Here is a 57,671-nt window from a genome sequence, read left to right on the forward strand (position 1 = left end):
GACGGCTCGGTGACGAGCCTCTTCGACGGCGACGCCTAGTTCCGGCGGTATTTGGAGTACGGCGGTCGCCCTAACCGAATCGGATTCGGTGGATGCTAACTTCGAGATCAGGTTTAAACCGATCTCTACCCAAATACCGAAAGAGGCAGCCCGTGCTGAAGACAAAGTTCACCGAGACATTTGGCGTGGAAGTCCCCGTCGTCCAGGGCGGCATGCAGTGGGTCGGCCGCGCCCCGCTGGTAGCGGCCGTCGCTAATGCGGGCGGTCTCGGCTTCATCACCGCGCTGACGCAGCCGACACCGGAGGATCTCGTCAAGGAGATTGCCCGTACCCGCGACCTGACGGACAAGACGTTCGGCGTCAATCTGACCATTCTGCCGGCGATCAACCCGCCGCCGTACGCCGAGTACCGCGACGCCATCATCTCTTCGGGCGTCAAGATCGTCGAGACCGCCGGGTTCAACCCCGTCGACCACATGCCCGACTTCAAGTCTGCTGGCGTGAAGGTGCTGCACAAGTGCACCAGCGTGCGGCACGGAGTCAAGGCGCAGTCGGTCGGTGTCGACGGCATCAGCATCGACGGCTTTGAGTGTGCCGGCCACCCGGGCGAGGACGACATCCCCGGGCTCGTGCTGATCCCGGCCGCGGCCGAGAAGATCACGATCCCGATGATCGCCTCCGGTGGCTTCGGTGATGCGCGTGGCTTGGTCGCGGCGCTTGCACTCGGTGCCGATGGCATCAACATGGGCACCCGTTTCATGGCCACCGCTGAGGCTCCGATCCACCAAAATGTGAAGCAGGCACTGGTCGACGGCGACGAGCGCAACACCAACCTGATCTTCCGTCAGCTGCGCAACACAGCGCGGGTCGCCAAGAACGCCGTCTCGGACGAGGTCGTCGGCATTCTCGCCGAAGGCGGCCAGTTCGAGGATGTGCGGGACCTGGTGGCCGGCGTGCGCGGCAAGACCGTCTACGAGACCGGAGACATTGACGGCGGCATCTGGTCGGCCGGCACGGTGCAGGGCATCATCAACGACATCCCGACGTGCGCCGAGCTGATTGGCCGCATCGCCAGCGAGGCCGAAGAGCTCATTTCGTCGAAGCTCGCAGGTCTGGTCGCCTAGCCCCGCGATCCGTCACAAAATACCCCGCCATCCGTCACGAAATTTCCGGATTTTGTGACGGATGGCTGTTTAGGTGTAGTTGCGGTAGCCGGTCCATGCTTCGCGGCGGATCGAGTGCGGGTCGACGACGACCTCGTCGCGTCGTTTGAAGATCATCGTCTTGCGGCTCTCCGCCGTGTAGGCCGGCCAGTCCGTGCTCGGGTGGCCAGCACGTGCAAAGAGCAACCACTGATCGCGCATTCGCGAGCCCACCTCCTCGAATCCGCGTCCGCCGCCCAGACTGGTGAATAGCCGGGCAATCCCGCTGCGGGTCTTGCCGAACACCGCGAACAGCTCGATGCCATGTGTAGCTCCCAACCCAACCATCCGCAGGAACCGGGTGCCGTAGTCATAGCGATAGACGTACGTCGGGACGTGCGCACTGTGGCCGTCAGCGACGAGCACAGACGGCCACCAGAAAATGTGGTCGCCGCCGAGCGCGATCGCCGCGCGTTTGCTCGGATAGCCCGAATAGGCCGCCGTGACACGGTCAAGCGCGTCAGGATCAGTGTTGCCAAACAGCTTCTCGATGAGCGCCGGCGTCGTGGGCAGCACATTGCCTAGCTTGGCAAACAATGCAGCTTCGCGCCTGTTCGTGCCGATGATAAGCGGCACCTGCATGGCGGTGCCATCGGCGAACGCGTCGATCGGAAGCTTCGGGAGGTAGTCACCGTCGACGGCCAGCGCCACCGGGTTGAGTCCCGGCTGGTCTGCGGCGTATTTCTTGGTGAGCTTGTCGAGCATGCGAACGAGGTGTGCCGGCTCGACGCTCATCAGCAGTTTTGGTGCCTGCGTCGGCCGGATTCCCGCCGTCTCGAGAAAGTCCGCCGCGAGATGCTCGGACCGTTCACGGCTGTTGACCAGTGCCGGCGCCGAGCTTTGCGCAATTGCGCGCGCGAACAGTCCGTGGGCGGCCGGGGTCGCCATGAGCGCCGTGACTGCCATTGCTCCGGCGGACTCACCGAAGACGGTGATTCGATCGGGGTCACCTCCAAATGCGCGGATATTGTCGTGGATCCACTGCAGCGCCGCTACTTGGTCCCGGAGGCCAAGATTGGACTCGAACTTTTGTTCCGCCGTTGAGTACGCCGAGAAATTCATGAACCCGAGTACGCCGAGGCGATAGTTGATCGACACGTAGACAATGTCACCGCGGCGCACCAGCTCGACCCCGTCGTACAAGGGCACCGAACCGGTACCGAGCGTGTTCGCGCCACCGTGGACAAACACCATGACGGGGCGCGGGGCGTCTGCGGGCATGCGGGGTGCGGTGATGTTGAGCGTGAGGCAGTCCTCGCTGACCTGAGTACGCCGCCCGACACCAAACGCGGCAGTGGTTCGTTTCTGCGGGGCCACCGCGCCGTACGACGAGGCATCACGTACGCCGCGCCACGGAGGGTGTGCTTGTGGCGCGCGGAAGCGTTGTGTCCCAACGGGTGGCGCGGCGTATGGCACGCCACGCCAGTGGACGAGGTCGTCATCCTCAAACCCGCGGAGGATCCCGCTGGCCGTCTCTACTTCTACGTCGAGCATTGTGTTACCCCCTGTATCGCTCGTCAGCCGGTGTTGCGCAGACCGGCCGCGACGCCGTTGACGGTCAGCAGTAGTGCGCGCTGCAATCGTGGGTCGGTGTCGCCTGCGCGCATCCGCGCCAGCATGGAGACTTGCAGATGGTTGATCGGGTCCAGATACGAGTCGCGGACGCCGAGGGTCCGTTGCAGCATCGGCTGCCGGTCAAGCAGCGCTTTCTCACCGGTGATGGTGAGTACAGCGTGCACGGTGCGCTCGTACTCTTCTTTGATATCAACGAAAATGTGTCGCAGCGATGGGTCCACGAGGGACTCGACGTAGCTCTCGGCGATGTCCATGCGGGTTTTAGTGAGGGTCATCTCCACGTTAGAGATGAATGTCGCGAAGAAGTGCCAGTCGGTGTACATCGTTTTGAGCTGCTCGCCCAGCCCGGCGTGAATGGCAGCCTCGATACCGGTTCCGACGCCGTACCACCCAGGCACGATCTGTCGGGACTGGGTCCATCCAAAGACCCAGGGGATGGCACGCAAGCCTTCGAGCCCGGCGCCGCTGTCGGGGCGCTTCGATGGCCGGCTGCCGAGCTTGAGTGAACCCAGCTGTTCAACGGGGGTCGACTGCCAGAAGTATTTGGGGAGGTCGGGATGGTCGACCAGTGTCCGATAGGACGCAAACGACGCATCAGAGATGAGAGTCATCGCGGCGTCCCACACCTCGAGCTCGTCCGGTGTTTGGCGCGGTTCGCGGTGTAGGACCGTCGCCTCGATCACTGCGGCAAGAGTGAGTTCGAGGTTTTCGCGTGCCAGCTCGGGCATCGTGTACTTATCGGAGATGACCTCGCCCTGCTCGGTCACCTTGATCTCACCGTCGAGCGTGCCGTATGGCTGCGCGAGGATCGCGTCATGAGTGGGTCCGCCACCGCGGCCGACTGATCCGCCGCGGCCGTGAAAGAGCCGCAGACGTACGCCGTGCTTGGCGCTCACGTCCCGCAGTACTCGTTGTGCCCGGTGGATTTCCCACTGGCTGGTGGCGATTCCGGCGTCCTTGTTGGAGTCCGAATAGCCGAGCATGACTTCCTGCACGCCGCCTCGGATATCGACGACTTTGCGATACGACGGGTCGCTGAGCATTTCGTCGAGGATGTCGCCGGCGGCCCGGAGTTCCGCGACGGTCTCAAGCAGCGGCACGAAGCCGATGCGTGCCACACCCCCTGCGATATCGACAAGCTGTGCCTCTCGGGCGAGCACGACGGCGGCAAATACGTCGTCCGCGCCTCGCGTCATCGAGATGATGTAGCTCTCGATGATGTGTGGTCCGAACCTGTCGAGCGCGCGGCGAATCGCGGCGAACGTGTTGTAGGTCCGCCTGCCTGCGTCGTCGAGTGGAGGAGGAGTGGGCGCCAGTGGCCGCCGGCTGGTCAGTTCACGGCTCAGGAAGTTTTGCCTGTAGTCGCGTGGCATGTCGGCGTACAGCCAGCCTTCTTCGACGAGCCGGTCGACGAGCTGTCCAACAGCGTGGTGGTGCGCGTCCGCGTGCTCGCGCACGTCCATCGTCGCTACGTGCATACCAAAGCACGACACCAGCCGGATCAGCCGGGCTAGGGGCCCGCGCGCCATCAGTTCCCCGCGGTTCTTGACGAGTGAGTCGCGGACGATGTGCAGATCCTTGAGCAGGTCGTCTGTCCCGACGTAGTCTCGTCCCGGTTGGTGTTGTGCGGTGCGCCTTATGCGCGTTCGGGTGTTGACCAGCTTTTGGCGCACACAGGCAAGTTTGAGGCGGTACGGCTCTTCGGTGTTGAGCCGTAGCGTGCGGCGATCGAGCTCTGGAAGATTCTCGATATCGGTCTGCAGATCCGCGGCGAACTCTTCGCTCGTGCCGATAATCCGGGAGGATGACGAGATCTCGGCGGACACGACGTCTACTGCCGCGATGAGGCGGGCGACACCCTGCTCATGTTGCAGGGCCAGAATCTCGAGCGTCGACGTTTCCGAGACGTTGGGATTGCCATCGCGATCGCCGCCGATCCAGGTGCCAAATGTGAGGGGTGCGGCGGTCTCGGCGAGGATGCCGCCGTGCTCGGCCACCGCGTCTGCGAAGTCGACCAACAGGTCCGGGACCGTCTGGTCCATCAGTTGGCTGGTGTAGTAGAGCGCGTTGCGTGCCTCATCAGGGACCTGCGGCTGGTCGACTCGTAGTTCATCGGTTTGCCACATCGCTTCGATCAGCTCAGCCATCCGACGGTTCTTGCGGCGCTCACCGAGGCTATCTCCAGCGAGCAACGTGTCGCCGATTGCGCGGAGCTTACCGAGCACCGAACGTCGGCTTGCCTCCGTCGGGTGTGCCGTGAAGACAGGCCGCACAGCGACGCTGCGCAGTGCGGTACTCAGTGCGGCCGCACCGCTCTCATTGACGACCTTGTCGAGGGCACGTTGCATCCATCCGTCCCCGGATGTGCGATCCCTGAGTGTCCGGATCCGGTCGATCTGCTCGGCGATGTTGGCGAGCTGGAAGTACGACGAGAATGCCCGCACAAGGTTGGTGGCAGTTGACAGGTCCGCATTGGCCAGCACCGTCGTGAGATCGTGCAACGCGCCTGGCTCGCCGCTCTGGACGGATTTTGCATGCGAGCGAATCTCTTCGACCGTCGCGAGGAGTTGCTCTGAGACCTGGCGAGTCAGTGTCTCGCCCAGGAGATCGCCAAGCTGGCGAATGTCCCGACGCAGCAGCGCGTCGTCGGACGATGTGCCGTGTTCTGAGTCCGCGTTTGCCGCTGACGGCCGGGTGGAATTCTCGGTCGGCGGTGGATCTGAAGGCATGGCGTCCTTTGTTCGACGGTGTTCGGCCGCGAGACGGCGTATCAGTCGGGTCCGATCCACCCTAGCGCCGAGGCGGAGACGCGGTTGCCTCACCATGAGTGTCACATCTCAACTCAAGATCGATCGGACCGAAACCAGGGCCGTTGCGAATTCGTCAGTTTATTCTGCGTAGTGATTTGGCCGCGGCAAGCGGCCGCGCCAATGACACGTCGATTCACGCGATGGAGCATCGAAATGACCACACCTCCCGGTGGAAACAACCCTGGTCCCTGGAATGATCCGAACCGGCATCAGCAGTTCGGCCCTCCGTCGGGTGGGTTTCCGGTTCAGGGTCCGCCGTCGGGTGGGTACCCGGTTCAGGGTCCGCCGTCGAGTGGGTACCCGGTTCAGGGTCCGCCGTCGGGTGGATATCCGGCTCCGGGTCCGCAGGCCGGGTTCAACCAGCCTATGTACGGCCAGCAAACCACAATGTTCAACGAGCCGCCGAAAAAGAAGCGATCCAACAAGGGGTTGTGGATCGGCGCCGGTGCTGTCGTAGTGGTCGCCGCCGTTGTGGCGAGCTACTTCGTATTCATCAAGTTCGGCGGAATCAACGACGACAAGGGCGAAGTAGCGAACGCGAAGTCGTTTCTGTCCTCAACGGAGAAGACCTGGCGCGATGGTCTCCCTAAGGACGGCATCAATACGAGCAAAGATGCGGGTTGTTTCTATGTCCTCAACAAGGATGACAAGATCAGCGGACAGGTCGCGTGCGGCCCAGCCCGTCGATCGAGCACCGAGGCCGGGAAAGTCTGGGATGTCTATCCTTTCAAGACTTCGACAAATAGCGGCAAGCAGCGGGCGGGCGACCTGGGCAAGGTGAAGGTCTCTCAAGGTAAACCCGTGGGGACGCTGGTTACAGCGGCCGGCGATGAGCCTGCAGACGACGGTAAAGACCTGAAGGAACCGCCACTGCCTGAAGCCGACTCGCATGGCGTGTGGAGCGACAAGGTCAAACTGGATGACAAGGCCAAAGGTGACTCGGTCAAGCTCGACGATACGAGCGCGCTCATTTTCCCTGGTGTGGAGATGACGGTTTCGAATGTTGTGGAATACAAGAGTGCTGCTATAGATGGGAAGCTCAGTCAGCCGGCGAAAGACGAGAAGTTTCTCGCGGTGACGTTTAGCCAGGATTCCGGCTCGGTGAGTGGCTCAACGGCGCCAGCGCTCGGATTCGACCTCGACGACAAGATCTATAAGAGCGATGTCGTACTCAGTGGCTATGACCCGGAGATGACAGTGCTGGTCTCGGTGCCGAAGAAGGGCGAGTCCGCTCTTGTTCTCGATGCGGATGGGCATCAGCAGAGCATTGACTTGGCCACGGGTAAGCGAGTCGCGAACCCGAACTTCGACATCTTTTACCAGCCTGAGTCGACCGTGTCGCCGGCGAGCGCATTGACCTACCCCCAGGTCCCGGTCGCTGACGGCCTGACCGCGTCGATGGACGCGACGGTCAACAGTGCGACGTTGTCGGGGTATGACGACAAACTGGGTTGGCCGGATGAGGGAAAGAGCTGGCTGACGGTCGAAGTCGGGCAGTCGGTGACCCTCTATTCCGCGAGCGGTAACTCCGGATACACCTCGTATACCCTCGACTGCACTAGTTCGACCATCGACGGCGGCGTGACGCCATCGAGTTGTGACCCAGTCGGCGGTGGTGTCTATTCGATGGTGTTCGCGGCGCCCATCGGGACGAAGCAGTTTACGGTGACGTTCAATGCGGCTATTACGGCGACCGCGGCGGGACTGCCAGACCTGACGTTCAGCTTCACAGGTCAGTCGGCCGCGATTACCCTGCCGTAGGCGGCGCGCGAGGTTAGCCGGCGTGATCTTGGAAGTAGTCGAGGGCGGCTTTACGCGCCGCGACGCCCGGGTCGTTGGTATCGTTCCACTTGGTGGCTAACCCACCGGCATCCTGTGCCCAGCGTTCGGTGAATTCGGCGAGGCCGATCGCGTAAGACATCGCGAGAGCGTTGATGTGCACGCGATCTGGGAATGGTCCACCGTTCTCGGCAACCTCGCGACACATCGCGGCGAGAACTTCGCCCTGTCGGGTGGCGTTGTCGCGGATCGCGTTCAGTGATGCGAGCAGATCGCCTTTACTGCCATTTTCGGCGACGAAGATCTTTACCATTCCCTCGAACTCGATCACCGGCGGCGACGTCGGCGGCTGGGCTAGCCAAGATTTCAACGCCTCGCGACCGGTATCGGTGATCTGCCAGCAGGTGCGCGGTCGGCGACCGACCACCTCTTTACGCGATGTTGCGTATCCGGCGGCCGCGAGCCGCTTGGGTTCGTCGTAGATCCGTCGTTCAGCGCGTGGCCAGAAGTAGCTGAAGCTGCGCTCCATCTGCTGCGCGAGCTCGTACGTCGTCCATTCGTGCATTGCGAGGAGACCAAGCACGGCGAACGATGTCGCGGTCATTGTCGGCATCGACGTACTGCCGTTGCTTTGTGCCATTTGGAAACTCCTAATAGTCGACCACTCACATGATACTGCCATTGACATGCTGCAAATGACAGTATTATGGTGGTCGCCAATGGACGACCCGCGTGGGTAGTCCATCGGATTGACGGGGGTCCTCGATGGTGTCGAAAAACGCTGATGCGACCGACATACTCGTTGTAGTCGCCCATCCCGACGATGAGTCGTTCGGGTGCGGATCGACGATCGCGTATGCAGCGAGCCGGGGGGCACGAATCAGTGTCTGCTGCGCGACCTTTGGTGAAGCGGGACAGCTCGCCGAAGGAGTCGATCTCGGTGGCCGAAAACTGGCCGCCGTACGCGCCGAGGAACTCCGTCAAGCCACCCACATTCTCGGCGCGCGATGCGTCGAGCCCCTTAACCTTCTCGATTCGGGATGGGATGGCCCACCTCCGGACGGATCGCTATGCGGGATACCGAATGGCGATCTTGTCGACAAGATCGCCGTTGTCATAGCTGAGCACCGGCCGAGCGTCGTACTGACCCTGGCGGGAGACGACGGGCATCGCGATCACCTTCGGCTTGCCGGCGCCACGGAGGCCGCGTTTAATCGTTCCGCTGGAGTCGATGCGAGCCTCTATCGGTGGTGCCTGCCCAACGACCTGATGCAGCGGTGGGCCGAGGAAATGACAGCATTGCGCCCGGACACCGCGCATCTCGCTCTCGAGATCGCCAACCTCGGCACCCCTCGCGCCGACTGCACAACAGTTCTGGACACGAGTCCGTTTCTCATGCAACGCCGCGAAGCCGTCGCGGCACACCACACCCAGACCAGCCCATACGAAGGCCTCTCAGCCGACTTGGCCGTCGCCTTTCTGACCGAGGACTACTTGGTGCGGGTCGCCGGGGGCAGGGCCGCTACCGATGCCGGTATCCGATTCTTTGGACCGTAAGAACTAGAACTAGACATGCTCGGGGGAGTACACGATGACGCAAGAACCATTCCTTCTACCGGGTCCGGCGCAGACCATGTCGCAGGGGATCGCCGCGTTGCGGACCTTGCTGCCGGGGCAGGTTGTGTTGCCGGCCGACCCTGAGTGGCAGGCCTCGCGGATGGCCTGGTCGGTTGGGGTCGACCAGCAGCCGGTGGCCGTGGTGGATGTTCGCACCGCTGCTGATGTTGTGGCCGTCGTACGCTTGGCGCGCTCGATCGGCGTGAGCGTGACGGCGCAGCCGGTTGGACACGGTGCCACCACGGCCTTGAACGGCGCAATATTGCTGCGTACTAGTGGCTTGGACGAACTAATGATCGATCCGGTACGCCGCGTCGCACGTCTCGGCGCCGGCGTGCGGTGGGGTGCGCTCCTCAATGCAGCGGAGGAGCACTCGCTTGTCGGACTGGTCGGCAGCAGCAATGATCCGTCGGTCGTGGGGTTGTGCCTCGGTGGCGGGCTGAGCTGGTTTGGCCGGGCTTTCGGGCTTTCCGCCAACGACGTACTCGCAGTGGAGGCGGTCAACGCCGACGGCGATGCCGTGCGCGTAACCGCCGACGGCGATCCGGACCTGTTCTGGGCATTGCGCGGCGGCGGCGGCGAGTTTGCCATCGTCACAGCGATCGAGCTGGCGCTACACGCGGCGGCGGAGCTGACCGGCGGTCGGCTGTTGTGGCCGATCGCGCATGCCGGCGCCGTCCTCGAACGCTTCCTGGAAATCACTCAGGACGCGCCGGACAACTTTTCGATCTGGGCCAACCTGCTGCAGTTCCCCCCGCTACCGGAAGTGCCTGATCCGCTACGTGGTGGGAGTTTTGTCAGCGTGGACGTGACGTGCCTTGGACCAGTCGACGAGGTTCAGCGACTTCTTGCGCCGATGCGAACCCTGCCGACACCACTACTCGACTCAGTTGGCCCGGTGTCGATCGGACAGATCGATACGATCGCGGCCGAACCGACCGATCCCATGCCGTCACGACATATGTCGTTGCTATTGAGACGGTTCGACCTCGACGCAGCGGCAGCCCTTGTGGAGGCGGTCGGAATAGACTCCGGATCGATGCTGACTTCTGTACAGTTGCGCCACCTTGGCGGTGCACTTGCCCGTTCGGTTGACGGTGGAGGCGCGGTCGACGTAGTCGAAGAGCCGTTTCAGATTCTCGGCCTCGGCGTACCGGTCACCCCGCAAGCTGATATCGCAATACAAGCGGATTTGGCGCGGCTCAAAACGGCGATGGCGCGGTACTCCTCAGGACGGACCTCCTTCAATTTCCTGCACCCAGGGGAGAACCGGATCAAGGCCCATACGCCGCAAACCCTCGCTCGGTTGCGCGCGATTAAGGCACAGCGCGATCCGCACGGCGTGATTCGCGGCAACTTCCCGCTGACGGCTCGCCCGGCTGGCGAACAGAGTGCGGATCAATAGACTGGGGCGCATGCGAGTTCCATATCGGATCATTACGGTCTGCACCGGCAATATCTGCCGTTCGCCGATGGCCGAATTCATGCTGCGGAAGGCTTTTGAGAACGAGCAGTTGCGCGAGCAGGTCGAGGTGGACTCTGCCGCGACGTCGAGATGGGAGATCGGCAGCCCGATCGATCCTCGCGCGGCGTCGGTGCTTTCGCAACACGGACTTGGTTCAGAGAGTCATCGGGCGCGGCAGTTCGATCGGTCGTGGTTCGACGATCGCGATTTGATCCTGGCGCTCGACGACGGTCATCTGGGCGAGTTGCGCGAGTGGGCACCAAATGCGGACTCGACCGCGAAGATCCATCTTGTGCGCGAGTTCGATCCGGAAGCTGTAGATGGCGACCTGTCGATTGCAGACCCTTGGTATGGCTCGTCAGAAGACTTCGAGCGGACATGGGATCTCATCTCGGCCGCCATACCCGGCATTGTCGGGTACGTCCAAAAGCAACTTTCGCACACCACCGGCTGATTACCGACGTCCCGTGAGGCTGTATTGGACCGCGCACGACTGATGGTGCCGTGCAAGGTCACTCGCACGGCACCATCCGACAAAGACTAGAGCTTCCCGCTTGTCAGCTGATCGGCAAACTCCGGGTTTTCGTTGAGCCATTGTGCGACGGCGGCGTCGTTGTCTTTACCCGCGAAGTTGTCGTCACCGAACATTACGTTTTCCAGCTCCGCGAGCTGCTCGTCGTTGAGAACAAGGTTCTTGACGATTTGAGAGGCCTTCGGGAAGTCGTCCTGGAATCCCTTCCGCGCGAACGTGTGGATGAACTCGTCGCCGCCCATGGCGCCCTTCGGATCTTCGAGGTCGCGCATCGGGAACGCCGCGTATGCCCAGTGCGGACGCCAGAGGGTGACGGCGATGTTGGTGCCGTCCGCCTGCGACTTCTTGATCGCGGCAAGCATTGCCGGCGTAGACGAGGTGGTGTACTCGAGGTTGTCAAGGCCGTACTCGGGAATCGCCTTCTCTTTGGTCATCTTCGTCAGTCCGGCGCCAGGCTCGATGCCGATGAGCTTGTTGTCGTACTTGTCGCCCATCTTCTTCAGATCGCCGATCGTCTGGGCGGGGGAGTCCTCGTTAACGGCGATGGTGTTCTTTCCCTTGTTGTACCAGCAGCCGAGGTCTTCGAGCTTGTCGCCGTATTTTTTGATATAGCTGGCGTGTGTGACCGGGAGCCAGCCGTCGGTCAGGAAGTCGATATCGCCCTGCGCGACGCCGGTGTAGCCCGGTGCGGCTTCGAACGCCTTGATGTTGACGGTGTAGCCGTCCTTCTCGAAGATCGCCTTGAGTAGATGGGCGGTCGCAAAAGACTCGTCCCAACCGTTGAAGGCGCCGATGGTGATGTCCTTCTTGGCGTCGGCCTGTTCGGACGAGACGTCTTTGGCGCCCTTGCGCATGTCGCACTTGTCCCATTTGGTGCCGGCCGATGAACTGGTGCCCTCAGAGTCGCTGGACGCGTTGGAGGCGCCGCAAGCGGAAAGCGTCAATGCCCCCAGTGCCAGCAGCGTGGTGAGAAATTTGGATCGCTTGAACATTCATCTCCTTGGTTTTGTATCTCTTAGGTATGGGTCGAGGCAGATTTGGGCAGTAAGAAGCCGCGGTAGTCGAGCAATGAAACTCGCCTACCGCGGCTATTACTTACATCTAGTTAGTTTTAGAGCTTGCCAGTCGTCAGCTGATCGATGAAGTCAGGGTTTTCGCTGAGCCACTGGGCAACGGCGGCGTCATTGTCCTTGCCGGCGAAGTTGTCGTCACCGAACATCACGTTTTCCAGGGACGACAGGTTCTCGTCGCTGAGGATGAGGTTCTTGACGATCTGCGAGGCCTTCGGGAAATCGTCCTGGAATCCGGTGCGAGCGAAGGTGTGGATGAACTCCTTGCCGCCCATGGCGCCCTTCGGATCCTTGAGGTCGCGCATCGGGAACGCGGCGTACGCCCAGTGTGGACGCCACAGCGTGACGGCGATGTTGGTGCCGTCCGCCTGCGACTTCTTGATCGCCGCGAGCATTGCCGGTGTCGAGGAGATGGTGTACTCGAGGTTGTCGAGGCCGTACTCCGGGATGGCCTTCTTAGTCTGCTTGGTCAGACCGGCGCCGGCCTCGATGCCGATGAGCTTGTTGTCGTACTTGTCGCCCATCTTCTTCAGGTCGCCGATGCTCTGCGCGGGGGAGTCCTTATTGACGGCGATCGTCAGCTTGGCGTTGTCGTACCAGCAGCCGAGGTCTTCGAGCTTGTCGCCGTACTTCTTGAGGTAGTCCGCGTGCGTTACCGGAAGCCAACCGTCGGTCAGGAAGTCGATATCGCCTTGAGCGACCCCGGTGTAACCAGGTGCGGCTTCGAATGCCTTGATATTGACCGTATAGCCGTCTTTTTCGAGCACGGCCTTGAGCAGGTGCGCGGTCGCGAAAGACTCGTCCCAGCCGTTGAAGGCGCCGATGGTGATGTCCTTCTTGGCGTCGGCCTTCTCCGACGACGCGTCTTTGACGCCCTTGTGCATATCGCAGTTAGCCCACTTGCTGGACGCCGCGTCGTTGGACTTGCTGCCCGAGTCGCTTGAGGTGTTGGACGCTCCGCACGCGGACAGCGCAAGTGCGCCGACCGCGAGCATGCTCGCAAATACCCTACTTTTCTTGAACACTGTTCTCCTCTGTTCCGTATGTAATTTCGTTCCGTATGTAGTTTTGGTTGTGCACAGCGGCTATCGCGCGCAGTCTTTATCGCGCACCGCACAATGGTGCAAAAACGAACGTGCCTACATGGCCTAGGCGTCGGCGGTTTCGCGGGATCGCAACGACGACGACCGAGTGCCAAGCGCGTTGCTGAGCCGGTCTAGGTAGATCGCGATGAATACGACCGCGAGGCCAGCTTCCATACCGAGCGGCACATCAAGGCTGCTCAGTGAGCCGACCACGGCGCCACCAAGTCCGCCCGATCCGGCCATGCCGGCGAGTACGACCATCGACAGGGACAGCATGATCACCTGGTTTACGCCGGCCATGATCGTGGGTAGCGCAAGTGGAAGCTGGATCTGCCGCAGGATGCGACTGGGGCTCGCGCCGAACGCGTGCCCGGCCTCGACGACTTCCTTGTCGACTCCGCGGATGGCCAGCTCAGTGAGCCGTACGCCGGGCGGAAGGGCGAAAATGATTGTCGCGATAGCGCCCGGGGTCGTCCCGACGCTGAAGATCGTGATGGCCGGGATGAGATAGACCAACGCGGGTAGCGTCTGCATGAGGTCGAGGATCGGCTTGACGATCCGCGAGACCGTAGTTGACCGCGCGGCCCAGATTCCAAGAGGAATAGCGATCGCGAGCGCAATAACGACGGCGACAAGGACGAGCGCGATGGTGCTCATCGCGTTCTCCCACTGGTTGAATCCGCGGATCAGATAGAAGCCGACGACCGTAGCCAGTGCAAACTTCCAGCCGCGCACGAAGTAGGCGAGGACCGCCAGCACGACGATGATGATTAGGTAGCTCGGCGTCGAGAGCACGTAGTTGAGGCCGTCGTAGAAACCGTCGAGCACGATCTTGATGAAGTCGAACAGCCACGCGATGTGGGTGGTCAGCCAGTCGAGGATGTCGTTGATCCAGTCGCCAACCGGTATTCGGGGGTTGAGTACGTCCATTACGAGTGCACCTCCTCGGCGTTCGGTTCAAGGTCTTGGGGCGCATCACTCACGGGTGCGCCATTCGACGCCACTGGTATCCCTGTGTGCGGCCGACCGTTTTCGTCGACGACCTCGACGTGCTCCTCGCCGTTGGTCAGGTTGGCCATGGACGCAAGCAATGCCACCCGTGGGATGACGCCGCGTAGCCGACCTTGTTCGTCGACGACCGCTAGCGGAATCGGTGAACCCGATGAGGGGGCAAACAATCCGACCAGGGGAGTGTCAGGCGCGACCGTATTGAGCAAGTCAGTGCGGATGAGGCCCTCGATCGACATGACGTTCTTTTTTGCCGCTGCTATCGCATCGTCATCGCTTACGTAGCCGAGCAGCTTGCGGTCGCGAGATGTGACCAGCACCCCGGATTGCTGGTTTTTGCGCAGTTCTTCCACGACGCGGCGCGGTCCGGCGTTGCTCGATACGACGGCGGTCGGCTGCTCCATCACCGAACTGGCCGTGAGAACGCGGGTGCGGTCGACGTCCTGCACGAACTGGGCGACGTAGTCGTTTGCCGGGTCGGTCAGGATTTGCTCGGCGGTGCCGATCTGCACGATCCGGCCGTCACGCATGACCGCGATCCGGTCGCCGACATACATCGCTTCGTTGAGATCGTGAGTGATAAAGATGATCGTCTTGCCGAGCGTTGCCTGGAGCTCGATCAGCTGGTCCTGCATCTCGCGGCGAATGAGCGGGTCGAGAGCGGAGAACGCCTCGTCCATCAGCAAGATGTCGGTCTCCGCGGCGAGCGCGCGGGCCAGCCCAACGCGCTGCTGCATACCGCCTGAAAGCTGTCCTGGGTATTGGTCGCCCCAGCCTTCGAGCCCCACCGTGTCGAGCCATTTGTCGGCGCGTTCGTCACGCTCGGACTTTGGTACGCCGTTGACCTCAAGTGCGTAGGCGGCGTTCTCTCTCACCGTGCGATGCGGCATCAAGGCAAAGTGCTGGAACACCATCGAGACTTTATCTCTGCGGATGTCGCGCAATTGGCTGTCCGAAGCCTTCGCGAGATCGGTATCTTCGACGAAAACCGACCCTGACGAGGGCTTCCAGAGACCGTTGAGCATCCGGATGAGTGTGGACTTGCCCGAACCGGACAGTCCCATAACAACGAAGATCTCGCCTTCGTTGACATCGAAACTTGCGTCTATGACGGCAGCGGTACCGAGGTTCTTGACCTCCTTGGCCGAAGCGCCTTCGCTGAGGCGTTTGACCGCCTCGCCCTCGCGCCTGCCGAAGACTTTGTACACGTTCTGTGCGCGTACCTTTGTCACCTAGTCAAACCTCCATGTCATGTGCACCACCGACGATCGGCAGACAGCCAGACTCGCAGTACGTCGCGTATTGCGCGGATGTCGCGGCCAATGTCGGCTCAGCGAGCAACGTGCTCGCATGCGCACTCCGGGTGGGGCCGGCGTCCCGTGAAGGACCGCTTGCCCGAGGCATCGTGTTAAGTGCAGTCGATGCACCTCGCCCGGTTGTATCAATGCGACGTGAGCCGTTAGACCGCTCATTTTCCGCGGGCCTAACGAGGGCTTGGAGAGCCGCATACGTCGCAAACAGTCAAACGGAACCCGGTCAGATGACCGGATTCCATATCCCCAATACAACCACGTATGGATTACGTGAGGGAAACGCACCCGCAAATTGTTACCTGACTTAAACAATAATGTGTGCGGGTTGTCACGAAAGGCGTAAATCGGTCGATACGTCGGCGTCTTGTGCGTACGATAGCGGGGTTGTCCGGCGAGGGTTACGCACAATTGCGCGACCGTTATCGACGGCCAGCGGTCAGATGTGTCCCACACGGATTCCTCGTGTGGTCTTCTACGTCGTACGCCGCGTGGTCCAAAGATCGTCGTGGCGCATCGACATTATCGAGTATTCGATTATCTAGGAGAGCACCACAGTGTCTGACGAAGTACGTATCCCCGCGACGAAGCGGAGTGAATTCGGCAAGGGCTCGGCCCGCCGCACCCGCCGCGAAGGCAACATCCCGGCCGTCCTCTACGGCCACGGCACCGATCCGGTCCACCTCGCGTTAGCAGGGCACACCCTCACGATGGCGTTGCGTCATGGCGGCACCAACACGCTCCTCACGATTGAGGTCGACGGGGACGATGTCTTGGCGCTGCCGAAGGACCTCCAGATCCACCCCATCAAGCGGATCATCAGCCATCTCGATCTACTCATCGTGCGCAAGGGCCAGAAGGTCCACGTTGATGTGCCGATCGTCTTGGTCGGCGAGGCGGCCCCGGGCACCCAAATCAACACCGATATGCAGGAAGTCTCGATCGAGGCCGAGGCCACGAACATTCCTGAGACGATCGAGGTCAACATCGACGGCTTCGAGATCGGCACCCAGGTCCTGGCGTCCGATCTTCAGTTGCCGTCCGGTTCGGTCCTGGTGTCCGATCCTGAGACTCTCGTGCTCAACATTGTCGAGCCGCAGGAGGCCGACACCGACAGCGATGCCGAGGCCGAAGAGACCGCGACCGAGGCCTCGTCCGAAGCGTCCGATGCTGAGCCCGCCGGCGAGGCCGATAAGTCTGACGAAGAGTAGCTAGATGCCGACGACGGGCTCATTACTTGTCGTCGGCCTGGGTAACCCCGGTCCGACGTACGCCGCCACGCGGCACAACGTCGGCTACATGGTTGCAAATGTGCTCGCCGCCCGGTCCGGTGTTTCCTTCAAGAGACACCGGACCGGCGCCGAGATCGCCGAGACGCACCTCGGCGCGCCACCCGCGCCTCGTGCGGTGCTGGCTAAACCGCTGAGCTTTATGAACCTGTCCGGAGGTCCGGTAAGCGGGCTGGCGTCGTACTTCCATATCGAGGTCGCCGGTGTGGTGGTCATCCACGACGAGCTGGATCTACCGCTGGGCACCGTTCGGCTCAAACAAGGCGGCGGCGACAACGGCCACAATGGACTGCGGTCGATCACCAAATCGCTGTCGACTAAGGACTATGTGCGCATCCGTGTTGGAATCGGCCGTCCGCCTGGTCGCCAAGACCCGGCCGATTTTGTGCTGAAGCCGTTTGCCTCGGCCGAGCGGGCTGAAGTCGGTGTCATTATCGAGGAAGCGGCCGACGCCGTCGAGCTCTTCGCGCGCGAAGGGCTGGCGGTGGCCCAAAACCGCATACACACGTCGTAGTTTCACCTAGCCCAGGAGTGACGAAGTGGCAGATCCGGTGTCCGAGCAGCTGTCCGACGACCTTGAGTTCGCCCGTGACCTCGCGCACCGGGCAGGTGAGTTACTGGTCGACCTGCGGGCGGAGATCGGGTACGCCGACCGCTGGGCGCTGATGAACGCCGGCGATCAGGCGGCGCAGAACCTCATCGCCGATCGACTCACCCGCTATCGCCCTGCGGACGCCGTACTCTCCGAAGAAGCGCCAGACTCGCTCGTGCGGCTCTCCGCGGACCGGGTATGGATCATTGACCCGGTCGACGGTACGTCGGCGTACGCCAAAGAGGGCAGCACCGAGTGGGCCGTGCACATCGCGCTCTGGGAGCGCGGCGCGCTGACTCTCGGGGTCGTCGGGCGCCCGGCGACCGGGGAGATATTCGACTCTGAGACGGCCACGCTCGAGCCGGTACGGCACACCGGAATGCGAGTCGTGGGCAGCCGCTCGCGGGCCACGAAGTTCTTCCGGGACGTCTGTGCGGACCTCGGCGCGGAGGTTGTGAGCATGTCTTCGGCGGGCATCAAGGTGCTCGCCGTGGTGACCGGCGAGGCCGACGCGTACCTGCACACCGGGGGTCAGTACCAGTGGGACAACGCGGCCCCGATAGCGGTCGCGCGGGCCGCCGGATTGCACGCGACACGCGTCGACGGACGTGAGATCGTTTACAACGAACGGTCGACCTCGATTGAGGATCTATTTATCTGCCGACCCGAACGCGTTGCGGAGATTGAGGCGGCGATTCGCCGCCATAGTTGAGAAGTAGCGTCCCGGCGACGCGCGGCACGCTCGTTTTGGCGAAATCGCAGCGGCAGTCAAAACGTGATGTTAGATGCACTGCTTCGGCCAATTGTCCGGAGTTTTGCGCCCGGCCCGGGTCAAAGATGCTGTTTACTTCCTCGGGTACTCGTGAAGTCATCACCCTGAAAGTAGGAATCACACAGATGAATCGATCTGAACTCATCCAGGCGATCGCGGGCAAGACCGATGTCGCGAACAAAGATGTCGACGCTGTCCTGTCCTCGCTTGCCGATGTCGCCGGCGAGGCGATGAACAGCGGCGACGCGATCAAGCTTCCGGGCTTCCTCACCTTTGAGCGGGTCACCCGCTCGGCCCGTACGGCGCGCAACCCCCAGACCGGCGAGGAGATCGCCGTACCGGCGAAGTTCGGCGTCAAGGTCAGTGCTGGCGCTGTGCTGAAGCGCTCGGTCGAGGGCCAGAAGCCGTAGTTTTTCTGGACGTAAAATCACACGTACCCCTTCAAGCTCGGTATCTCGCCCGTCGAGAACTGTCGTTTTGGAGGGGTACGTTTGTGTGCGTTGTATCGATTAGTGGGAGTGTCACGTGACCGCCGAGCACCAAGAAGCCGTAACTTTGCGCGGCACGCTGCACGCACTCCAAGGCGACCCTGCGCTTGCGCAGGCGCTCGAGACACTCAGCAGCGGGGACGGTAGTGGCGAGCTGACGCTACGATGCCCGCAGCCCCTGCAGCCGTTCGTGATCGCGGCCACCGCCGCACGGCTTTCAGGCAAACCGGTGATCGCGGTGACGGCAACTAACCGTGACGCCGAACTGCTCACCGAGGCGCTCGGCAGCTTGCTGGACGCCGGGGAAGTGGGCCACTTCCCATCGTGGGAAACGCTCCCACACGAGAAGCTGTCGCCCCGCGCCGACACGGTCGGCGAGCGGCTCTCGGTGCTGCGCCGGCTTGCGCACCCGGAAGAGCACGGCGCGCTGTCCGTCGTGGTCACCCCGATCCGCAGCATGCTGCAGCCGATCATCTCCGGCCTCGGTGACGTCTCGCCGGTCAATCTCAAGGCCGGCGACACTATTCCGCTTGACGACATCGTCCGGGCGCTCGTTGCCACCGGATACAGCCGGGTCGAAATGGTTGAGAAGCGCGGCGAGTTCGCGGTTCGAGGCGGCATCGTCGACGTATTCCCGCCCACGGAGCAGCATCCGGTGCGGGTGGAGCTGTGGGGCGACGACGTCGATGAGATGCGCTACTTCTCGGTTGCCGACCAGCGTTCGCTCGGCGAGGCGCCCGAAGCACTATGGGCGCCACCCTGTCGGGAACTGTTACTCACCGACGACGTCCGAGCACGGGCTGGCGCGTTGCTGCGCGAACACCCCGACCTCGCCGAGATGCTGGAGCCGATCAGCGAGGGGACCGCGGTCGAAGGCATGGAGTCGCTGATCCCCGTGCTTGTGTCCGAGGACGGCGGGCTGCGGTTGTTCGTGGAGGAGCTCGCGGCCGGCTCGTTGGTGCTGGTCTGCGACCCGCAACGCGCGCACGCCCGCGCCATCGAGATGGTGCACTCAAGCCAGGAGTTCCTCGACGCCTCGTGGGCGGTCGCGGCCGGTGGCGGTGACGCTCCGATCGACCTTGGAGCGGCGGCGTACCGCAGCATCGAGGAGGTCCGTGAGGCCGCTGAGGCGAGTGGTCAGTTGTGGTGGGAGCTCGATCCGCTCAGCGAAGGTGACATCGAGGGCGAGACCGCACTCGATGCGCACGCCGTCGAACAATACGTCGGCGACCCAGAGCGGCTAATGAGCGATGTGCGCGGCTACCTGGCCGACGGCTGGACCGTCGTGGTCACCTTCGCCGGCCACGGTACGGCGCAGCGAGCCGTCGAGCGATTTGCCGACGCGGACGTCCCCGCCCAATACGGCTGCGAGTTTCGCCCAGGCGTCGTGACTGTCACGACTGCGATGCTTGGCGCCGGTTTCGTCGCGCCGACCGCCGGGCTCGTCGTGATTACCGAGTCTGACCTGACCAGCTCCCGTGGCCAGGCCAGCAAGCCGACGGGCAAGATGCCCTCTCGTCGACGCAACGCGGTCGACCCGCTGCAGCTGCAACCGGGCGACTTCGTCGTTCACGAGCAGCATGGCGTCGGCAAATACGTCGAAATGGTGCGTCGCACGGTCAACGGTGGTGAGCGCGAATACCTCACCATCGAGTACGCCGCAGGTAAGCGCGGTCAGCCCGCTGACCGGCTTTTCGTGCCGACCGATCAGCTGGACCAGGTGACGCGTTATGTTGGCGGTGAGGCGCCGTCGCTCAACAAACTCGGTGGTTCGGACTGGGCGAAGACGAAGGGCCGCGCCCGCAAGGCGGTCAAGGAGATCGCCGGCGAGCTGATCCGGCTGTACGCGGCACGGACGTCGGCGCCCGGACACGCGTTCGGGCCGGACACTCCATGGCAGCGTGAGCTTGAGGACGCGTTTCCGTACGTCGAGACCGCAGACCAGCTCGCCGCAATCGACGAAGTCAAAAGCGACATGGAGAAGTCGGTCCCGATGGACCGGGTGATCTCCGGCGACGTGGGCTACGGCAAGACCGAGATCGCCGTGCGTGCGGCTTTCAAGGCAGTGCAGGACGGCAAGCAGGTCGCGATCCTGGTGCCCACTACTTTGCTTTCGCAGCAGCACTTTCAGACGTTCTCCGAACGCTTTAGCCAGTTCCCGGTCAAGATCGCCGAGTTGTCCCGCTTTACCCCGCAGGCCGACGTACAGGCCACGATGGAAGGTGTCGCGGACGGGACGATTGACGTCGCGATCGGCACTCATCGACTCCTGCAGCCGACCACGCGGTTCAAGGATCTCGGACTAGTCATCGTCGACGAGGAGCAGCGGTTTGGGGTGGAGCACAAGGAATACCTCAAGCAGATCCGCACCGCGGTCGACATGCTCACTATGTCCGCGACGCCGATCCCGCGCACCCTGGAGATGAGTCTTACCGGCATTCGGGAGATGTCGACGATGCTGACTCCGCCGGAGGAGCGGCACCCGATCCTGACGTTCGTGGGCGCGCAAAACGACAAGCAGCTCGTCGCGTCGATCCGACGGGAGTTGCTGCGCGACGGCCAGGTTTTCTACCTGCACAACCGGGTCCGGTCGATTGACAAGGCCGCCGCGCACATTCGCGACCTCGTTCCCGAGGCGCGGGTCGCGGTCGCGCACGGACAGATGGGCGAGGACGAGCTCGAACGCATCATGCTCGGCTTCGGGGAGCGGGAGTACGACGTACTCGTCGCGACCACGATCATCGAGGCGGGCCTTGACATCCCTAACGCCAACACCTTGATTGTGGAGCGCGCCGACCTACTCGGGTTGTCTCAACTGCACCAGATCCGAGGGCGCGTCGGCCGTTCACGCGAGCGCGCCTACGCCTACTTCCTGTATCCACCGGACCGCCCACTCAACGACACGGCCTATGACCGGTTAGCGACGATCGCGCAGAACACCGAGCTCGGCGCCGGCATGGCCGTCGCCATGAAAGACCTGGAGATCCGCGGCGCCGGCAACCTGCTCGGCGGTGAGCAGTCCGGTCACATCGCCGGGGTCGGGTTCGACCTGTACGTGCGGATGGTCGGTGAGGCCGTCGCGGACTACCGCGGTGACGCTCCGACCGAAGAGTCCGTCGACGTACGCATCGACCTGCCGGTCAGCGCGCACGTGCCGCATGACTACATCGAAGGCGAGCGGCTGCGACTCGAGGTCTACCGCAAGATCGCCGCGGTGACCGACGACGCCGTCGCTGACCAGGTTCGTGCGGAGCTTGCCGACCGCTACGGGCCGGTGCCGGTCGAGATCGAAAACCTCATCTCGGTGGCCAAGCTCCGGGCGTTGGCTACGCAGCTCGGCGTCACCGAGATCTCGACCCAGGGCAAGCAAATTCGATTTGGTCCGATAAGCCTTGGCGATGCGGCGCAGATGAAGCTCGCCCGCCTCTACAAGGGCTCCAACTACAAGTCCGGGCCGGCCGTCGTGGCGATTCCACGTCCCACCGAAGGCGCCGGGCTCGCCTCGCCGCCGCTGCGTAACCAGGCGGTCATCGACTGGGCCCGCGGCGTACTGACCGATCTCGTGCCCGTGCCAGCAACCGTCTAACAGGCGTCGGACTCTCGGAGCCGCTAGGCCTGGAATCGCCGCAGTCGACGGTCACGCTGACGCCGGGGCGCCAGTAGATGGGTTCGGCGTTGGGTCATCGTCCGGAGAAGAGCTGCTGCACCCGACGACTGCGAAAGCGACGAACGCGGCCGGGACGAGAGGCGCGTACGGAAGGCTGATGAACCTGATCGCGCACCTTAATGGCACATATGTGCTATTTCGCAGCACGATGCGGGACTTCTTGCTGCGCAGCGGCACATTTGTACCGATATGCCGCGCGGTATGTCCGTTTGCGCAGGATGTCTCGTGTGCCTCAGCTGACCGGCGTATTGAAAAGCGTGCCGATGCCGTACGTCGCGGCCATGGCGACGGCGCCGCCGACGACCAACCTGAGAGTCGCGCGCGGGCGGGAGCCGCCGCCGATCGCCGCGCTCACGTAACCGGTGATGGCCAGCGCGATCAGTACGACGACGAAGGTGGTGACCGCACGCCACGCCGGCGGCGGCAGCAAGATGGCCGCGAGCGGCAGCGCGGCGCCGATCGTAAACGCGATCGCCGAGGCGATGGCCGCGTTGATCGGGTTGGTTAGGTCGTCGGGGTCGATGCCCAGCTCGGCGTCGAGATGCGCGGCGAGGACGTCGTGCTCGGTCAGCTCCTGAGCAACTTGGTGTGCGGTCGTTGGATGAAGACCCTTCTTCTCATAGATCGCGGCCAGTTCCGCCAGCTCGGCCTCCGGGTCTTCGTGCAGCTCCAGTTTTTCCTTGGCGATCAGATCGCGCTCGGCATCTCGCTGACTGCTGACCGAGACGTACTCGCCGAGGGCCATCGACACCGCGCCCGCGACCATTCCGGCAATTCCTGCGGTGAGCAGGGTGCCCTGGTTGGTGGTGGCGCCGGCTACACCGACGACGAGTCCGGCGACCGAGACGATGCCGTCGTTGGCGCCGAGTACGCCGGCGCGCAGCCAGTTGAGGCGGTCATTGTGGCCGCTGTCGTGTTCTTCGCCATCGTGTTGGATCCGAACATCTGGATCAGACATTTTGGAGTTGGACGGGTCGGTATCAGGAGCGGAGTGATCAGGCACGGGTATATCGAATCACGTCGCGCCCGTAGCCGTCGTACCTCACTTAGGGTTGTGTGAGAAAGTGGACCGTCGTATCTGCAGTTCTCGGAAGGATCATTCTCAGTGGCCGCATCAGCACGTCGTCGCCTTATCGGAGGCATCCTCGGTCTATTCATCGGGGCCGCCGGGCTGAGCGCCTGCTCCAACTCCAATGACATCGTCGCGCAGGTGGGTAGCCAGACCATCACCGTGACACAGTTCGACAAGGCGGTGCAGGAGGCCTACAGCGACCCGGTCATCGGCAAAAAGGCGAAGAAAGAGGGTGCGACCTATCGGCAGACCCTCCTGACCCAGATGATCCAGAGCGACGCGATGCGGCAGATCGCTAAAAAGCAGGGGATCGCCAACTCCGCTGCAGACATCAAAGCATTCGAGAAGACCCTATTCCAGGGTCAGACGGCCGAGGAACTGCAGAAGTCCGTGGCGGCGGGCGGCACCCTGTACACCGTTGAGGCGATTCACGAGGAGGCCGAGAAGGGCCTGGTCTCCATCGCTCTCGGTGAGCGGTCGCTGGGCAAGACCGAAGCCGAGCTGACCGCGGCCGCTGCACAGACCTTGGCCGGGAGTTCCAAGAAGCTCGATCTTCGCTATGTTCTCGCGCCGGACGCGGAGGCAGAGGGCTACTTGAATGAGTTGAAGGCAGGCACCACTACCCTCGACAAGCTCGGCGCAGCGCTAGGTCCGGCGACGGACGGCAGCCCGCAGCCGCTCGAAGAGCCGTCGGTGGATCTGTCGCAACAGCCCGCCCAGATCAAGCAGGCACTGGCCGGCGTTCCACAAGGCGGGTTCGCCGCGATTTCGTCCGGGCAGGGGACCACGTTGCTCGTGCAGGTCGCCGCCATCACCAACCTGCCCGCCGACCAGCTGCAGGCGCAGGCGCAGAGCCAGGCGCAGCAGCAGATCAGCCAGGCCGGACTGACCGCGGCCGCCAAGCTCGCTAAGAAGCTCAACATCAAGGTCAACCCGCGTTACGGCACGCTGCAGAGCCCGAGCCAGGACCTGCCGAGCATCACCGGTTCCTCGCCGTCGACGTTCAAGACGCCGCCGGCGAAGAAAAAGTCCAGCGCGCCGGCGCAGCCGGCTGTTCCCGGTGCCACCACTGGTGGCTGACCTCACGGGGCTTGCGCGTGCGGTGCAGATCATGGACCGGCTGCGAAGCGCCGGCGGATGTCCCTGGGACGCCGAGCAGACGCACCAGTCGCTGAAGAAATACCTGCTGGAAGAGGCCTACGAAGCCGTTGACGCGATCGACTCGGGCGATCGTGACCACCTTCGGGAGGAGCTCGGCGACGTCTTGCTGCAGGTGCTGTTTCACGCTCGGATCGCAGCGGAACACTCGACCGACCCGTGGCAGGTCGACGACGTCGCGAACGAGTTGGCCGACAAGCTCGTACGCCGCCACCCGCACGTCTTCGCCGACGTGCACGTCGACGGCGCGGACGAGGTCAACGCAAACTGGGAGACGATCAAGGCCTCGGAGAAGCGGCGGACCGGGACGTACGACGGGGTGGTGTGGGCACAGCCCGCACTATCACTGGCGGCCGCGGTCCTTCGCCGAGCAGCGCGCGCCGGAACCGGTCTCGAGCTCGACGGCCCGCCCGAGGATGCCGAAGAGCGTATCGGCCGCGACCTATTGCAGTTGGCCGAGCAGGCCTCGGCCGTCGGTGTTGACCCGGAGCTCGCGTTACGCCGCGTAGTACGGAAGGCTGCCGGCGCCGAGTAGTCCCGGCGTGCGCGGTGCCTGCAGATCGGTCGCAGATCACACGGTATGCCGTCGCGACGCAGCGCCATATGGTCGATATCGTTGTACAGACGCCCCGGCGCGGCGTGATAACCCATCTCTAAGGAGTTTCTGTGGCCAGCATTGAGGCAGTCGGTGCACGCGAAATACTCGACTCGCGGGGCAATCCGACGATCGAGGTCGAGGTCGTGCTCGACGATGACACCTTCGCGCGGGCGGCCGTACCCAGTGGTGCATCCACCGGCGCGTTCGAGGCCGTGGAGCTACGAGACGGCGACAAGAAGCGTTACGGCGGCAAGGGCGTACTCAAGGCCGTTACCGCGGTCCTCGACGTTATCGGACCGGAACTGGTCGGGTACGACGCGGAAGAACAGCGTCTGATCGACCAGCGTCTGAACGAGCTTGACGGCACCAAGGACAAGTCCAAGCTCGGCGCCAACGCGATGCTCGGGGTCTCGCTGGCCGTGGCCCGCGCCGCCGCCGAGAGCGCCGAGTTGCAGCTTTTCCGGTACGTCGGCGGGCCCAGCGCCCACGTACTTCCGGTGCCGTTGTTCAACATCGTCAACGGCGGCGCGCATGCCGACAACAACGTCGATGTGCAGGAGTTCATGATCGCGCCGATCGGGGCCGCGTCGTTCTCCGAGGCGATGCAGTACGGCACCGAGGTCTACCACTCCCTCAAGGCGGTCCTCAAGACCAAGGGTCTGTCAACCGGGCTCGGCGACGAAGGCGGGTTCGCGCCCGACCTGGCAGGCAACCGCGAAGCCCTCGAGCTCATCAGCACCGCGATCGAGAAGGCCGGTTTCAAGGTAGGCAGTGACATCGCGTTCGCGCTGGACGTGGCGGCGACGGAATTCTGCGCAAAGAACAAATACACCTTTGAAGGCAAGAAGCAAACCGCCGACCAGATGGTGGCCTACTACGAGTCGCTGTTGGCGGACTTCCCGATTGTGTCTTTCGAAGACCCCCTCGACGAGGAGGACTGGGACGGCTGGGCCGCGTTGACCGCGCAGCTCGGCGACAAGGTCCAGCTCGTCGGCGACGATCTGTTCGTCACCAACCCCGAGCGTCTGCAGCGTGGCATCGACGCCGGCGCCGCCAACGCACTTCTGGTCAAGGTCAACCAGATCGGCACGCTGACCGAGACTCTCGACGCGGTCAACCTCGCGCACCGCAACGGCTACCGTTGCATGATGTCGCATCGCTCAGGGGAGACCGAGGACACGACGATCGCCGACCTAGCCGTCGCCACCGACTGCGGCCAGATCAAGTCCGGCGCGCCGGCTCGGTCCGAGCGGGTCGCCAAATACAACCAGCTGTTGCGGATCGAGGAAGAGCTCGACGACGCGGCACGATACGCCGGCCGTGGCGCATTTCCCCGCTTCGCGAGCAAGTAAGGGCACACCACACTCCGATGGCATCATCTTCGTCCCGGTCGCCAGCACCCCGCCGCTCGTCGCGGCGGGGGCCGGCGGCAACCTCCGGCCGGTCCTCGGCGTCTCGCGCTCGCTCGAGCCGTCCGTCGGCGCGCGCCACGAGCCGGCCGACCAAACGTCCGGCGGATCGACCAACGCGCGTACGACGCACCGCGGCGCAGCCCACCCGCGTCACGCCCGCCACCGCATCCCGGGCGCGCAGTAGGCCCGGCGGTATCACCGGCCGGACGATCGTGCTTAGCATCCTAGTGATCGGTGTCGTACTACTGCTGATCCTGCCGGTATCCAACTACCTTCACCAGAAGTCACAGATCGACCAGCTGCAGCAGCAGATCGCAGATCGCAAACAGCAGATCAGCAAGCTGACTGATAAGAATCAGCTCCTCGATGACCCGACTTACATCAAGGCGCAGGCTCGCGAGCGACTCAACTATGTCTTGCCTGGGGACAAGGTGTACGTCGTATCCAACAACGGCCCCGGTTCACCGACAGACACGAAGAAGAAAAAGACCGCAAAAGAGAAGAAGAAACAGGCCGGCTCGGCGCTGACCGACCTCGCGAAGTCGATCGAAGAAGCCGACAAGGGCAAATGACCGACTCGCGTGAGCAGCACGAACCGTTGACCGACGAGGATCGAGTGGCCGTCCATCACCAGCTCGGCCGTGAGCCGCGTGCGATGCGTGCGGTCGGGCATCGTTGCCCGTGCGGCCTGGTCGATGTCGTACAGACCTCGCCGCGGTTGGAGGACGGTACGCCGTTTCCGACGATGTACTACTTGACCTGCCCGCGCGCCGCGTCCGCGATCGGCACGCTTGAGGCCGGCGGGATGATGCGTGAGATGACCGACCGGCTCGGCACCGACCCGGATCTCGCCGCGAAGTATCGCGCGGCCCATGAGGACTACCTCGCGCGGCGCGACTCGATGGAGTCACTTGGCCACGCGATCACCGCCGGCGGCATGCCAGACCGGGTCAAATGTCTGCACGTGCTCGTCGCGCACTCACTCGCTGCCGGGCCCGGTGTCAATCCGCTCGGCGACGAGGCGCTCGCTGCTCTCCCCGAATGGTGGAAGTCTGGGCCCTGCGTCGATGTCGAGGCGCCGCTGCCCAAGAAGCCCCGCAAAGCATGACGAGCCGCCGGGTCGCGGCCATCGACTGCGGGACCAACACGATTCGGCTGCTTATAGGCGATGTCGTCGATGGTCGCGTTGTCGAGTTGTGTCGGTTGATGGAGACTAACCGGCTCGGTGCCGGCCTCGGCGCCACGGGATTGATCAGCGCCGAAGCGTTGGACCGCAGTGCCGTGGCGTTGTCCTCGTTCGCAGTCCAGATCGAGAAGTTCCAGCCGGAAACCGTGCGTATGGTCGCTACTAGTGCCAGTCGCGATGCTCGCAACAGTGGCGACTTCATCGAGCTCGCGCGTGCGTCGGTCGGCGTACGGCCCGAGGTGATCACCGGCCGCGAAGAGGCGCAGCTGTCCTTCGCCGGGGCGACCGTCGGGCTCGATCCGAGCGTCCGCAGGTTGGTGATAGACATCGGTGGCGGGTCGACCGAGTTCGTCGTCGGCGACCGTGAGGTACGCGGCTCGCATTCGACCGACATGGGCTGCGTTCGACTTACCGAACGTCACCTTAAGCATGACCCTCCTACTGCCGATGAGCTGACCGCTGTGCGTTCAGATGTCGTGGTGGCGATCGACGAGGCCCGGGGACAGGTCGACTTCGACGACGCGGCCCAGATCGTCGGGGTCGCGGGGACCGTGACGACCATTGCCGGTATTGCGCTCGGGCTTCCCGCGTACGACGCCGCCGCTATCCACCAGTCCGTCGTATCGGCCGCGCAGATCGCGGAAATCACTGAGATGTTGACCCGGGCGGACTTTGCCACCAAGCGGGACATCCCGGTCATGCACCCGGGCCGTGTCGACGTGATCGCGGCCGGTGCGCTCATCCTGGACACGGTCATGCAGGAGCTCGAATTCGCTGAACTGACTGCCAGCGAGACCGACATCCTGCATGGCATCGCGCTGTCGATCGGCTAGCTACCGTCCCGGGCTCCGACCAGATTGGTTATCCACAGAGCAGCGTGTCATCCACAGAGCCGCCGTGATGCGGCGCGTCCTGTCGTGCGTACTGCGTAACTTCGTGATCGAGCAAGTGATCTGACAACTCGGTTCAAGGACGTGGCGATGGCAGCCCCAATTACATTCGACAGTCTGGTCGGTTACGCGATCGCCAATCCGCTAGCGATCTGCGAGTCTGTGCTGGTCGCCAATCCGGTCGAGGTCGAGGCGTTGGGCGCGGTGTTTCGGGCTGCCGGCGCCAGTACGGCGGAGTCTGCGATGTGTGCGCTTGAAGCGGCGCAGCTCGCTGATGCTGCGGGCATGATCGACGACAAGACCCCCGTCCAGCTCATGGCCGAGGTTACCGCGACCAAGGACACCCTCGACGTCAACTCGGCCCAACTCGATCTGATCGGCGGCCTTCTGTCGGAGGTTGGTAGCCAGATCCATTTGGTACAGGCAAAATTGAACTCGCTCCTAGACATGATGTACGCCGAGATCGCGACCGCGGCGTCGATGTATGAGTGCGCCGTACCGTACGACCCGGCCAATGACGCGGCGCTGCATGAGCAGTGCGCGCAAGCTGCACTCGCGTCGATCAACACGACGGCTACCTCGGTAAACGCGGTCGTCGACGGGTACGACGCGTTCCTGACCGACCATCTCGCTACGCTGCAGGAAGACTACGGCTACGTCCCGCCGGCCGCCCTTAATGACGGCGCCGCACTCGGAAATGATCCGGCGTACGTGTCGCTGACGACGGGAATGCCTGGTGCATCGGCACCACCAGGACAAGTGCAACAGTGGTGGAACGAACGCAGCGCCGCAGAAAAGGTCTGGCTGATCGACAACGAAGGGGCCGCGCTGTCGATGATGCACGGGCTGCCGGCGCTCGTGCTCAATCTAGTCAACAGGCGCGAGCTCACCGACGATGCGTCCAGCATCGACGCCCAAGTAGCCATGGTCGAAACGCAGAAGGCGTCGCTTATGCAGATCCTCGGTGTGAGCGTTGCGAGCGACGTGTTCGACCATCCCGATATCCGGGCCTCCAACCCGGGCGCCGCAGACGAGCTTGCCGGAGTGCTGCCGGTACTCGCCGCGCTGAAAGTGAAGCAAGCCAACATCCACGGCGTCGAAGACGGCGCGAAGGCCGTCGCGATGGCCGACGGTACGGCGATCAAGACCTATCTTTTGGACTACGACGACTTGGGATCGGCCGATGATGGGGAAGCGGTCATCGCGATCGGCAACCCCGATGAGGCCGCCGACATCGCCGTGATCGTGCCGGGCACGACGAGCAGCGCCCGGACCATGAGCGACTACGTCGGCTCCGGCGGCAATCTTTACGCGGAGATGAACGATGTGGATCCGGACTCGAAGAAGTCGGTGATCGCCTACTTGGGGATGGACGCACCCGACACGCTTCCCGATGCATCGCTACCTATCTACGCAAATGAAGCGGCACCGGAGCTCGCGGCCGATATCGCGGGCTACACCGAGTCCAATCTTGTGGCCACCGGCGCCGATCCGCATGTCACCGTGATCGGACACTCCTACGGATCGCTGGTGGTCGGGGCGGCACTGGAATCGGGTGATTTGATCGCTGATGACGTGATCTTCGTCGGATCGCCTGGCGTCGGCGTCAAGAATGTGGACGAGCTCAACATGGACGGTAGCCACGTTTATGTCGGGCTACTGCCCGACGATGCGATTAGCAACGCCAATGACTTCTTCGATATGAAGGCAGGTTCAACCCTCGGAGTGCCGGACGGCGCCTGGTTTGGCCACAACCCGGCGCGCGAGTCCTTTGGCGGCACGGTCTTCGACACCGATACGGACGGTGACCATGGAGACTACTTCGACTACGGCACAACACAACTGGACAATATGGCGGCGGTCGCAACCGGCCAGTACGACGAGGTCACGCTCGACTAATCACTCGCACCGAGGATGAGCATGACGGTCTCGAGCACTTCGGCGCGCGGCCGCTCAGGTGTGTAGACCCGCCAGTCCAGCGCAATGACGAACGTCGTGCTCCACATGCCGGCGGCCGCGACCCTGGCCGGCAGGTCTGGATGAAGCCGCCGTAGCGTCGGGGTTCGCTCTATGAGCGCCTCAGCGATCGCCAGCAGCTCTTCGCGCATGGCGGCCAACTGGTCGTGCCACGTGCTGCGCGAGCGCCACAGCTCGGTCGCCAAGAGCTGCGCGAAGGCGGTATTGGCCTCGATGAAGGACAGCACTGATTCGGTCATCGCGCGAACCGCTAAGTGCGGGTCGTCGGCGCGCGCTGCGTCTTTCATGCTCGCGACCAGCAGACTCACGCGGTCGTCGATCAGGGCCGCGATGAGCGCGTCTTTGCTGTGGAAGTTGTAGTAGACGGTGCCTTTGGCGACGCCTGCGGCCGCAGCGATCTCGTCGACACTGACTTGCTCCACGGCGCGTTCGCCGATGAGCTTCGTCGCCGCGGCGTACAGCTTCTCTCGAGTTGCGAGGGTCCGTGCGCTGACTCCTCGGGCTGGCTTGTCCGCTCCGGTCACGCTCATTAGAGCACCAGCTCGGGACGTAGACGTTTGAGCGACCATCGGCGGTCCGAGCGTGCCGCCCAGGTAGACAACGCGAGTCCGAGGACCAGGTAGATCCCAAGGACCATCAAGTCGGTGCCGAGCGCGGGGAGGTAGGCGCCGTAAATCGTGTGCCGCAGCGCGTCGACGACGTACCCGAGCGGCAGGATCTGGTGCAGGATGTGCAGCGGCCCGGGGATTGTCTGCCACGGGAACGTTCCGCCGGCACTGACTAGCTGCAAAATGAGCAGGACCAGGCCGATGAACTTGCCGATGGCGCCGAACTTCGCATTGATACCGTGCAGGAGCGCGGTGAAAGACAACGCCGCAGCGGCGAGGATTCCGAAGGTCAGCCAGCCGTACGTCGGATCGATGCCGACGAGCGCCGTCGCGACGACGTACACGACGATCGCCTGTCCGATCCCGATGACGGCCGACGGCAGCCACCCGCCGAACGCGATCTGGAACGCCGACGCGCCTGAGGCGAGTGCGCGGTTGGACAGTGGGCGGACAAGGAGGAATAACACAAACGAGCCGATCCACATGCTCAGTGCAAGGAAGAACGGCGCCAGCCCGGCGCCGTAGTTGCCGGCCGACGACACGGCCGTGTTCTGTACTTCAAGAGGATTGCCGATCTGGTCAGCAGTCTTCGCGCGGGTGGATGCGTCAGGATTGGGCACCTCGCCCGCGCCGCTGCGTAGCTGGCTGCTCAGTTCGCCCGCGCCATCGGCGAGTTTGTGCGCGCCGGTAGACACCTCGCCCGCGCCGCTCGCGAGCTGCGAAGTGCCGTCTGCGAGTTTGTCCGTTCCCGTGACGGCCTGCTGCTCGCCGTCGGCAAGCTGGCCGGCTCCCGAATGTAGCTTCGCGGCGCCCGACGCGAGTTCGGCGGCGCCGGAGTTGGCTGCCGCAGCCCCTTCCGAGGCCTGCGCGATTCCGGATGCAAGGCTCGGCGCGGAGTCGGCGAGTTGTGCCGCGCCGTCCGCGACCTGCGAGGCGCCGGTGCCGAGCTGTTGTATCTTGCCGTTCGCGACTTGCAACTGAGCGACGCCCTGACTGATCGGGTTGATGAGCTGATCCAATGCGGCGGTGATTGCCGCGACCTGATCTGCCGGAACGCCCGCATCGACCAATGACTGGGTCAGCTGTGCGCGCACCGCCGGGGCGTCGGCGACGGCCTGGTTGACCGCATTAGCCAATGTCGCTGAGTATTGCGCGAGTTGTGCGTTGCCCGCGGCGACCTGCTGGGCGCCATCGGCGAGCTGCGCGGCGGACGACGGCAGTCCTTGCGTCGCGGCCTCGAGCTGGCCCAGGCCGTCGGCCAGTGTCGACGTGCCGGTGGCCAGGGCATTGGCACCGTCAGCAAGGGCACCGGAACCGGAGTTGAGCTGATTCGCGCCGTCGGCGAGCTGTTGTTGAGCGGTCGCGAGCGCGCTGGCGCCGGACGCGGCCTGCGCGGCGCCATCGGTAAGTTGATCCGCGCCGCTGGCGAGTTGGGCGGCGCCGGCGGCGAGTTGGTCGGCGCCGTCCGCCGCTTTGAGCAGCTGGGAGTGGACGTCGGAGAAGCCAAGCAGGAACTTATTGGCCGACTCCTCGCCGATGGTGGAGGCGACAGTTGAACGAACCGAGGAGCTGACCTTGTCCGCGATCGTGCCGACCAGATAGTTGTTGGCGTCGTTCGTCGTGACCTTGAGAGTCGCCTGCTGTGGTTTGAAGTTCTCCGCCGAGGTCAGTTCGCGCGAGAAGGTTGACGGGATCGTCAATGAGAATGCGTACGTGCCGTCCTCAACTCCCTTGGCGGCGGTCTCGGCGCTGACCACATGAAACTTGAAGGTGTCGCTCGTCTTGAGCTCGGTAGCGACGTCGGCGCCGGCGTGCACGATCGTGCCGTCGCTCTCGGTGATCTGCTGGTCGGAGTTGACAATGGCCGCGTCGACGTTCTGCAGCTTGCCGTACGGATCCCAGTTGGCATACAGATACGTCGCCGAGTAGAGCACCGGCACCAGCAGCATCGCGGCGATCGCGAGCTTCGGTAGTTTCCCGGTGGTGATCCGGCGTAGTTCGTTGAAGGCTAGGCGTAGCGCAATCATGTGTCAGTCCGTGGGTGATTCGTCGGTGCTGGACGCAGGTTCGTCAGGCAGGTCGGGAGTGTCGGGTTGGTCGGGCAGATCGGTCGCACCGATGGCGTACGCCGCGACGCCGAGCAGCTCGATGGAACGCCGGTCGCACAGCACAACTACCGCGAGTCCTGCCTCGGCGTACGACGTGGCGATCTGCTGCCAGGCGTGCGGGTTGCCACCGAACCGGTCCGGGCAGTCCAGCACGAGCAGCTGGACGCCGCGGCGCTCGACGGCTAGCGCGCACAGGATCGACGTACGGGTGGCGGAGGGGACGATCTCGATCGGGTCGGCGGCGATGGCCTCGAGGTTGCGGTCGCGTAGCCATAGGCGTACTGCCTTGCGCCCCGACTGGCGTCCGGCTAACGCGAGGTCCTCGGCGACAAGCTCGCGCACCTTCAACTCGTCACCGGGAGCGGTGACGTCAGGGGAGTCCACGAGCGCGCTGGATGCCGGCAGTGGAGCGTGCAAGTTTTCCGCCTCGACGGTGCCGGACGACAGCGTGATCCGCCCGGTGAGCGCGAGCCCTAGTGCAGTGCAGCCGGCGCCCGGGTAGCCGGCGACGTAGGTGACGGTGCCCGCCTCCGCGATCAGCGAGGTCGGGGGGACCAGCGGTTCGTACCGGCCGTCGACCGATACGTCCCGAGCGACGACCCTCATCGCAAATCTCCTTAAACTGACCAGTCAGTGCAAAGATGATTCTGCGCTTCTCTACCGAGGTCGGGCAAGGGGAATGAAGGTTAGCGCGGTGTGTTCTGCGTCGCCGGTGGTGCCTACTTGAGTACCTTTTTGTTCATCGTGAGCCCGGCGGTCTCGCCCGCGTCGCCCGCGCCGTGCACCGCATCGCGCTTCTCGGACGGCGGATTCTTGCCGGTCACCCAGCGGGATACCTCTTCCGCGCTGCGTTCGGCGATGACGCGCACGGCGATGACACTCATCGCCGTGAGCGCGGCCCACATGAGCGCGTCGACGACGCCCGGCTCTTCGACGGTGGGCGGTTCTTCGTCGTTCTTGAGGGCCTTTTTCTTTGCTTTGAGCTGTTCCTTGTGTCGCTTGGACGAGGGCGGCTCGGTCCCGGTGGCGCTGCGCCACGAGGCCTCCATCTTCTTGGAGATGAAGGACTGCACGGGGATCGCGATGATCGCGCTAACTACTTTCGAGCCCAGTCCAGCCACGGGATCTTCCTCTCGATCTATCGACATCTCAACGCTTCGGCAGCGTTGGCAGTCTCAACCGTAACGGATCGCTCGGCCGCGGCGCAGTCTAGTTAGCCGTCGGAGGCTGGGCGAGCAGCCCGGCGAGAATGGCGGGGTCCTGGACGGCCATCCACTTCAGGACGTTCTGGTACGTCGTACACACGGTTTCTGGCTTGTTGCAGGCCGCCGCCATGAAGGCGTCGACGGCCGGGTTGAAGGCATTTCCCGACCAGTTGTTGAAATGGTTGCCGATGACCAATGGCGCCCGGTTGCCGTTCAGGGCGGCGGCGTACATCGACTGATAGGTGTCGAGCACCATCTTGGTGAACTCCGGTGCCCGCCCGGGTTCGTCCTTCGCTTTGTTGAACTTGTACCAGAAGTTGTAGTCCATCGCGATGACCTTGGTGCCAAGCGCGGGAACCGTCACGCTCGGCATCCAGAATTCCCAGACTCCGTTGATCAGCGTCGGCCATTGGATTCCGTTACTGACTTTGCTTGTGTCATAGCGCATGTTGTGTGCCAGGAGCGCCGGGAAGTACTGATCGGAGTCGCCCTCAAGGCAGGGCGTGCGCTCACCTTGAATGTCTGCGGGCGTGACCGTCAGTTTCGGCGCGTCGGTGTAGCCGTTGATTTGCGCATAGTTGGTCAGGAAGGAGAAGAACTGGTCGAGTTCGCTGTTCCATGCCGCGGCGTCCCATTTGTTAGCACTGGGCTCCGCACCGGCACAGAAGTGTCCATTGAAGTGCGTGCCGATCTCATGACCGGCGGCCTTCGCCTTATTGAGGTCGTTGATCATCTGGTAGACCTCGTCCTTGGTCCCGCCGAAGCCGACCGAAGACTTCCCGGCCGCGTGCCCGGGTCCGACGTACGCCGATTTGTGTGCGTCGTCGAGGAGGTACAGCCCGGTAAGGAATCCGGTGAACTGGGCCTTGACCTTCTTTGCCGTAGCGCTGAAGGTCAGCCACTTCTGGTGGCTGCCCGCGCCGTCAAAGCTGAAGATAATGAACTGGGGCGGCTTTTCGCCAGACTTGAGCGCCTTGATCTCGAAGTTTGGGCCGCTCTGGCTTTTTGGCTTATTCGGCGCCGACGACTTCGACGACGCAGAAGGTGAACTTGATGGCGGCGACGACGATGAGACCGTGGACTCGTCCGCGGCGCTCTGAGTGCCGGTCTCACCACTGGTGGCAACCGTGATCGAAAACGCGATGACGACAACGACAGCGAGCGCGATGAGGTAAGCCTGCCCCCGCGGCAACTTCATTCTTGACACGTCTGATCCACCTGATTAAGACTGGCCAGTCACCCTTTAGCGCCACTCTAGGCAGTCGCCTCACTATGTCCCCACCTAATTTGGGTGTGTCGGCGAACAATCTGGTCACCCCGCGGCCGCGGGTCGCGCGTACGCCGCGATAATTAACCGCGCTAGGCTCGCGTGTCAGTGAGACGCGGCAGGCCCCCGTAGCCCAATGGCAGAGGCAGGCGACTTAAAATCGCCCAAGTGTGGGTTCGAGTCCCACCGGGGGTACTTCATGCGCAAGGCTCGAACCTTGGGCCCAAAGGAACCTTGGCCGAGGTTCGGGCCTTGTTGGTTTCCGTGGCCCAGGTCAGGGCGTTAGCGTTGACTTCGGGTCGAGCAGCATTTCGTAGACCGCTCAGCGTCTCCGACGAGGATGGCTGGACATCAGCGCATGTGAGCACGACGTGAGTGGTTCGTGTTTGCATGACTTCACGCTGGTCTGTTGACCATCTTCTGAAGGAGTTTGCCGACCATGAATATGAATGAGCGCCTGGCGGGTATTTCGATGCCACGCAAGATCGTTGCCGGCGCAGGCGTTGTGCTGCTGATCAACAGCTTCCTTCCGTGGTACCACATCAGCATCGGAGGTTTCGGCGGCGCCAGCGCCAGCGGCTGGCACGGCCTCGGCGTGATCACATGGCTGCTGGTCATCGGGCTCCTGGCCATCGAGGGCGCCCGTGCCGGCGGGGTGCTGCCATTGAACGACGGACAAGCAGAGTTGGCGTCGTTGGCCGCGTCAGCTGGCGCCGTGGTGTTTGGCCTGATCTACGTGATCGTGCGGCTGAGCGACGGTCACCTTGGCTTCGGGTTCTACATCGGCATTCTCGCCCTGGCGGGTCTGGCTTATGGCGCGTTGAGACTCTTCCAGGCCGGTGCTGCGATGACGGCGCTCAAAGGTTTGCAATCTTCGACTGAGAGTGATTGACCCTGACACCTGTGCTGGTGGTGAGGCAGGCGGCATGATGTTGGACGTTCGTGTGCTCGGGCCAGTGACCGTCCTCGTTCTAGAGCGTGAGCTCCCGTTGCGGGGAAGCGTGCAGCAGACGCTTTTTGCGCGTTCGAGGAACTCCGCCGAAAGGCCGCACAACTCCTGGTATCCGGCGATCTCGACCTGGCTGCTCGGTCGCTGCACGAATCACTCGACTTCTGGCACGGGCCCGCACTCACGGGCTTCCTCAACGTGCCGGTGTTGCGGGCCGAGGCCGCGAGGCTGGAGATACGTGCCAGTGTGCTGATTGATCGGATCGATGTCGATCTGTCCAGGGGAAAGCAGCGCGAGATCATTCCCGAGCTTCATGCTTTGGCCGAGGAGCAACCTTTAGTTGAGCGGCACTGGGAGGTTTATCTGGGGCTGGCAGCGTTACAGGCGACCAAGAACGTCCCGCCGTTCAACGACGTTGCAACAGGTAGACATACCCGCCGCCTACAGGGTTGTCCCACACCAAGGTGTCTTCATCCCACGCTGTGACGGTGTAACTGTACTTTCCGCCAGGAAGCTCGATCGTCGTACCGTTCAACACGATGTCGGCAGCGTTCTCGTCGTGGTCGGTGGCACCTGGGACGTGCTGGCAGTAGAGCATGCGATCCGGCGAAGGAAAGACATAACGGTGATCGTTGGTCGTTGCCACGAATCCGTTCCCCTCATCGGTGTGGGTATGTTGCCACGACCCCACGATCACCTCCGCCAACTCCCCGTCCTGGCCGACTGGCACCTCTGCAACGCCCGAGACTTTTGGCGATGCCCAGTCGCACGTCTCCTGTGGGACCTGAGCTTCGGCCGGCTCGTCGAGCGAGTCGGTATCTGCGGCCACAGCTGTCGATTCGGCAACTGGCATGTCGTCGCTCCCTCCACATGCGGTTACCAGCAGTATCGGCACGATCGGAACGAGCACAAGAATCCGGCGATATCGGTGAGGCGGCTTCATCATTTGCTCATGACCCCACAGTCAACGTGTCATCTGAACTGGAATGGAAAGAAATCTCCCACTTCGGTCCGGTTGCTTCCGTGGTGCCAGTGCGTGTGGTCTTCATCGTCGTTGTCCTTCTCACGTCAACTATTTACGGGTCTGCGGTCGGTAGTCTTGAATTCAACTGGCCTGTCGTGCTTGCACTGCACCAACACCTGGGGCCTCAAAAGGGTGGCGCCGACAGGCGAACCTGGAGCTCACCCAAGGGATTGGAAGGTGATGTCCTTGGGTGGCTGAAAGATGGACGAAGGGCCGCCGTAGACCACGCAATCGTGCGCGTTCTGGGACATGCGTTCCTTGAGCTCATCGCCACCGCCGTTAGTGGTGTCGCGACTCTTCACCCCGTCGCTGTCTCCTGGAACCTTCCAGGTGTAGAGGTACCCGTCCAGAGCGAGTATGTGAGACGTTCGTCCGTCGGGTTCGGGGATTTCCCAAAAGATGGCGCCGCGATCGAGGTAGATCGTCGCCTCGGGCGGAACCTCGCCGGTTGGGGACAGCGCCTTCAGACCGGCAAGTTCTTGTTCGTCGTAGGTGTAGCCGCACGTGATTGCCGCCGTGTGATCGAATCCAGCGGCCAAGGCTTCCTCATGGTCGAGAACCGGAGCGGTGTCGTCGGATTCAGTGTCAGTGCTGGGCGTGGCGGTACCAGATGACGAGGAAGTTGATGACGTGCCGGAGTCGCCGATCTCGTTGTCGGAGCCACCGCAGCCGGCCGACCCCAACACGAGGATTGCAGCCGTCACCCACGGCAGGGTGTGTTGCCGTAGGAGCCGCGTTGGTTTCATCTAGGACCTCACAGGGGGATTGTTGGGGAATTGATCACGGCGTGATCAATCGGGGTGTTGAAGCGCCGGCCGGGGAGCCGAACCCCGGCGAAGACGACGAGATCAGTCGGGTCCGCCACTGCGGGCAGTGCCAGGCGGACATGCATCAAGCGCACATCAACACCGGTGTCCATTCCTATGCGAAACCGCTCACGCGACGCTCACACGACGCGAGAGCGGGCCGTCACGACAGGCCGAATGAGGTTCGCTCCGCTGGGTCAGTCGCGAGACACGAGCTCGACGCTGGATGTTCGTGGAAGCGCTGGATGTTCCAGAGAAGGTAGGAGCAGATCAGCTCACTGCCATTGTCCTTCTTAACCTGCAATTCCGGATCGAGGAACGGTTCAAGGTGAGCGTTGCTAGTGTGTTGGTTTTGTCGGGTCGAGGGGTTTGTGGCGGTGCTGGACGTTCTTGTGCTCGGCCCGATGGCTGCGCGGGTTGATGGACGTGACCATCCGATACGTGGCGCCAAACAGCAAGCGCTCCTGGCGAGGCTGGCAGTTGCTCGCGGTAGACCGCTTCGCTCTGAGCAGGTGATTGCCGATTTGTGGGACGAGGATAGGCTCCGCGATCCGGCCCACGCCCTGCAAGCGCAGGTCTCGCGGTTACGGTCGACGCTTCCCATCGAGATCGAGTTCCTCCACGGCGGATACCGTGTCGACCCGACGACGTTCCGGACTGATGCTGCGCGTTTTGAGCGACTCTACAAGCAGAGCCGTTGGCTCCTGGCCGATGGAGATCTCAACCAGGCAGCCGATTGCCTGCATGAAGCACTCGGGCTGTGGCGCGGCGACGCCCTCGAAGGCCTGCACGCTGTTGCCGCACTACACATCGAATCGGTGAGATTGGCCAAACTGCACGCTGCGGCACTCGCGGACCGCATCGACGTGGACCTCGCGCTCGAACGAGGCGCCGCGATGGTGCCCGAACTCCATGTTCTTGTCGAAGAGCAACCGTTTCTTGAACGGCATTGGGGCCAACTGATGACGGCACTGTACAGCGGTGGTAACACTCATGAAGCCTTGGAGACCTTCTCCCGTGCCCGAGGAATTTTCGTCGAACATCTCGGTGTCGAGCCAAGCGGTGAACTATGCGGACTGCATATGCAGATATTGCGGGAGGAGCCGCCCGAATCGCTTCTACGTTTACCCACCGCAAGCACGGCTCGGGGTGAACCCGGGAACACAGACGACATCCCAAGGGACACGTCCGCGTTGTCGGTGACCTCAAACCGCCCCAGCGCCCTGCTGTCGCTCCTGGACGACAAGCGGGCGCTGATTCTGACCGGCCCTGCTGGGATCGGCAAGACTCACCTCTTGCGAACCCTTGCAGCTACTTTCGAGAGCCAGCATCGGCTGGCGCCGCTACTTTCAGCCAGCCCCCTCAGCAAGACCATCCCACTCGGCGTCTTCCTCGGCACGGCCGGTTCCATTCCCGAAGACCGGTTCACGCCAGCCGCGCTGATTGACTTCTTCACGCGTCAGCGATCCCAAGCGGTGCTGTTGGTGGACAACGTTGACCAACTGGATGACACCTCTCTCTTTGTCATCACGGCTCTGATCCGTACTTCCGGACTGCCAGCCGTCATGACCATTCATGACCTCAATAACGCTCCCCAAGAGATCACGGCGCTGTATGACAGTGGCGAACTCAGCCAGGTGGCGGTCGAGGGATTGACCGCCGCCGACGTCGATGAACTCGCTATCCACATGGTGGGCGGACCGCTGACTCCGGACACCCGGCCTCGCATTCTCGAAATCGCCAGCGGAAACCCACTGCACCTGCGAGAAATCATCACCGGATCGCTTCACGAAGGCCGCCTCGCCCACACCGTCCACGGCTGGGAGTTGCAGGGCACACCGACACCGACATCGCGGTTGGCGCGCCTGGTCGGTGAAAGGTTCGACGTACTGAACGACGCGGCGTTGGAGGCTGCGGCCTCGGTAGCCATCGCTGGCGAGTACCCGGCCGATGCTCTCGACGAATCCGATCGACGAGCGCTGGCTCGTGCCGATGTCCTGGAGTTCACCGAGCACGGGTGGCTTCGTCTGTCACATCCGCTGGATGCAGAGATTCTTCGCGCGCGTTGCTCCGATGTCTTGTGGCATGAACTCACCCGTGATGTGGTGCAGGTGCTGCTTGAGGGCGCACAAGAGCGACCCGAAGCGCGGCGCCGTGCACATGTCCTGGCCCTCGACCTGAATGAGGAGATCGACCCCGAAGCAACGATCGCGCTCGCCGAGCACGCGTTGGCCAGCTTCGATGAACGCCTTGCACTACGTGCCGCCGAGGCGGTCGTCGCTCGCATGCCTGCATCGGTCGATGGCCACCGGATCGCGGCGCAGGCGGCATCGGCGCTGAGGATGTCCGAGGTGGCCGATGAACACTTCGGTAGGGCCACCGAGAATGCCGTCACCGGGGCTGAACGGACAGCTGTGGCTTTGGCCCGCGGTTGTCATTTAGGGCTTGTTCATCACGATGCCGCCGAGGCCCTGAAAATCATCAATGAAGCGCTGACAGAAGTCGATGGACCCATTGAAGTCGCACATCTGCAACGCGCTCGGACGCGCTGGGCTGCCGTGGCGGGTCAGGGGGGCGAGGTGGCGAACGCGCCCGCTGAGGCTTCAGATGCCGCGAGCGCCTTGGGCATGATCACGGTTGGAGTATCAGGAGTGATCACCGGTCCACTCGAAGATGCCCAACGTGTTCTGCTCAGGCTGCGCGAGGTGCCCGATGACATCATCGATCTGGTACCTGGCGGTGCTGCGTTGATCGAATTGACCGAGATCATGGCGTTGTCCAACACCGGCGACGTCATCGCGACACGCCGGCGTTTGGAAGAGACGATCACTCAGACAACCGAACAGGCACCCGAGGCGCTCGGGATGTGGGAGTACGCGCTGGGTTTCAGCCACCTCCTGTCCGGCGACTCCAAACGGGCATACGAGATTGGCCAGTCGGCCGCCGCTCACTTGGCGTGGCGTGATGCTGCCGGACTGCTCCCAGCCGCCCAGGCACTTGCCGCCGCAGCAGCCCAGGCAAACGGGCGCACGACCGAGGCCCGCAAGCTCTTCGACGCCGTACCAGCCGCTGCCGCCCACGACCCCAAAGTCGTCATGCTGCGAGCCTGGGCAGACGCATGGCAAGCCAAGACCGAACGACGCGACGGGGACGCCGCACACACGCTCATCAATGCTGCACAGTGGATGCTCGCGGCGCAGCACACATTCTTCGCCGGAATGCTCGCACACTGTGCAGTACGCGTCGGCGCGGTCGGCGGCGGCGAGCAACTCAGTGATGCGGTCACGATTCTTCATGAGGCTGAGGCGGTCGCCGGTGGAGGACTGTTGGACATTTTTGTGCGTCACGGTGAGGCGACCCTCGCTGGCGACCATGCCGCACTGGACCTGATTGCCGGTGACGCCCATGAGTTGGGGATGGAGAGTACGGCCACCGATACGTGGCAGGCGCTGCTCCGCTCCTCTGATGAAACCTCACTGCCAGCGTCGAAAGAAAGACATTTGCGTAGATTGATCGGTCGCGTGCACACCGAGGCGCCAACGATGGTGCTGTGGACCGCGCTCGCTAGCTGAACCGCGTTCGCTGATTCGGCCTGTTAGTCGCGCTGGCCGGCAGCGCTCAGAGAGGTTTGCGCGATCCAACTGAACGCGCTACGCGCCCCGCGAGTCGGTGATGGAAGCTCAACGGGGCCGCCACTACTCTTGTAGACACGGCGTGATCAGCGAGAAGCTACGGTTTCCAGGGTCGGGGAAACGTTCTCAAACTCTCTAAGCAGGTGTACGCGTCGCCACGACTTAACTAGAATTTTATGTTGGGGGGAACACCAACCCCTCGTGCAACGTTCAATGTATGTAGGTTGGCCACTACCTGGTCAACACGACCTATCCTGATTCTTAGTTTCAACCGCATGTCGTACGAGGAGTTCACGTGACCAACGCAGCCCTTAAGCACGTCGTGGAAGGCGCGAAATCGCAATCGCCGTCCGCGTCGTACCAGAACTGGAATGTTCCCGGGCGTCCCGCTGGCCCCGGCCAGCCAGGCGGCCAGTACGGGCAGCCGGACCCCCAGATGGGTCAACCGGGCATGCCGTACGGCCAGCCGGGCATGCAGCAGATGCCCGGGCAGCCTGGATACCAGCCGCAGTACCAGCCGGCTCCGCCGCAGCAGAAGACTTCGGCTGCCGGTTACATGACCATGGACGACGTGGTCATCAAGACCGGCATCAGCGTGGCCACCGTGGTCGCGGCCGCAATCGCGACCTGGGTGATCTTCGGCCCGACGGACATCAACGACTCGAACGGTATGGGCACCGTGATGGGTATCGCCATCGGCGGTGCCATCATCGGCTTCGTACTTGCCTTGGTCAACTCGTTCAAGCGCACCCCGAGCGCACCGATGGTGCTGCTTTACTGTGTGGCCGAGGGTGCGTTCCTGGGCGGCATATCCGGCGTGTTTGAGATGATGTATCCGGGGATCGTCATCCAGGCGATCATCGGCACCGCGGGAGTCTTCCTTGGCATGCTGATCGTTTATCGCACGGGCGCGATCCGGGTGACGCCTAAGTTCCAGCGGTGGCTCACCGCGGCAGTCATCGGCGCCGTCGTGCTCATGCTGTTCAACCTTGGCTACTACCTGTTCACCGGCGAAATGTCGCTCCTTCGCGACGGCGGTCCGCTCGCGATCGGCTTCAGCCTGTTGATGATCGGCATCGCGGCCTTCACGTTCCTGTCCGACTTTGACATGGCCGACCAAGCTATCCGTCGGGGCGCTCCCAAGAACTTCGCGTGGGGCATCGCCTTCGGCCTGATCGTCTCGATCGTTTGGCTCTACATCGAGATCCTGCGGCTGCTGTCGTACTTCCGCGACTAGACGTCGTAGCACGAACTCCTCAGAGAGGGCCGGATACCGCATTGGTGTCCGGCCCTCTCTGCTAACGTCCGGACACATGGACATTGGTTATCTGACCCGGCAAACGACGTGGGACTTGCGACAGCTCGATCCGGATCGTCCGGCGCTATCACTCGAGGACGAGGTCACCTGGACATACGGCGAGCTCCACGCCCAGTCCAACGCCTATGCCAACAGCCTGCTCGGGCTCGGGGTCGGTAAAGGCGACCGGGTCGCAATCCTGATGCACAACTCAATGGAGTACTGGGCGCTGTACCTCGGCATCGTCAAGATCGGCGCGATCGCCGTACGCCTCAACTTCCGGCTCACGAGCGCGGAGTTGGAGTTCGTCATCGGCGACTCGGGCACGACAGTCCTGTGCCTGGACGACGGCGACGGGCTCGCCGAACGCATCGACGCAGTCCGAGACCGACTCGACGTGAGGGCGTACTTCTGTCTGGCGACCGGTGAGCGGCCGGCTGTGCCGCACTGGGCCCGTGCTTGGGATGAGCTAGCGGGCGGCTCGCGGGAGGAGCCCCCGGCCGAGCGCCCGTCGGATGACGACGCGGCCATGTTGATGTATACCTCCGGCACCACGGGGCGTCCCAAGGGCGCGCTCTGGACCCACGGCAACACGGCCTGGTTCGCCGCTATACAGGCAATGCGCTGGAAGTTTGGGCCCGAGACGGTAGCGATGGTCAACGGTCCGCTCTACCACGTCGGCGGCATCGAGGACTCCAGCATCGCCGCGCTTGCCACCGGCGGGCATGTGGTGATCATCCGCAGCGGTAAATTCGACATTCGCCGGGTGCTACAGATCGCCGCGCACCACGGTGTCACCGACGTTTTCCTCTTCCCGTTCATGATTTACGAGATGATCGACCTGCCCGATCTGGACGGGCTCGACCTGTCCAAGATGAAGCGGATTCTCTCGGGTGGTGACCCGGTGCTGCCGTACGCCATCAGCTGGCTGGTGGAGCGCTATCCGATCGAGTTCGTCCAGGTCTACGGGCTCACCGAGGGTACGCCGATCATCGCCGCCAGCCAGGGTGATGAGGCCCTTCGCTATCCCAACAGCGTCGGTCGGCCAATGCCGTTCAGCGAGATATCGATCCGGGACGATGAGGGCGGCGTACTGCCTGCCGGCGAGACTGGCGAGATCTGGACCCGTAGCCCGGTCGTATGCGGGGAATACTGGGGCCGGCCGGACGCGACCGCAGAGACGTTCGTCGACGGATGGTGCCGCACGGGCGACAACGGCTACACCAATGAGGCCGGCCTCTTAGTCGTCTCTGGTCGCAAGAAGGACATGATCCGCAGCGGCGGCGAGAACATCTATCCGGCCGAGCTCGAAGATGTGCTGATTCGGCACGAAGCCGTCCAGGACGTCGCGGTGATCGGCGTACCGGATCCGAAGTATAACGAGACCGTCTGCGCGGTGATCGTACAAGCGCCGGGAAAGACACTGACTGAGCAGGAGATCGTGGAGTTCTCCCGTGAGCACCTCGCGGGCTACAAGAAGCCGCGGTTCGTCGTGTTCGTCTCAGAACTGCCACGTACGCCGTCGGGCAAGATCATGAAGTTCGTACTGCGCGAGAAGTACCAGGGCATTCCGCAGGATACCAAGCCGTTGTCCTAAACCTTTCTACAAATCAAAAGTGGGGCGCCGGCACGATGCCGGCGCCCCACTCTTTGTGGTGCTGTACTAGTTCAGACGCTGCACTAGTTCAGACGCTCAAGGACCATTGCCATGCCCTGACCGCCGCCAACGCACATCGTCTCGAGGCCGATGGACTTGTCGTGCCATTCCAGCGAGTTGAGCAGTGTGCCGGTGATGCGCGCGCCGGTCATGCCGAACGGGTGACCAACCGCAATCGCGCCGCCGTTGACGTTGACCTTCTCCTCCGGGAGACCGAGCTCGCGGTACGACGGGATCACCTGGGCGGCGAACGCCTCGTTGATCTCGGCGAGGTCGATGTCGTCGATCGTCATACCGGCGTAGTGCAGCGCCTTCTTGGTCGCCTCGACCGGGCCGAGGCCCATGATCTCCGGCGAGAGGCCGGTGACGCCGGTGGAGACAATGCGAGCCAGCGGCTTGAGGCCGAGCTCTTTCGCCTTGGTATCACTCATGATCACGACCGCTGCCGAGCCGTCGTTGAGCGGGCAGCAGTTGGCTGCCGTGACGAGACCGTCGGGACGGAACACCGGCTTGAGCTGGCTGACCGCCTCGAGGGTGACGCCGGCGCGCGGGCCGTCGTCCTTGGAAACCACGGTGCCATCAGGAGTCGTGACCGGGGTGATCTCGCGCTCCCAGAAACCATCGTTGATGGCCTTCTCGGCGAGGTTCTGAGACCGTACGCCGAAAGCGTCCATCTCTTCGCGGGTGATGCCCTTGAGTCGCGCGACATTTTCCGCGGTCTGGCCCATCGCGATGTAGACGTCCGGGAGGTTGCCCTCGGTGCGCGGGTCGACCCACGAGTCGACGCCGCCGTCGGCGAGCTTCGCGCTGCGCGCCTTGGCCTCGTCGAAGATCGGGTTCTGGGTATTCGGGATGTTGTCGGAGTTGCCGTACTGGAACGACGAGACCAGTTCGGTGCCGGCCGAGATGAACACATCGCCTTCACCGGCGCGGATCGCGTGCATGGCCATCCGGGTCGTCTGCAACGACGACGAGCAGTATCGGGTCACAGTGGTGCCCGGGACGGTGTCCCAGCCGAGCTCGATGCCGACGACGCGAGCCATGTTGGAACCCTGCTGGCCACCGGGCAGGCCGCAGCCGAGGATTAGGTCGTCGATCATGGTGGGATCGAGCTGGGGGACCTTTTCCATTGCTGCCTGGATAGCGAGCACGGTCAGGTCGTCAGGACGGAAACTAGCCAGCGAGCCCTTCATGGCACGGCCGATTGGCGTGCGGGCGGTGGCGACGATTACTGCTTCAGGCAAGGTACGTCTCCTCATGTTGATTGGTGTGCGGCCGACGCTGTTGCCGCGGCCGGTGCCACGCTCATCGTAGGCTTCAAAGCCAGCCGACGAATACAGAGTGTGGCACAAAACCGAATCGGGTTCGGTTTTGCCTCGTCCCGTACTACCGTTTCGTCGTACCGATAACGATGGAGGACGCTAGATGAGCGCGACACGCGAGCCGGAGATCATTGGCCTTGACGGGCCGAAGGTGCAGAAGTGGATCGACGGGCTTGGGATCGGTGCTCAGCTGCCACTCACGTTCTCGCGCGTCGGCGCTGGTCAGTCCAACTTGACGTTTCTGGTGACCGACACTGATCGCGGCAGATGGGTACTTCGCCGGCCTCCTCTGGGCAAGCTCCTTGCCTCGGCGCACGACGTTGCCCGCGAACATCGCATCCTCACCTCGATCGAGGATTCGTCCGTGCCAACGCCCGCGGTCTATGGATTGTGCACCGACCCAGAAGTGACCGACGTACCGCTGATGCTGGTGGAGTACGTCGACGGCCGGGTCATCGACGATCTAGCCACCGCAGAGGCGCTCACCGAGGATCAGCGCCGGCGCACCGGACTGTCGCTCGCGCGCACTCTCGGCAAGGTGCACGAGGTCGATCTGGAGGCCACCGGCCTGGACACCCTGGCCAGTCATAAACCGTACGCCGAACGCCAGCTCAAGCGGTGGCGGATGCAATGGGAGGGGTCGCACTCGCGGGACGTGCCCTTGGTCAACGAGCTGGCCGATCGGCTCGCCGCCGCGGTGCCCGAGCAGCGCGAGCTCGCATTGGTTCACGGCGACTTTCACCTGCTTAATGTGATCACGGATCCGACCAGCTGCGAGGTATCGGCCGTACTGGACTGGGAGCTGTGCACGCTCGGCGATCCGCTGGCCGATGTGGGCGGGCTGTTGGCCTACTGGCCGCAGCAGGGTGACCTGCCGGTGCCGCATGCCGCGCCGACCCTGCCCGGGTTCCCGACCCACGCGCAACTGGTTGCCGAGTACGCCGCCGCGACCGGCCGGGACACCTCCGACGTCGGGTTCTGGCACGTGCTCGGTCTCTGGAAGATCGCGATCATCAGCGACGGTGTGCGCCGCCGCGCGGAAGACGACCCGCGCAACGCATACCAGGTCCGCAGCGGACCCTCACGCGACGAGATCATCGACGCGCTGTTGGCGCGCGCCGCGAGAGAAGCCGACGCTATCGGGCTGTAATGCCCGGGGTGCTCGGCTAGGCGCGGGACTTGGTCGAGCGCTCGCAGGCCGACCGTATGGCGGGGATGAGGCGTTCGGCGATCAGCCGGTAACCGTCCGGTGATGGGTGGAAGCCGTCCGGGCAGATCGTCCCGGGGTCGGCCCGAAACAGCGGACCGAGCTCCTCGGCCAGGTTGATCACCGTCGCGCCGGCGTCTTCGGCGGCCGCTGCCTGCGCGGCCGCGATCTTGCGTGAGCGCCAGCTCCACAGCGTGCGCAACGGTGCGCCGACGCAGCGCACGGCCCCGAGGTCGGGGGCGGTGGCGACGACGACTTGAACGCCGCCGCTGCGCAGCGAGCTGACCGCGCGCAGCATGGCGCGTGATATCTCGCTGATCGAACCCCAGCTGGTCGAGTCCAGCGATCCGACCACGATCAACGCGACGTCGTAAGGATCGTCCTCGGAGGTGATGAGGGCGCGGCTGACTTGGATCCGCACATCGGAGGTGCGTGAGTTGGCGACCGCGACGCTGGTGACGTCGACCTTGTAACCGGCGTTGACGATGCCCTGACCGATTCGCCCGCCGAGCGAGTCCTCGACTTTGTGGGCGCCGACGCTAATCGCGAGGCTGTCGCCGAGCAACGCGAACTTGATCCGCGTCGCGGAGTCGGTTCCTCCAGACCCGCCGACCTCGGGGGCGGTACGCGGGTCGACCATCGGGCGTCGTTTGGCCGACGAGACCTGCGCGGCCAGTACGCCGCCAAGCGTGGCAACGCCGAGTGCGAGACCGGCGGCGAGACCGGTCCCCGCGATCGTGGCTAACCTTCGAGCGTTGTACGTCGAACGACTCCGACTGGCGACCGTGTCCATCATCATGCTCATGCTCCCAGCTTGTCTTGGTCCGGGTGATGCTCGTTGTGTCGCAGCGGTGCCGGCAACGGGATCGGCAGTAGTCGCCGGACGGTGCCCCACATGCTGGTAGTGCCATCCAGTCGGGCACGTCCTTCGCCGATCACTTCGGCGCCGGTCTGGGCCGAGGCGCGTTGGGCAGTGGACTCGATGGAGCGCGCGCGGTTCTTCATCCGGGTCAGTATGTGCTCGCGCGAGATCGGCCAGTAGCCGAGCACGTCGGCGACGGACGGGAGCACGAGCGACGCGGCGGCGGCATATCCCGCACCCGACGGGTGGAAACCGTCATCGCTCCACATTTCGAAGTTCTGCGCGAATACCGGGCCAAGCGCGCTGCCGAGTGACACCGTGCGCCCGCCGGCCTCGACCACGGCGACCACCTGTGCGGCCGCGAGTTGGCGACTCCAGCGACGCGCTATCGAGCGGAGTGGTTGCGGAATAGGACGGACCGTCCCGAGGTCGGGGCACGTGCCGACGACGACACCGACGTCGGCAGCTCGTAAGCGGCGTACGGCGTCGCCGAGCTGGCTGACCGCGACCTCGACCCGAGTACGCGCGGTGACGTCGTTGGTGCCGATCATGATGACAGCGACATCGGGATTGTGGGGGAGCGCGTCGGTGATCTGGGCATCGAGGTCCTTGGACTCCGAACCGCTGATTGCGACCCGCACCAGCCGCACGGGGCGGCCGGACAGGTTGGAGAGGCCGGCCGCAATGAGCACGCCCGGGGTTTCAGTGACGTCGTCGACACCGAGACCGACCGCGGACGAGTCGCCCATGATGGCTAGCACGATGGGCTCGCCGGTGCCGCTACCCCAGATGCCGTTGCCGGTCGGTGGATCGTTGATTGGCGTGCGCGCTTCTACCTTGCGTCGAGCCAGTCGAGCTTCGCCGACAAGAACGGTCGCGGCGCTGGTAACGACGGCGGCCGCGGCGGCACCGATCATCCCGACACCCACGAATAGTCGGCGGCGATCAAGCAACCGACTGGTGCGCAACATTGTGAAAGACCCTCCTAGGAACTGGGTAGAGCCGAACTTCTCGTCGTCAAACCCCACTGCGATTGACGGCGGCCGGGACCATGGTCGATGGCGCTCCGACACCTCTAGTTTACGTGCCTAGGATGGGTGTGCAGCGCGATGAGTTCCTCCACTGTCGCATACAGGAGCAACGGGATTTATCGGCTGCCTAATCACACGTCGAGGAGTTGCTTGAGAATGCGCAGTTTGCCTCCGGGTCCGGAGACCTACGCCACGACCGTTGTCGACCTGATCGGCGACACACCACTGGTGCAACTACGGTCCGTCATTAAGGACGTGGCCGATCCTGACGAGGGGCCACTTGTGCTGGTCAAGGTCGAATACGTCAACCCCGGGGGATCGGTGAAGGACCGGATCGCGGTGCGGATGATCGACGCCGCGGAGAAGTCTGGCGCACTCAAGCCGGGCGGCACGATCGTGGAGCCGACCAGCGGCAACACCGGCGTGGGCCTGGCCATCGTCGCGCAGCAGCGCGGCTATAGCTGCATCTTCGTGTGCCCGGACAAGGTATCCGACGACAAGGTCAACACGTTGCGGGCGTACGGGGCGGACGTGGTCGTCTGCCCAACCGCTGTCGAACCCGATCATCCGGACTCCTATTATTCGGTGTCCGACCGGCTCGTCCGCGACACTCCGGGTGCCTGGAAACCGGACCAGTACTCCAACCAAGAGGGCCCCAACAGCCACTACCACTCCACCGGCCCGGAGATCTGGGCGCAGACCCAGGGCAAGGTCACGCATTTTGTGGCCGGCATCGGTACAGGTGGGACGATTACCGGCACCGGGCGATATCTGCGTGAGGTATCCGACAATAAGGTCAAGATCATCGGAGCGGACCCCGAAGGTTCGGTCTACTCCGGCGGCAACGGTCGCCCCTACTTAGTTGAGGGTGTCGGCGAGGACTTTTGGCCGGCGGCGTACGACCCGTCCGTGGTCAGTGACATCATCGCGGTGAGTGATACTGAGTCGTTCGACATGACCCGGCGCCTCGCCCGCGAAGAGGGCCTGCTGGTTGGTGGATCGTGCGGGATGGCCGTCGTGGCGGCACTTCGGCTGGCCGAGACCTGCGGACCGGACGACGTCATCGTCGTACTCCTGCCGGATGGCGGTCGCGGGTACCTTTCCAAGATCTTTAACGACGAGTGGATGTCCGGCTACGGGTTCATCAAGAACCCGCACCAGGAGACGGTCGGCGAGGTGTTGCGGCGGAAGAGTGGTGCGCTGCCGCAGCTCGTGCACACGCATCCGTCCGAGACCGTCAAGGAAGCGGTCGACATACTGCGCGAGTACGGCGTCTCGCAGATGCCCGTCGTACGCGCCGAACCACCCGTCATGTCTGCCGAGGTCGTCGGGTCGGTCGTCGAACGCGACCTGATGGGCCTGTTGTTCACCGGCAAGGCACACATGACCGACCGGGTCGACAAGCACATGTCGCCGCCGCTGCGCATGATCGGTTCCGGTGAGCCGGTGAGCGTCGCGGTCAGCGCGATGGAGACCTCCGATGCCGCGCTCGTGCTGGACGACGGCAAGCCGGTGGGCATCATCGCCCGCCAAGACCTATTGAGCCACCTCTCTGATCGGAACAACGACTAATGGACTGGACAGAATCCGGAATCGAGACCCGCGCGATCCATGCTGGGCAGGAGCCCGACGCGCAGACCGGTGCGGTGGTGGTGCCGATCTACGCGACGTCGACGTACGCCCAGGACGGCGTCGGCGGACTGCGCCAGGGATACGAGTACAGCCGCACCGGTAATCCCACCCGTACGGCGCTGGAAGAGTCCCTCGCCTCGCTCGAGGTAGGCAAGCGTGCCTTCGCGTTTGGCTCGGGGCTGGCGGCCACCGACACGTTCATCAGGTCGGCCTGCAAGCAGGGCGACGAGGTGATCTTGCCGATCGACGCGTACGGCGGGTCCTACCGGCTCTTCACCAAGGTGCTCGCCGAGTGGGGCCTCAAAGTCACCCCGGTCCCGCTGAGCGACCTGGACGCGGTCAGGGCCGCCGTCACCGACAAGACCCGGGTCATCTGGTGCGAGACCCCGACCAACCCGATGCTGAGCCTCGCCGACATCCCCGCGTTGGCGCAGATCGCGCACGAGGCCGGCGCGCTGCTGGCGGTCGACAACACGTTCGCGACGCCGTACCTGCAGCGTCCGATCACCCTCGGCGCCGACGTTGTCGTGCACTCGATGACCAAATACCTCGGTGGGCACTCCGACACCGTCGCCGGTGCGGTCATCGTCAACGACGACGTGCTCGCGGACAAGATCGCCTTCCACCAAAACGCGATCGGCGCCATCTGCGGGCCATTCGATGCGTGGCTCGTCCTGCGTGGCATCAAGACCCTCGGCGTACGGATGGACAGGCACGCCGAAAACGCCGAACGGATCGTGGAGTTTCTCGGTACGTCCGCGAAGGTCACGAAGGTGCACTATCCGGGTCTCCCAGACCATCCCGGCCACGACATCGCGGCGAAGCAGATGAAGAACTTCGGCGGCATGGTGTCGTTCCAGGTCGCCGGCGGACCCGAGGAAGCCAAGCGGATCGTCGCGGCCACCAAGGTCTTCACCCTCGGTGAGTCGCTCGGTGGAGTCGAGTCACTGATCGAGTTTCCGGCGACGATGACGCACGCGTCGGTCGCCGGTTCACCGCTCGAGGTGCCCGACGACCTGATCCGGCTGTCAGTAGGCATTGAGACCGCAGACGACCTGATCGCCGACCTGCGCGAAGCGCTGGGTTAGGCGCTCTTCATAACGTCATGCGGTCTGGTCGCTGCGGCGGCCACTTCGTACGACGATGTTCTAGAGTCAGGTGTTGTGGTCCCTTCCATCCCATCGCTGGTCACGCTCGCGGAAGTGGAGTCGGCACGTGCAGTGATCGAGGGCGTGCTGCGGCAGACTCCGCTTGAGTTGAGCCGCGCGCTACAGTCGCCTGCTGGCGGTCCGGCGTACCTCAAATGCGAGAACTTGCAGCGGACCGGATCGTTCAAGATCCGTGGCGCGTACGTGCGGATCTCTCGGCTCACGGCAGCGGAGCGCGCCCGTGGGGTCGTCGCCGCAAGCGCCGGAAACCATGCGCAAGGTGTCGCGCTGGCCGCATCGATACTGGGGGCAAAGTCGCGGGTCTTCATGCCGGTCAGCGCGCCGCTTCCAAAACTGGCCGCGACCAAGGCATACGGCGCCGAGGTTGAACTGGTCGGTGAAAACCTTGGCGTGTCGTTGATCGCTGCCCAGGAGTACGCCGAGCGCACTGGAGCCGTTTTCATCCACCCGTTCGACCATCGCGATCTCATCGCTGGGCAGGGGACCGTCGGGCTGGAAATTCTCGAGCAGTGCCCGTCGGTCCGCACGATCCTTGTCGGCACCGGCGGCGGTGGTCTGCTCTCTGGGATCGGTGCCGCGGTCAAGGGAATCGCACCGGACGTGGCGGTTGTCGGCGTACAGGCTGCCGGTGCAGCGGCGTTCCCTCCGTCGCTCGCCGCCGGGCACCCGGTCGGGCTCGTATCGATGAACACGATGGCCGACGGCATCGCCGTGCCGAAGCCGGCTCAGATCACTTACGACAACGTGACGGCGTACGTCGATGAGATCGTGTCGGTCGGCGAGGAGTCGATTTCACGGGCGCTGTTGCTGTGCTTGGAGCGCGCGAAGATGGTGATCGAACCAGCCGGAGCGGCTTCCGTGGCCGGGCTGTTGCAGTACCCCGGCCGGTTTGAACCGCCGGTCGTAGCAGTGTTATCCGGCGGCAACATCGATCCGATCCTGCTGATGCGGGTGATCCAGCACGGCATGATCGCGGCCGGTCGCTACCTGTCGCTGCGGGTGACCGTGCCCGACTCGCCGGGCTCGTTGGCGCGGTTACTGGCGGCGATCGCAGACGCCGGCGCCAACGTCCTCGATGTGGAGCATTCGAGAGTGGACTCAGACCTGCACCTCGGTGAGGTGCAGGTCGACGTGCGGCTGGAGACGAAAGGCTCGAGTCACCAGGCGGAGGTTGTCGCATGCCTGCGCGAGCGAGAGTACGGTGTCGTCGCGCAGGTGCGCTAGCAAGCGGGCGGCCTGCTACTTCTCCTCGATGTCGACGATCTCCCACTGGATGTCGCTGCCATCGACAGACTTCACCTCGATGGTTGCGGTTCCCTTGCTGCCTTTGGCCTCAAGTTCGCACTTGACGGTGGCGCCCTTCTTGGCCTCCAGGTCATCGGCACATTGCACGGTGGCGTCCGGGATGCCGGCCTGCGACTCGAGCGCGCTTTTGACCTCTTTTTCAAGGTCGTCCTTGTCGACCGTTTTGGAACACCCGGCCAACGCAAGCAGCGGGACCGTTGCGAATACGGCGAGCCGTGGAAGACGCTTGTGCCGGATGGCGGTGCTGACACTCATCCGTTAAACCCTTCCACGTCGACGACCTCGACGGTGATGTCCTTGCCGGTCGGGGCGGTGTAGGTGACCTTTTCGCCCTTCTGGTGACCGAGCAGCGCGGCGCCAAGCGCGGACTCCGGAGAGTAGACCTGCAGCTCGGTGGTCGCGGCGATCTCGCGCGAGCCGATGAGGAACTTCTCTTCGTCATCGTCTCCGACGTACTTGATTTTTACGACGCTGCCGATTCCGATCTCACCGGTGTTTTTCGGCGGTTCGGCGACGTGCGCGGTGCGGATGATCTCCTCGAGCTGGCGGATGCGGCCCTCTTGTTTGCCCTGCTCTTCGCGGGCAGCGTGGTAGCCACCGTTTTCCTTGAGGTCACCCTCTTCGCGACGCGCGTTGATTTCGGTCGCGACTGCTGAGCGGTTTTCAATCAGCTCGTCGAGCTCTTCTTGCAGCTTGTCGACAGCAGCCTGCGTTAGCCAAGTTTTCTTGTCGTCAGACACGGGAAATCAGACTCCTATACGGGCGTTGTACGGGCAAAAAGGCAATCCGGTGAATCTACCGTATGACAAAACGAATTGAAGTGGTGGCGTGCTGCTGGCCGTTGCGCAAAGTCAAACGGTGATGAGGCAGCGGTTATATGGCCGGTTTTTATGAGACTGGGTTTATAAGACGTTTGAGGCACCTCGGGGTGCGCGCGCGGCGAGCATCGGCGACAATGGGTTAATGCCTCAGCACCAAGATTCCCCGTTGCGTCTTATGGCCGTTCACGCGCACCCCGACGACGAGTCGAGCAAAGGTGCCGCGACGATGGCGCGGTACGCCGCCGAGGGCGCCGACGTATTGGTCGTGACGTGCACCGGCGGCGAGCGGGGCAGTGTCCTCAATCCGGCGCTTGACACACCGGAGACGGCCGAGAATATGTCGGATATCCGCCGCATCGAGATGGACCGTGCGCGCGAAATCCTTGGCGTCAACCAGTCCTGGCTCGGTTTCGTCGACTCCGGCTGGCCCGATGGTGACCCGCGTCCGCCGCTGCCCGAAGGCTGTTTCGGGCTCACGCCATTGGACGAGTCGGTGCCGCGGCTGGTGCGGCTGATGCGCGAGTTCCGCCCGCATGTCGTTATTACCTACGACGAGAAGGGCGGCTATCCGCATCCTGACCACGTCATGTGCCACACCGTATCGATGGCGGCGTACGAGGCAAGTGGTGATCCCGACCAGTACCCGGATCAGGGCGAACCGTGGCAGCCGTTGAAGCTCTATTACCACATGAATATGTCTCGTCGTCGCCTCGAAGCGATCGACGCACTGCTTGTCGAGCGCGGCCGGGATCGGGTGTACGACGAGTGGATTGCCAACTGGGGCGATCGGCCGGACACGTACTCGCGCATTACCACGCGAGTGCCATGCGCCGACTACTTCGAGCAGCGTGACGATGCGCTGCGCGCACACGCCACCCAGATCGATCCGTACGGTCGCTGGTTCGCGGCGCCGTTGGAAATTCAAAAGGAAGCGTGGCCGACCGAGGACTTTGAGCTCGCGTCTGCGGTCTTCGAGGCCCCTGTTCCCGAGGATGATCTCTTCGCCGGTGTGCGCGACTATTTGGACTCGCAGTCGACAGAGGTGACGGCATGACCTACATCCTGCTAGCGGCCGGTGGCGGTTCAGAGGCCGATAAGGCAGCGCCCCTGGGCCTCTTTGTGATCCTGGCGCTGCTCGTCGCGGTGTTTTTCCTGGCCCGCTCGATGGTCAAACAAGTACGTAAGGTGCCGAGGTCGTTCGATGGTCTCGATGATCACGGCACCGAGCGCCCCAAGCTCGGTGAGGCCGCGACACCCACAGCGATGACCGATGATGAAGGCGCCGTCGAAGTCACGCCTCGACTGTTGCAGACTCCACCCCGGCTGGGGACCCCCGACGAGTATTACGGCCCGGACGGCAAGCGTCCTCAGAAGAATCAAGGCAGCAGGGCACAGCAGAAGGCGCGCCTGCGGGCGCGCAAACAGCAGCTCAAGGCACGCAAGTCGCCGGGTCAATCTTCGGCTAAGTCCAAGCCGTAATGCGCCTGGGTTAGTGCGGATCGGAACTGTGGCCGGGAAAGACCTTCTTCGTCGGGTCGATGGTCACCACTGAGTTGTTGACCGCGGTGGCCGCTTCGCCAAAGCCGACCGAGATTAGCCGCACTTTAGCGTCCCAGTAGTCCTTGTAGTCGATGATGTCGCCGGCCGCGAACACCCGCGTCAAGTTGGTGCGCATCGTCGGGTCGACCACAATGTGACGTTTGTGCTGTTCGAGGCCCCAGGTAGCGAAGGCGCTGAGGTCGGCTGTGAATCCGAGTGCTGCGACCACCGACTGGATTTGGAGCGTGCGACGGTCGGCGTTGCCGCTGTGGAAGATTTCCACGGATGTCACATCCGGGTCGCCGATGATCCGGCCGACCTCCCAGGGCGTCATGACCTCGGTCGGGCCCGCCAGCACCTTGGCGACGCTGCCTTCGTGGGCGCGGAACTTGTCGCGGCGGTGAATCAGCGTGATCGACTTCGCGATGGGCTCGAGACTTTGCGCCCAGTCGAACGCCGAGTCGCCACCGCCGACGATGAGGACGTCCAGACCCTTCAGGTCGTCGAGCTTGGGCACGAAGTAGCGCAGGCCGTGATCTTCGTAGGTCTCGGCATCCGGCAGCGGCCGGGGCGTGAAGGTGCCGATGCCGCCGGTGATGATGACAGCCTTGGCGCGGACCGTGAGGTCACGGTGGCTGCCGACGTCGACGTAGTCCTCGGTGCTGACGAGGCTCTCGGCGCGGTGGCCGAGTAGATATTGCGGTTCGAACGGCGCCACCTGTTCGACAAGGGCGTCGACAAGTAGCTGCCCTTTGATCTCGGGATAGCCGGCGACGTCGTAGATCATCTTCTCCGGATAGAGCGCCGAGATCTGACCGCCTGCCTGGGGCAGAGAGTCCATGATGGCGACCGAGAGGCCGCGAAATCCTGCGTAGTACGCGGCGTACAGGCCGGTCGGGCCGGCGCCGACGATCAACAGGTCCACTTCGATAGGTTGCGACATGATCACGACATTAAGCGTCTGTCGTGCGCTGGCCAAGCCCATTGCCCCGGACCGTGGCCGCGACGTTGCCGGCCGTACGGTGCGAGGTGGATTCGTGGCAGGGTGGAGACATGGCTAACCGTCTCGCGACTTCGATGTCGCCGTACCTCCAACAGCACGCTGATAACCCGGTCGACTGGTGGCCGTGGGGAGAGGACGCGCTCGCCGAAGCGCGCCGCCGCGACGTGCCGGTATTCATCTCGATTGGGTACGCCGCCTGCCATTGGTGTCATGTGATGGCGCACGAGTCGTTTGAGGATGCCGAAACCGCAGCGCAGCTCAACGACGAGTTCGTGTGCATCAAGATCGATCGTGAGGAGCACCCCGACGTCGACGCGGTCTATATGGAGGCCACGCAGGCGTTGACCGGACAGGGCGGCTGGCCGATGAGTGTGTTCGCGACCGCGGACGGTAAGCCGTTCTACTGCGGCACTTATTATCCGACGACGCCCATGCATGGGTTGCCGTCGTTCCGGCAACTGCTCGCGGCGGTTACCGACTCGTGGCGCAATCGGCGCCAAGAGCTCGACGAGTCGGCGACCGCCATCGCCGCGCAGCTGGGGCACGGTGTGAATCTCGGTACGACCGAGGCGGTATCAACTCCGATGCAAGACCAGGCAGTGGCGCGGCTGATGCGTGACTTCGACCGTACCAACGGTGGATTCGGTGGGGCGCCGAAGTTTCCGCCGGCGAC

Annotated in this window: 51 protein-coding genes, 1 tRNA gene and 1 pseudogene (2 of these 53 running past the window's edge); 32 read left to right on the forward strand and 21 right to left on the reverse strand. The window is 63.5% G+C overall.

What is annotated here, in order from left to right:
- A protein-coding gene (locus CLV47_RS09975) for a ribose-phosphate diphosphokinase (protein ID WP_106348889.1) crosses the window boundary here: on the forward strand, positions 1-39 show its final stretch. The gene continues 942 nt to the left of window position 1, outside the view; the window shows 39 of its 981 coding nt (coding positions 943-981); the start codon falls outside the window, past its left edge; its stop codon occupies positions 37-39.
- Positions 40-152: 113 nt separating this feature from the next.
- Positions 153-1,124: an NAD(P)H-dependent flavin oxidoreductase gene (locus CLV47_RS09980; protein ID WP_272946794.1), complete on the forward strand. Its 972-nt coding sequence runs from the start codon at positions 153-155 to the stop codon at positions 1,122-1,124.
- 69 nt (positions 1,125-1,193) lie between these two features.
- Here the strand turns inward: CLV47_RS09980 and CLV47_RS09985 are convergent, their stop codons facing one another.
- Both CLV47_RS09985 and ppc read right to left on the reverse strand, forming a co-directional pair.
- Positions 1,194-2,696: a carboxylesterase/lipase family protein gene (locus tag CLV47_RS09985; RefSeq protein ID WP_106348891.1), complete on the reverse strand. Its 1,503-nt coding sequence runs from the start codon at positions 2,694-2,696 to the stop codon at positions 1,194-1,196.
- 23 nt (positions 2,697-2,719) lie between these two features.
- On the reverse strand, positions 2,720-5,506 hold the full coding sequence (gene ppc, locus CLV47_RS09990; protein ID WP_106348892.1) for a phosphoenolpyruvate carboxylase: 2,787 nt from the start codon (positions 5,504-5,506) through the stop codon (positions 2,720-2,722).
- 234 nt (positions 5,507-5,740) lie between these two features.
- On the opposite strand from ppc, the gene CLV47_RS09995 reads away from it, so the two are divergent.
- Positions 5,741-7,348, forward strand: coding sequence for a proline-rich domain-containing protein (locus CLV47_RS09995; RefSeq protein WP_146135348.1), 1,608 nt, complete (start codon positions 5,741-5,743; stop codon positions 7,346-7,348).
- Positions 7,349-7,361: 13 nt separating this feature from the next.
- Here the strand turns inward: CLV47_RS09995 and CLV47_RS10000 are convergent, their stop codons facing one another.
- Entirely contained in the window at positions 7,362-8,006 is a 645-nt protein-coding gene (locus tag CLV47_RS10000) for a PadR family transcriptional regulator (RefSeq protein WP_170111024.1), read from the reverse strand.
- 125 nt (positions 8,007-8,131) lie between these two features.
- Between CLV47_RS10000 and CLV47_RS10005 the strand changes: the two genes are divergently transcribed.
- The 3 genes from CLV47_RS10005 to CLV47_RS10015 are packed head-to-tail and all read left to right on the forward strand — an operon-like array spanning position 8,132 to position 10,902.
- A complete protein-coding gene (locus CLV47_RS10005; protein ID WP_106348895.1) occupies positions 8,132-8,923 on the forward strand; it encodes a PIG-L deacetylase family protein in 792 nt (263 codons plus the stop codon).
- A 34-nt stretch (positions 8,924-8,957) separates the two neighbouring features.
- Positions 8,958-10,388, forward strand: a complete 1,431-nt coding sequence (locus CLV47_RS10010) for an FAD-binding oxidoreductase (RefSeq protein WP_202862493.1) — start codon at positions 8,958-8,960, stop codon at positions 10,386-10,388.
- A gap of 10 nt (positions 10,389-10,398) precedes the next feature.
- Positions 10,399-10,902 carry a low molecular weight protein-tyrosine-phosphatase gene (locus CLV47_RS10015; RefSeq protein WP_106348896.1) on the forward strand — a complete coding sequence of 168 codons (504 nt, stop codon included), beginning with the start codon at positions 10,399-10,401 and terminating at the stop codon, positions 10,900-10,902.
- A gap of 86 nt (positions 10,903-10,988) precedes the next feature.
- Here CLV47_RS10015 and CLV47_RS10020 read toward each other — a convergent pair whose 3' ends face one another.
- The 4 genes from CLV47_RS10020 to CLV47_RS10035 all read right to left on the reverse strand — a co-directional run bounded on the left by CLV47_RS10020 (position 10,989) and on the right by CLV47_RS10035 (position 15,375).
- The gene (locus tag CLV47_RS10020) at positions 10,989-11,972 is read right to left on the reverse strand and encodes a glycine betaine ABC transporter substrate-binding protein (protein WP_106348897.1); all 984 of its coding nucleotides are present in this window, start codon (positions 11,970-11,972) and stop codon (positions 10,989-10,991) included.
- 119 nt (positions 11,973-12,091) lie between these two features.
- On the reverse strand, positions 12,092-13,075 hold the full coding sequence (locus CLV47_RS10025) for a glycine betaine ABC transporter substrate-binding protein (protein WP_202862494.1): 984 nt from the start codon (positions 13,073-13,075) through the stop codon (positions 12,092-12,094).
- 123 nt (positions 13,076-13,198) lie between these two features.
- Entirely contained in the window at positions 13,199-14,065 is an 867-nt protein-coding gene (locus CLV47_RS10030; protein ID WP_106348898.1) for an ABC transporter permease, read from the reverse strand.
- On the reverse strand, positions 14,065-15,375 hold the full coding sequence (locus tag CLV47_RS10035; RefSeq protein ID WP_106348899.1) for a quaternary amine ABC transporter ATP-binding protein: 1,311 nt from the start codon (positions 15,373-15,375) through the stop codon (positions 14,065-14,067). The genes CLV47_RS10030 and CLV47_RS10035 overlap by 1 nt, the downstream gene beginning before the upstream one ends.
- 635 nt (positions 15,376-16,010) lie before the next feature.
- Between CLV47_RS10035 and CLV47_RS10040 the strand changes: the two genes are divergently transcribed.
- The 5 genes from CLV47_RS10040 to mfd all read left to right on the forward strand — a co-directional run bounded on the left by CLV47_RS10040 (position 16,011) and on the right by mfd (position 22,180).
- Positions 16,011-16,664, forward strand: a complete 654-nt coding sequence (locus CLV47_RS10040; RefSeq protein ID WP_106348900.1) for a 50S ribosomal protein L25/general stress protein Ctc — start codon at positions 16,011-16,013, stop codon at positions 16,662-16,664.
- A 4-nt stretch (positions 16,665-16,668) separates the two neighbouring features.
- Positions 16,669-17,256, forward strand: coding sequence for an aminoacyl-tRNA hydrolase (gene pth, locus CLV47_RS10045; protein ID WP_106348901.1), 588 nt, complete (start codon positions 16,669-16,671; stop codon positions 17,254-17,256).
- 25 nt (positions 17,257-17,281) lie between these two features.
- Positions 17,282-18,046, forward strand: coding sequence for an inositol monophosphatase family protein (locus CLV47_RS10050; RefSeq protein ID WP_238145311.1), 765 nt, complete (start codon positions 17,282-17,284; stop codon positions 18,044-18,046).
- Between the two features lie 185 nt (positions 18,047-18,231).
- Positions 18,232-18,516, forward strand: coding sequence for an HU family DNA-binding protein (locus CLV47_RS10055; protein ID WP_106349030.1), 285 nt, complete (start codon positions 18,232-18,234; stop codon positions 18,514-18,516).
- Between the two features lie 115 nt (positions 18,517-18,631).
- The gene (gene mfd, locus CLV47_RS10060; RefSeq protein WP_202862495.1) at positions 18,632-22,180 is read left to right on the forward strand and encodes a transcription-repair coupling factor; all 3,549 of its coding nucleotides are present in this window, start codon (positions 18,632-18,634) and stop codon (positions 22,178-22,180) included.
- Positions 22,181-22,493: 313 nt separating this feature from the next.
- Here the strand turns inward: mfd and CLV47_RS10065 are convergent, their stop codons facing one another.
- Entirely contained in the window at positions 22,494-23,264 is a 771-nt protein-coding gene (locus tag CLV47_RS10065) for a VIT1/CCC1 transporter family protein (RefSeq protein ID WP_202862496.1), read from the reverse strand.
- 102 nt (positions 23,265-23,366) lie between these two features.
- Here CLV47_RS10065 and CLV47_RS10070 point away from each other — a divergent pair, with 102 nt between their 5' ends.
- The 8 genes from CLV47_RS10070 to CLV47_RS10100 all read left to right on the forward strand — a co-directional run bounded on the left by CLV47_RS10070 (position 23,367) and on the right by CLV47_RS10100 (position 30,476).
- Positions 23,367-24,413 (forward strand): SurA N-terminal domain-containing protein, encoded by a 1,047-nt coding sequence (locus tag CLV47_RS10070; RefSeq protein WP_170111025.1) that lies wholly within the window; start codon positions 23,367-23,369, stop codon positions 24,411-24,413.
- Positions 24,406-25,026, forward strand: coding sequence for a nucleoside triphosphate pyrophosphohydrolase (locus CLV47_RS10075; RefSeq protein ID WP_202862497.1), 621 nt, complete (start codon positions 24,406-24,408; stop codon positions 25,024-25,026). Before CLV47_RS10070 ends, CLV47_RS10075 begins: the two co-directional genes overlap by 8 nt.
- 131 nt (positions 25,027-25,157) lie before the next feature.
- On the forward strand, positions 25,158-26,441 hold the full coding sequence (gene eno, locus CLV47_RS10080; RefSeq protein ID WP_106348904.1) for a phosphopyruvate hydratase: 1,284 nt from the start codon (positions 25,158-25,160) through the stop codon (positions 26,439-26,441).
- A complete protein-coding gene (locus tag CLV47_RS22030) occupies positions 26,410-26,685 on the forward strand; it encodes a hypothetical protein (protein ID WP_170111026.1) in 276 nt (91 codons plus the stop codon). The genes eno and CLV47_RS22030 overlap by 32 nt, the downstream gene beginning before the upstream one ends.
- Before the next feature lie 28 nt (positions 26,686-26,713).
- Entirely contained in the window at positions 26,714-27,073 is a 360-nt protein-coding gene (locus CLV47_RS22035; protein ID WP_170111027.1) for an FtsB family cell division protein, read from the forward strand.
- The gene (locus tag CLV47_RS10090) at positions 27,070-27,609 is read left to right on the forward strand and encodes a DUF501 domain-containing protein (protein WP_106348906.1); all 540 of its coding nucleotides are present in this window, start codon (positions 27,070-27,072) and stop codon (positions 27,607-27,609) included. The genes CLV47_RS22035 and CLV47_RS10090 overlap by 4 nt, the downstream gene beginning before the upstream one ends.
- Positions 27,606-28,520, forward strand: a complete 915-nt coding sequence (locus CLV47_RS10095; protein WP_106348907.1) for a Ppx/GppA phosphatase family protein — start codon at positions 27,606-27,608, stop codon at positions 28,518-28,520. Before CLV47_RS10090 ends, CLV47_RS10095 begins: the two co-directional genes overlap by 4 nt.
- Before the next feature lie 147 nt (positions 28,521-28,667).
- Positions 28,668-30,476: a putative alpha/beta hydrolase gene (locus tag CLV47_RS10100; RefSeq protein WP_146135349.1), complete on the forward strand. Its 1,809-nt coding sequence runs from the start codon at positions 28,668-28,670 to the stop codon at positions 30,474-30,476.
- On the opposite strand, the gene CLV47_RS10105 is transcribed toward CLV47_RS10100, so the two are convergent.
- From CLV47_RS10105 to CLV47_RS10125, 5 genes are all read right to left on the reverse strand, one after another.
- Positions 30,473-31,084, reverse strand: a complete 612-nt coding sequence (locus tag CLV47_RS10105; protein ID WP_170111028.1) for a TetR/AcrR family transcriptional regulator — start codon at positions 31,082-31,084, stop codon at positions 30,473-30,475. The two genes, CLV47_RS10100 and CLV47_RS10105, sit on opposite strands and share 4 nt — an antisense overlap.
- Positions 31,084-33,189: a YhgE/Pip domain-containing protein gene (locus CLV47_RS10110; RefSeq protein ID WP_106348910.1), complete on the reverse strand. Its 2,106-nt coding sequence runs from the start codon at positions 33,187-33,189 to the stop codon at positions 31,084-31,086. Before CLV47_RS10110 ends, CLV47_RS10105 begins: the two co-directional genes overlap by 1 nt.
- Positions 33,190-33,192: 3 nt before the next feature.
- Positions 33,193-33,876 (reverse strand): P-loop NTPase family protein, encoded by a 684-nt coding sequence (locus CLV47_RS10115; protein ID WP_106348911.1) that lies wholly within the window; start codon positions 33,874-33,876, stop codon positions 33,193-33,195.
- A gap of 113 nt (positions 33,877-33,989) precedes the next feature.
- Positions 33,990-34,391: a DUF4235 domain-containing protein gene (locus tag CLV47_RS10120; RefSeq protein WP_146135350.1), complete on the reverse strand. Its 402-nt coding sequence runs from the start codon at positions 34,389-34,391 to the stop codon at positions 33,990-33,992.
- Between the two features lie 88 nt (positions 34,392-34,479).
- A complete protein-coding gene (locus CLV47_RS10125; protein ID WP_106348913.1) occupies positions 34,480-35,673 on the reverse strand; it encodes a polysaccharide deacetylase family protein in 1,194 nt (397 codons plus the stop codon).
- Between the two features lie 191 nt (positions 35,674-35,864).
- Here CLV47_RS10125 and CLV47_RS10130 point away from each other — a divergent pair.
- From CLV47_RS10130 to CLV47_RS22775, 3 genes and pseudogenes are all read left to right on the forward strand, one after another.
- Positions 35,865-35,937: transfer RNA gene (locus CLV47_RS10130), tRNA-Leu, on the forward strand.
- Between the two features lie 244 nt (positions 35,938-36,181).
- A complete protein-coding gene (locus tag CLV47_RS10135; protein WP_146135351.1) occupies positions 36,182-36,634 on the forward strand; it encodes a hypothetical protein in 453 nt (150 codons plus the stop codon).
- Positions 36,635-36,775: 141 nt separating this feature from the next.
- A pseudogene (locus CLV47_RS22775) lies at positions 36,776-37,177 on the forward strand (BTAD domain-containing putative transcriptional regulator); the annotation flags it as partial.
- Here the strand turns inward: CLV47_RS22775 and CLV47_RS21815 are convergent.
- The gene (locus tag CLV47_RS21815; protein WP_146135352.1) at positions 37,098-37,544 is read right to left on the reverse strand and encodes a hypothetical protein; all 447 of its coding nucleotides are present in this window, start codon (positions 37,542-37,544) and stop codon (positions 37,098-37,100) included. The pseudogene CLV47_RS22775 and the gene CLV47_RS21815 sit on opposite strands and share 80 nt — an antisense overlap.
- A gap of 329 nt (positions 37,545-37,873) precedes the next feature.
- Entirely contained in the window at positions 37,874-38,419 is a 546-nt protein-coding gene (locus CLV47_RS10145) for a hypothetical protein (RefSeq protein WP_146135353.1), read from the reverse strand.
- Between the two features lie 614 nt (positions 38,420-39,033).
- Between CLV47_RS10145 and CLV47_RS10150 the strand changes: the two genes are divergently transcribed.
- The 3 genes from CLV47_RS10150 to CLV47_RS10160 all read left to right on the forward strand — a co-directional run bounded on the left by CLV47_RS10150 (position 39,034) and on the right by CLV47_RS10160 (position 45,047).
- Positions 39,034-42,093 carry an AfsR/SARP family transcriptional regulator gene (locus CLV47_RS10150; RefSeq protein ID WP_202862498.1) on the forward strand — a complete coding sequence of 1,020 codons (3,060 nt, stop codon included), beginning with the start codon at positions 39,034-39,036 and terminating at the stop codon, positions 42,091-42,093.
- Between the two features lie 355 nt (positions 42,094-42,448).
- Positions 42,449-43,390, forward strand: coding sequence for a Bax inhibitor-1/YccA family protein (locus CLV47_RS10155; RefSeq protein WP_202862499.1), 942 nt, complete (start codon positions 42,449-42,451; stop codon positions 43,388-43,390).
- Positions 43,391-43,466: 76 nt separating this feature from the next.
- Positions 43,467-45,047 carry a class I adenylate-forming enzyme family protein gene (locus CLV47_RS10160; protein ID WP_106348917.1) on the forward strand — a complete coding sequence of 527 codons (1,581 nt, stop codon included), beginning with the start codon at positions 43,467-43,469 and terminating at the stop codon, positions 45,045-45,047.
- A gap of 83 nt (positions 45,048-45,130) precedes the next feature.
- On the opposite strand, the gene CLV47_RS10165 is transcribed toward CLV47_RS10160, so the two are convergent.
- Positions 45,131-46,351 (reverse strand): acetyl-CoA C-acetyltransferase, encoded by a 1,221-nt coding sequence (locus CLV47_RS10165; protein ID WP_106349035.1) that lies wholly within the window; start codon positions 46,349-46,351, stop codon positions 45,131-45,133.
- Between the two features lie 181 nt (positions 46,352-46,532).
- On the opposite strand from CLV47_RS10165, the gene CLV47_RS10170 reads away from it, so the two are divergent.
- Positions 46,533-47,579, forward strand: coding sequence for a phosphotransferase family protein (locus CLV47_RS10170; protein WP_106348918.1), 1,047 nt, complete (start codon positions 46,533-46,535; stop codon positions 47,577-47,579).
- Positions 47,580-47,595: 16 nt separating this feature from the next.
- Here CLV47_RS10170 and CLV47_RS10175 read toward each other — a convergent pair whose 3' ends face one another.
- The gene (locus tag CLV47_RS10175) at positions 47,596-48,441 is read right to left on the reverse strand and encodes a GDSL-type esterase/lipase family protein (protein WP_106348919.1); all 846 of its coding nucleotides are present in this window, start codon (positions 48,439-48,441) and stop codon (positions 47,596-47,598) included.
- Positions 48,438-49,469, reverse strand: a complete 1,032-nt coding sequence (locus tag CLV47_RS10180; RefSeq protein WP_106349036.1) for an SGNH/GDSL hydrolase family protein — start codon at positions 49,467-49,469, stop codon at positions 48,438-48,440. The genes CLV47_RS10175 and CLV47_RS10180 overlap by 4 nt, the downstream gene beginning before the upstream one ends.
- A 216-nt stretch (positions 49,470-49,685) precedes the next feature.
- Here CLV47_RS10180 and CLV47_RS10185 point away from each other — a divergent pair, with 216 nt between their 5' ends.
- The 3 genes from CLV47_RS10185 to ilvA all read left to right on the forward strand — a co-directional run bounded on the left by CLV47_RS10185 (position 49,686) and on the right by ilvA (position 53,554).
- Complete coding sequence (locus tag CLV47_RS10185; protein WP_106348920.1) at positions 49,686-51,101, forward strand: cystathionine beta-synthase; 1,416 nt, start codon at positions 49,686-49,688, stop codon at positions 51,099-51,101.
- A complete protein-coding gene (locus tag CLV47_RS10190; protein ID WP_106348921.1) occupies positions 51,101-52,249 on the forward strand; it encodes a cystathionine gamma-synthase in 1,149 nt (382 codons plus the stop codon). The genes CLV47_RS10185 and CLV47_RS10190 overlap by 1 nt, the downstream gene beginning before the upstream one ends.
- A 75-nt stretch (positions 52,250-52,324) precedes the next feature.
- The gene (gene ilvA / locus CLV47_RS10195; protein WP_202862500.1) at positions 52,325-53,554 is read left to right on the forward strand and encodes a threonine ammonia-lyase; all 1,230 of its coding nucleotides are present in this window, start codon (positions 52,325-52,327) and stop codon (positions 53,552-53,554) included.
- A gap of 15 nt (positions 53,555-53,569) precedes the next feature.
- Here ilvA and CLV47_RS10200 read toward each other — a convergent pair whose 3' ends face one another.
- Both CLV47_RS10200 and greA read right to left on the reverse strand, forming a co-directional pair.
- Positions 53,570-53,890 carry a DUF4333 domain-containing protein gene (locus CLV47_RS10200; protein WP_106348922.1) on the reverse strand — a complete coding sequence of 107 codons (321 nt, stop codon included), beginning with the start codon at positions 53,888-53,890 and terminating at the stop codon, positions 53,570-53,572.
- Positions 53,887-54,375: a transcription elongation factor GreA gene (gene greA, locus CLV47_RS10205; protein WP_106348923.1), complete on the reverse strand. Its 489-nt coding sequence runs from the start codon at positions 54,373-54,375 to the stop codon at positions 53,887-53,889. The genes CLV47_RS10200 and greA overlap by 4 nt, the downstream gene beginning before the upstream one ends.
- A gap of 223 nt (positions 54,376-54,598) precedes the next feature.
- Here greA and mca point away from each other — a divergent pair, with 223 nt between their 5' ends.
- Entirely contained in the window at positions 54,599-55,510 is a 912-nt protein-coding gene (gene mca / locus CLV47_RS10210) for a mycothiol conjugate amidase Mca (protein WP_106348924.1), read from the forward strand.
- Entirely contained in the window at positions 55,507-55,935 is a 429-nt protein-coding gene (locus CLV47_RS10215) for a hypothetical protein (protein WP_106348925.1), read from the forward strand. Before mca ends, CLV47_RS10215 begins: the two co-directional genes overlap by 4 nt.
- Before the next feature lie 10 nt (positions 55,936-55,945).
- Here CLV47_RS10215 and CLV47_RS10220 read toward each other — a convergent pair whose 3' ends face one another.
- Complete coding sequence (locus CLV47_RS10220; protein WP_106349038.1) at positions 55,946-56,938, reverse strand: NAD(P)/FAD-dependent oxidoreductase; 993 nt, start codon at positions 56,936-56,938, stop codon at positions 55,946-55,948.
- Positions 56,939-57,048: 110 nt separating this feature from the next.
- On the opposite strand from CLV47_RS10220, the gene CLV47_RS10225 reads away from it, so the two are divergent.
- Positions 57,049-57,671: the 5' end (the start) of a thioredoxin domain-containing protein gene (locus CLV47_RS10225; protein ID WP_106349039.1), read on the forward strand. 1,369 nt of this gene lie beyond the right edge of the window; only the first 623 of its 1,992 coding nucleotides appear in the window; the start codon lies at positions 57,049-57,051; its stop codon lies beyond the right edge, outside the window.

This window comes from Antricoccus suffuscus (assembly GCF_003003235.1).
Taxonomy (GTDB): Bacteria; Actinomycetota; Actinomycetes; order Mycobacteriales; family Antricoccaceae; genus Antricoccus; species Antricoccus suffuscus.

Excerpts from the sequence above, each read along its gene's own strand:
- CLV47_RS09985 (WP_106348891.1), bottom strand. The coding sequence starts at position 2,696 with ATGCTCGACGTAGAAGTAGAGACGGCCAGCGGGATCCTCCGCGGGTTT.
- ppc (WP_106348892.1), bottom strand. The coding sequence starts at position 5,506 with ATGCCTTCAGATCCACCGCCGACCGAGAATTCCACCCGGCCGTCAGCG.
- CLV47_RS09995 (WP_146135348.1), top strand. The coding sequence starts at position 5,741 with ATGACCACACCTCCCGGTGGAAACAACCCTGGTCCCTGGAATGATCCG.
- CLV47_RS10000 (WP_170111024.1), bottom strand. The coding sequence starts at position 8,006 with ATGGCACAAAGCAACGGCAGTACGTCGATGCCGACAATGACCGCGACA.
- CLV47_RS10005 (WP_106348895.1), top strand. The coding sequence starts at position 8,132 with ATGGTGTCGAAAAACGCTGATGCGACCGACATACTCGTTGTAGTCGCC.
- CLV47_RS10010 (WP_202862493.1), top strand. The coding sequence starts at position 8,958 with ATGACGCAAGAACCATTCCTTCTACCGGGTCCGGCGCAGACCATGTCG.
- CLV47_RS10015 (WP_106348896.1), top strand. The coding sequence starts at position 10,399 with ATGCGAGTTCCATATCGGATCATTACGGTCTGCACCGGCAATATCTGC.
- CLV47_RS10020 (WP_106348897.1), bottom strand. The coding sequence starts at position 11,972 with ATGTTCAAGCGATCCAAATTTCTCACCACGCTGCTGGCACTGGGGGCA.
- CLV47_RS10030 (WP_106348898.1), bottom strand. The coding sequence starts at position 14,065 with ATGGACGTACTCAACCCCCGAATACCGGTTGGCGACTGGATCAACGAC.
- pth (WP_106348901.1), top strand. The coding sequence starts at position 16,669 with ATGCCGACGACGGGCTCATTACTTGTCGTCGGCCTGGGTAACCCCGGT.
- CLV47_RS10055 (WP_106349030.1), top strand. The coding sequence starts at position 18,232 with ATGAATCGATCTGAACTCATCCAGGCGATCGCGGGCAAGACCGATGTC.
- CLV47_RS10090 (WP_106348906.1), top strand. The coding sequence starts at position 27,070 with ATGACCGACTCGCGTGAGCAGCACGAACCGTTGACCGACGAGGATCGA.
- CLV47_RS10095 (WP_106348907.1), top strand. The coding sequence starts at position 27,606 with ATGACGAGCCGCCGGGTCGCGGCCATCGACTGCGGGACCAACACGATT.
- CLV47_RS10100 (WP_146135349.1), top strand. The coding sequence starts at position 28,668 with ATGGCAGCCCCAATTACATTCGACAGTCTGGTCGGTTACGCGATCGCC.
- CLV47_RS10105 (WP_170111028.1), bottom strand. The coding sequence starts at position 31,084 with ATGAGCGTGACCGGAGCGGACAAGCCAGCCCGAGGAGTCAGCGCACGG.
- CLV47_RS10110 (WP_106348910.1), bottom strand. The coding sequence starts at position 33,189 with ATGATTGCGCTACGCCTAGCCTTCAACGAACTACGCCGGATCACCACC.
- CLV47_RS10115 (WP_106348911.1), bottom strand. The coding sequence starts at position 33,876 with ATGAGGGTCGTCGCTCGGGACGTATCGGTCGACGGCCGGTACGAACCG.
- CLV47_RS10125 (WP_106348913.1), bottom strand. The coding sequence starts at position 35,673 with ATGAAGTTGCCGCGGGGGCAGGCTTACCTCATCGCGCTCGCTGTCGTT.
- CLV47_RS10135 (WP_146135351.1), top strand. The coding sequence starts at position 36,182 with ATGAATATGAATGAGCGCCTGGCGGGTATTTCGATGCCACGCAAGATC.
- CLV47_RS21815 (WP_146135352.1), bottom strand. The coding sequence starts at position 37,544 with ATGCCAGTTGCCGAATCGACAGCTGTGGCCGCAGATACCGACTCGCTC.
- CLV47_RS10160 (WP_106348917.1), top strand. The coding sequence starts at position 43,467 with ATGGACATTGGTTATCTGACCCGGCAAACGACGTGGGACTTGCGACAG.
- CLV47_RS10170 (WP_106348918.1), top strand. The coding sequence starts at position 46,533 with ATGAGCGCGACACGCGAGCCGGAGATCATTGGCCTTGACGGGCCGAAG.
- CLV47_RS10175 (WP_106348919.1), bottom strand. The coding sequence starts at position 48,441 with ATGAGCATGATGATGGACACGGTCGCCAGTCGGAGTCGTTCGACGTAC.
- CLV47_RS10180 (WP_106349036.1), bottom strand. The coding sequence starts at position 49,469 with ATGTTGCGCACCAGTCGGTTGCTTGATCGCCGCCGACTATTCGTGGGT.
- CLV47_RS10185 (WP_106348920.1), top strand. The coding sequence starts at position 49,686 with ATGCGCAGTTTGCCTCCGGGTCCGGAGACCTACGCCACGACCGTTGTC.
- CLV47_RS10190 (WP_106348921.1), top strand. The coding sequence starts at position 51,101 with ATGGACTGGACAGAATCCGGAATCGAGACCCGCGCGATCCATGCTGGG.
- CLV47_RS10200 (WP_106348922.1), bottom strand. The coding sequence starts at position 53,890 with ATGAGTGTCAGCACCGCCATCCGGCACAAGCGTCTTCCACGGCTCGCC.
- mca (WP_106348924.1), top strand. The coding sequence starts at position 54,599 with ATGCCTCAGCACCAAGATTCCCCGTTGCGTCTTATGGCCGTTCACGCG.
- CLV47_RS10215 (WP_106348925.1), top strand. The coding sequence starts at position 55,507 with ATGACCTACATCCTGCTAGCGGCCGGTGGCGGTTCAGAGGCCGATAAG.
- CLV47_RS10220 (WP_106349038.1), bottom strand. The coding sequence starts at position 56,938 with ATGTCGCAACCTATCGAAGTGGACCTGTTGATCGTCGGCGCCGGCCCG.